The organism is Streptomyces canus, from assembly GCF_030815415.1.
GTDB lineage: Bacteria > Actinomycetota > Actinomycetes > Streptomycetales > Streptomycetaceae > Streptomyces > Streptomyces canus_F.
Genome location: NZ_JAUSWW010000001.1, coordinates 631,900 through 689,074 on the forward strand (window position 1 = coordinate 631,900; position 57,175 = coordinate 689,074).

A 57,175-nucleotide genomic window follows, 5' to 3' on the forward strand; every position below is an offset into this window, starting at 1 on the left:
CTTCCACTCCTGGGCCGGAGCGGGCTGGGTGAACTGGCTGTTCATGCTCGGTCTGCTCGGCGTCGGCCTCGCCCTGGTCAGCGGCATCGCACTGCGGCTCGCCGCGGTCGCCGGCACCGCCCTGATGGCGTTCATGTGGATCGCCGAGTGGCCGCCCGCCAAACACCTGTCCGATGGCTCGCCAAGCATGTCCAGCAACCCGCTCATCGACTACCACGTCGTGTACGCCGTCGTCCTGATCGCCCTCGCGGTCGCGGGCGCAGGCACTACCTGGGGACTCGGCAGGATCTGGGCCGGCCTCCCCGTCGTCCGCGACCACGCCTGGCTCCGCTGACCCCGGCCCGTACACACTGCCCGCCGCGAGGTGCTCCTGGAGCACCGCCGCGGCCTCGTCCGGTACGTCACCGCAGCGGGCCAGGACCGCCTCGGGCGCGCCTTTGGCGACGAGCGGGCGGCTGCCGTCTGGACGCTCGACGAGCGCGGAGCCCCATGGCGCGCTGCCGGCGGGGGCGTGCGTTCGGCGGAGGCGGAGCGTCGGCCGGCCCGGCAGCCTGTGCGACAGGACAGCGGACCCGCTCAGATCCTTTCAAGGATGCGCCGGGTGACGGACGAGAGCCCGCACCCCGCAGCCATCTGTGTCGAGCAACGACAACCGCCGGGGTCTGGGACATCCGTATCGCAGCGTAGTCCTCAACCCGGCCCGACGGACGGTCCGAAGCCGTCCGCTTCTCGTTCCCGGGCGACCCCTGGACATGATGCCGCGCGGGTATGTCCGGTGTCCCGCGCGGTACTTGGGCAGCCAGCGCGAAACACTGTGACCGACGGCAGCCCGGGTACGACGGTCCGCGGTCCATGCACCACCTGAGGCCGCCTGCCGATGCCAGGTGGCAAGTGGACATCGCTGCGGCGCAGTTGGGCCATGGTGGTCTCCAGCGCGCCGGCCAGTCCGATCGGGAAGCCTGTGCCCGGGGACGCGGTCGGCCGCTCCTCCACGTACCGCAGGTGATCCGTTGCCGCGCCCGCCCGCTCGGCTCTCCGCGCGGGCGGTGCCGAATCCGGTCAGCCCCGCGGCGAGTGCCGCTGCCAGACCGGGCCAGGACGGCGGCGAGTCTCCAGGACGGCCCGCACGAACGGCACGTACAGGGCGGCGGCTCCCAGCCCCACCGCGGCCAACACTGCCCACGAGAGGAAGGGGTTCTCACGGGTGAACAACCGCTCCCGCAGCCCCAGTACAACGCCGAGCTGGGCGGCCAGCAACGCGAGGAACAGCGTGGTCTGCCAGGGCTGCCCGGTGTGCCGGGCGAGACAGGACCTGAAGGGATCTGGCACGACTGGACTCTCTGTCCAACGCCTCGAAGGAATGGCGACCGCGAGAGCATGGCGACGGTGGCCTGCGTCTTCGACACTGTCCCGGCTCCGCGCCGGCCGCACGACATCGTGCATCCGCCCGGCGGACGCAGCGAAAGCCGGGTTCCGAGGACGGGCCCGAAAGCGGAGCCCAAACACCCCACGGCGCGAGCCGTAGGAATCCCCCTCGTTCACGAGGAGGAGGAAGTCAAGACGATTCACGCACGACGAGCTCAGTGGGAAGCGTGACGCGCCGACGCGGCCTCTCAGGATCCCCGATCTCCTCCAGAAGGATGCGTCCGATCATGGCGCCGATCTCCTCGACGGGCTGACGCACGGTGCTGAGGGGCGGATTGGTGTGCCGGGCGATGATGGAGTCGTCGAATCCGACCACGGCCACGTCGTCGGGGACACTCCTCCCCTGCCTGCGCAGCTCCGCCAGAGCCCCGGCCGCCATGACGTCCGAGGCGACGAACAAGGCGTCGAGCTCGGGTACCCGTTCAAGGAGTGAACGCATCGCCGCCGCGCCGCCCTCCTCGGTGAAGTCGGCCGAGGCCGCGAGTCGGTCCGTGGCCTGGTGGCCCGCCTTCTCGAGGGCCTCACGCCAGCCCTGGAGCCTGCTGCGCGCTACGTCCATGTCAAGCGGTCCACTGATGGTGGCGACGGTGCGCCGGCCCCGCGCGAGGAGGTGGTTGACGGCCGTCGCGGCTCCACCCGTGTTGTCGGAGTGCACGTGGCTGAGCGACTCGTCGGGGGAACGGCGTCCGGCGAGCACCGTGGGCAGCCCCATGTCCTCGAGCAGCCCCGGCAGCGGGTCGTGCTCGTGCACCGAGACCAGGAGCACGCCGTCGACACGCCGTTCCGCGACGGACTCGGTGAGCTGGTCCCGCTCGGCCTGGTCGCGGACAAGCACCAGTTGGAGCTGTGTGCGGGTCTCCGCGAGGGCGGTGCTGACACCGCGGATGACCGCCGAGAAGTAGGGCTCGGAGCCGAGTCTGCTCTCCGACTCGGGGATCACCAGGGCCACGGAGTTCGTCCGGCTCGTCACCAGTCCTCGGGCAACCGAGTTCGGGACGTAGTTGAGTTCGGCGATGGCGGCGAGCACGGCGGCCCTCGCCTTCTCACTGACGAGCTCGGAGCCGTTGATGACTCGTGAAACCGTGGTGCGTCCGACACCGGCGCGCGCGGCCACGGTAATGATGGTCGGGCGTTGCCTTTCCCCCATGACGCCTCCCTCGCTCGGCGATGCCTGGACGGCTTTCACCTGCGCATTGTGCCAGATCTGAGGAGAGCGCCCGCGCGGCCCGGGTGCGGGCTCGCGACATCTTTCGGCAACGAAGTGGATTCAACTTCTTGACAGACGCCTTTCGTGGCGGCCAGGCTGCGGGCTCTTGGGTGGGTACGTTCCCACCGTCTATTGGGAACGTACCCACCGGACAAATCATGCCTGCGGAGCGGACCGCGGGGCGCGAACTCCGGTGCGTCAGCGCCGCCGCTAGGAGGACTGAATGGACAAGTTCCGAAGGACATTGCGTACGAAAGTCGTGACCGCTGTGTCCCTCGCGTCGGCTCTCGGCCTGGTCGTGGGCTGCGGGGGCAGCGACGGAGGGACCGGTGGGGGCAAGAAGGACGGCAAGGTCACCATCACCATGGGGCTCTTCGGCGTCATGGGCTTCAAGGAGACCGGTCTGCTCGACAAGTACATGAAGGAACACCCGAACGTCATCATCAAGGCGGACGTCGCGGGCGACGAACAGACCTACTACACCGCCCTGCAGACCCACTTGGCCGCAGGCAGCGGACTCAAGGACATCCAGGGCATAGAAATTGGTCGGGCCAAGGAACTGTCCGACACCCAGAAGGACAAGTTCGTCGATCTGGCCGGCGTGGCCGGGACAGACCACTTCCTTCCGTGGAAACAGAGCCAGGTCACCGCCGCCGACAAGAAGGTCATCGGCCTCGGCACCGACATCGGCCCGATGGCGGTCTGCTACCGCAAGGACCTCTTCGAGCAGGCCGGCCTGCCCACCGACCGCGACGAGGTCGCCAAACTGTGGGAGGGCGACTGGTCGAAGTACGTCGACGCGGGCAAGCGGTTCAAGCAGGACTCGAAGGACGACAAGGTCGCCTTCATGGACAGCTCCAGCGGGCTGTTCAACGCCATGATCTACGGCAACTCCCAGCAGTTCTACGACAAGCAGGGCAAGCTGATCTACGCCACCAACCCTGTCGTGAAGGACGCGTGGAAGCTGGCCTCCGAAGCGGCCACGTCCGATCTGACCGCCAAACTCCGCCAGTTCCAGCCCGGTTGGGACCCTGGCCTGGCCAACAGCACCTTCGCCAGCACCGTCTGCCCGGCATGGATGCTCGCGCACATCAGCGAGAAGGCGGGACCGAAGAACAAGGGCAAGTGGGACGTCGCCAAGGCACCCAAGGGCGCCAACTGGGGCGGATCGTTCCTCGGCGTGATGGAGAAGAGCCCCGTCAAGAAGGAGGCGCAGGACCTCGTCGCCTGGCTCACCGCCCCCGAGCAGCAGGCCTACCTCTTCGAGAAGATCGGCAACTTCCCTTCGTCGCAGACCGCGTTGGAGATGCCCGAAGTCGTCGATGCCACGTCGGACTACTTCAATGGTGCGCCCATCGGAAAGATCTTCGGCGCCGCGGCCCAGGAGATCCCCGACGAGCAGGTGCTCGGCCGTAAGGACGGCACCATCAAGGACATCTTCTCGCAGGGTCTGACCTTGATCGAGGCGCAGAACAAGAGCCCGAACGAGGCCTGGGAGACCACTGACGAGCGCATCGAGAAGGCCGCCGGCTGACCTGGGGCCCTTGCCCGCCGCCGCCCGGCGCCCTACGCACGGCCCCTACGGGTCGCCGGGCCCCTGCCCGCCTCTCCCCCTCCAGGAAGGACGCCTTCCGGTGGCCATCTCCACCTCGACACCCCCCGACGGTGCGCCCGGCATCGGCGCGGAGCGTCAGCGGCGCCGTACGCTGCTGCACCGCCTCGACGTCCGGGGTGCCCCGTACGCCTTCGTCGCCCCGTTCTTCATCGTGTTCGCCGCCTTCAGCTTCTACCCGCTCATCTACACCTCGTGGATCTCGCTGCACCGCGTCGAACTGTCGACCCTGAACCTCATGGAGTGGGTCGGCTTCGACAACTACACGGCGCTGTGGGACGACGACCGATTCTGGAACGCGCTCCTCAACACCTTCACCATCGGTGTCCTGTCGACCGTGCCCCAGCTGCTGATGGCGCTCGGACTGGCGCACCTGCTCAACTACCAGCTGCGCGGCTCCACCTTCTTCCGCGTCGCCGCCCTGACGCCGTACGCCACGTCGGTCGGTGCCGCGGCCCTCGTGTTCACGATGCTCTTCGAACGTGACTTCGGCATGATCAACTGGATGTTGAGCCTCGTCGGTGTCGACAACCTCGACTGGGAGAACAACAAGTGGGCCGCGCAGACGGCGATTTCCTCCATCGTGATCTGGCGCTGGACGGGCTATAACGCGCTGCTCTACCTCGCGGCGATGCAGGCGATCCCGCGCGACCGCTACGAGGCCGCGGCCATCGACGGCGCCTCGCGGTGGCAACAGTTCCTGAAGGTCACCGTTCCCGGCATCCGTTCCACCATCGTGTTCACCATCGTCCTGTCCACGATCGGCGCCACGCAGCTCTTCGGTGAGCCCTTGATCTTCGGCCAGGGTCCGAACGGCATCACGGGGGGTGCCGACAACCAGTACCAGACGCTGGGTCTGCTGCTGTACGAGGAGGGCTGGAAGAACTACCAGATGGGCCGGGCCGCCACGGTCGCCTGGGCGATGTTCCTGCTGCTCATTGTCGTGTTCGTCGTCCAACGAATCGTCAAGCGCGTCATCACGCGCAGGACCTGACCGGAGATCTCCATGACCACAGACAGCATCCCGGTCCAGGCGACGGACGCACGCCCCGGGACCGCTCGGAAAACCCGCAAGGCCACCCCGTCCGGTGAACGGCGCCGCCGACTGTTCCGGCACCCGGGTGCCGGACGTCAGCACCACGCGGGTCCCGTCGCCTACATCCTGCTGGGGATCGCGGCGCTGTTCTCACTGTTCCCGCTGTACTGGACGATGGTGGCGGCCTCGACCGACAACACGCGCGTCACCCAGACGCCTCCGCCATTCCTGCCGGGACCCCATCTCCTGGAGAACCTCGGCAAGGCCTGGCAGGACGCCGCGCTGGGCAAGGCCATGCTCAACAGCCTGATCGTGGCCGGCGTGATCGCCCTGTCCACGGTCCTGTTCGCCACCCTCGCCGGCTTCGCGTTCGCCAAACTCCGCTTCAAGGGCCGCAACATCCTGCTGATGCTCGTGATCGGCACGATGATGGTGCCGCCGCAACTGGGCGTCGTACCGCTGTTCATGATGATGACGGAACTGGGCTGGGGCCAGAAGCTGCCCGCCGTCATCTTCCCCACCCTCGTCAGCGCCGTCGGCGTGTTCTTCATGCGGCAGTACCTGGCCGAAGCACTGCCCGACGAACTCGTCGAGGCCGGACGGGTCGACGGTGCGCACTCCCTGCGCATCTTCTGGAGCATCGTGCTGCCGATTGCCCGACCTCCCATGGCCGTGCTTTTCATGATCACGTTCGTGCACGCCTGGAACGACTTCTTCTGGCCCTTCATCGTGCTCGACATGACCAATCCGACAGTGCCCGTCGCCCTCACCCAGCTCAGCGCGGGATACGTGCGCGACCAGTCGCTGATCATGGCGGGCGCGCTGCTCGGCACCCTACCTCTGCTCGCCCTCTTCATCGTCTTCGGCCGTCAGATCGTCGGCGGAATCATGCAGGGGGCGGTCAAGGGGTGAATGCCGTGCCGACCCCCGCTGCCGCGGCCCCTCCACGCCCCCACCTCGCTTCGCCTCCCCCTCCCCGCACGTCACCTGGAAGGACCCACGTGAGCACCGCAACCCGACGCGTCGCGCCCGCCCCGGAGAACATCGCCGTCCGCACCTTTCCGCAGGGATTCATCTGGGGCACTGCGACCGCCGCGTACCAGATCGAGGGTGCCGCCTCCGCGGACGGACGCACTCCTTCGATCTGGGACACCTACTCGCGCATGCCCGGCAGGGTGCGCAACGGTGACACCGGTGACGTCGCCACCGACCACTACCACCGCTGGCGCGAGGACGTCGAGATCATGGCCGACCTCGGAGTGAGCGCCTACCGGTTCTCCCTGTCGTGGTCGCGCGTGCAGCCGACCGGCCGCGGCCCGGCCGTCGAAAAGGGGCTCGATTTCTATCGCGCCCTGACCGACGCACTGCTGGAAAAGGGCATAGAACCGGTCGTCACGCTGTACCACTGGGACCTGCCGCAGGAGTTGGAGGACGCCGGCGGCTGGCCGGAGCGCGCCACCGCCGACCGGTTCGCCGACTACGCGGCCCTGGCGGCACATGCGCTGGGCGACCGGGTGAAGACCTGGATCACCCTCAACGAGCCCTGGTGCAGCGCCTTCCTCGGATACGGCTCAGGTGTCCATGCGCCCGGGCGCACCGACCCGGCCGCGGCCCTGCGCGCGGCGCACCATCTCAACCTCGCCCACGGCAAGGCCGTACAGGCCCTGCGCGCCGAACTGCCCGCCCGCGCACAGGCGTCCATCACGCTCAATATTCATCACGTCCGCTCCCTGACCGAGGCAGCCGAGGACCTCGACGCAGCCCGGCGGATCGACGCACTGGCCAACCGTGTCTTCACCGGCCCGCTGCTGGAAGGTCAATACCCCCAGGACCTCCTCCAGGACACGGCGCATCTGACCGACTGGGCCTTCGTACGGGACGGCGACACCGCCACCATCCACCAGCCGCTGGACTTCCTGGGCGTCAACTACTACACACCCACACTCGTTTCCGCCGCCCGGGGCGAGGCCAGCCATGGATCCGACGGCCATGGGATGAGCGAGCACAGCCCCTGGCCGGGCGCCGACAACGTCGCCTTCCACCGGCCGCCGGGCAGCACCACTGCCATGGGATGGGCGGTCGACCCCAGCGGTCTCTACGACCTGCTGACGCGTCTCAAGGCAGACTTCCCCGCGATGCCTCTGGTGATCACCGAGAACGGGGCCGCGTTCGACGACTACGTGAACCCGGAAGGCGAGGTGGCCGACCCCGAACGCATCGCCTACCTCCACGGCCACCTGTCAGCCGTGCACCGGGCGCTCGTGGCCGGCGTCGACGTCCGGGGCTACTTCCTGTGGTCTCTGCTGGACAACTTCGAGTGGGGTTACGGCTACAGCAAGCGCTTCGGTGCCGTCTACGTCGACTATCCGACCGGCAAGCGCATCCCCAAGTCCAGCGCGCGGTGGTACACCGACGTGGTCCGCACCCACAGCCTGCCGCAGGAGAGCGGCGGGAACCGGTGAGCGCGGGGAGAGCCGCCTGGCCGCCCGATGCGCTGAAGGCCTCGCCACCGGTGCCATGGCGACGGGTTCGCGTCGGACCTGATTCGGTCAGCGGCATCTCCCCCAGCGGCGGCTCAGCATTCCGTTCGTGGTCGTGGTCGGTTCTCCGGCCGCACCGGCCGGCCGCGCAGCGCGAGCGCCCGGCCGCCGAACGACGCGCCACTGCCACTCCGGCCGGGCCGGCCAGAGCTTCGTCGCGCCGGCGGCGGAACTCAACCACGAATGCAAATTGCGGTGGACGCAGAAGAGCATCTGGCCCTCCAGTTCGGGACACCTGCCGACGTGGTCGACGGGACGCTGCGCGCAAGGCTGCGCGATCGATTCGGCCCGAAGCCACTTGGCGACCTTGGCGGTGACGAACAGCCGCGGTGCCCCGCCTTGCGCACGCGCGCCTACTACGAGTCGGCGGGCTGCACAGTGGGAGGCCAGCCCACGAAGGACGGCGGCTCGGGCAGCCCGTACACGGGGACACGGCGGGAGAAGCGCCTCCCTTGACGGCGGCCCCGACGGCACCCGGACGAGGGCCTGCGCCTCGGCATCGAAGCCGTCAGGTGCGGGTCAGGTCTGCCGGGTCACCCAGGCGGAACACGTGCCCGCCGTGATCAGCTTCGTCGACCAGTGACCAAGGCAGGCGCGGAAGCGGATCGTGTCGTTCGAGCCGTCGGGGAAGTCCTTGTTCTTGTAGCGGACGGCACCGGCGCCGTCCGCGTTGAAGACGGCGCCATAGCGCACAGTGCGGCCCTGGGCGTCACGGATCGCCCAGTCCACAACGGCGGAGGAGCCGTCCGCCTTCCCGTCGTGGAGATAGAACCAGTCCCCCAGTTGCGAGTAGCAGACGGTGGCGTTCCAGCCGACACTGGCAGACTCTCCGCTGCTGGCGCATTCCCAACTATCGACGCTGGCAGGGCCGTTGACGTCCGTGGCGCGCTCGGTTTCAGCGGTGACGGCAGATGCCTGGGTGACGGCGAGGAGGACGGCGGCGGAGAGGGTGCCCGCGAGGGTGCCTATCCGCTTGATGGAGCGGCTCTTGATCACAAAGTTCCTTCTGTGAGCTGTATCCGACCGAACTTTGGCATGAGCATGAGACTAGCAAGAACGATCACGCACCGCGTCGCCTGGATCATGCCCCCAGAACCTCCGTCACGGGCAGGCACTCGGCGAGCAGGTCGACGACGTCGCGCCAGGCTCGCTGCGCGTGCTGCGGGTGGTAGCCGACGCCGGGGACCGTGGGGTGGTCGACCGGCGGGTGGTGGAAGGCGTGCAAGGCGCCGCCGTAGACCGTGAGGCGCCAGTCGACGCCTGCGGCCTGCATCTCGGCGGTGAACGCGTTCCGTTGTGCGGGCGGCATGATCGGGTCTTCCGACCCGACCCCGGCCCACACCGGGCAGCGGATGCGTGCTGCCTCGCCGGGTCGGCCCGTGGTAGTTGCGTTGATGGTGCCGATCGCGCGCAGGTTGACGCCGTCGCGCCCGAGTTCCAGCCCGATGGCGCCTCCGGTGCCGTAGCCGACGGCGGCGATCCGGTCGGGGTCGGTCCGCGGTTCGGTGCGTAACACGTCGAGTGCCGCATGGCCGATGGCTCGCATCCGGTCGGGATCAGCGAGCAGCGGCAGGCAGCGGGCCAGCATCTCCTGGGGGTCGCTCAAATAGCGCCCGCCGTGGAGGTCGAAGGCCAGCGCTATGTATCCCCGTTCGGCGAGAGCATCGGCCCGGCGGCGCTCGACGTCGCTGAGCCCCGTGCCCTCTGGTCCGAGCAGCACGGCGGGCCGGCGGTCGACACCGGCCGGGAGCGCGAGGTGCCCGATCATCGTCAGACCGTCGGCCGGGTACTCGACCGTACGCGTCGTAATCGTCGTCATGAGACGGGACTGTAGTGATCGTCGAGCCCGGTCCGGCCGCCGTTCTGCCGCTGGCAGAGCAGCGCTCCTTTCGTGTGGGGTAGGGCTCGCGGGAGCAGTTGTCGGTGCACCTGGTCCTGCCCGACGTTGTCGCCGAAGTCGCCGTGGACGTCGCCCGGGACAGTGCCGATTGCTGGCGCCATCCAGTCCGGCTCACGCGTATCCGCACCTACATGGGACCGGGCGAGGCGCCGCTGTTCGGGGCGGCTTCCTAGCGGGTGAGTCGGCAGGTGTTCCAGTTGCGTCCGTCGCGGACCAGGGCGCCACTGCGTTCCAGGTTCCGCAGGTGGTAGACCACCGATGCCGGGCTGCGCAGTCCCAGGGCCGCTCCCAGCTCGCGTACCGACAGTGCTTCGCCGCGGTCGAGGATCGAGCGGCGGATCTGGGACAGGACCTGCTCCTCGCGCACCGTGAAGTGCTCCGGCCGGCGGTTCACCGGGCACTCTCCAGGGTCCGCAGCTGTCGCGCCTGGCGGCGCAGTTCCGCGCGGGCCGCCGGCACCGCGGCCGTGCGCGTCCAGTACGGGTGCCGGCGCAGCCTCACCGACAGCGCGTACAGGCGGCGGCGCAGGGCCGTCGTACGGGCCGGGCGGGGTGCGGCGAGCGCGTCGTAGGTGCGGTACCAGGCTGCTTGCAGGCACACCAAGTCGTCAGGAAGGTCGGGGAGGTCTACGCGTTCCACCCCCCTATTGAGACACCTGTTCGATTTTTTGCGCAAGCGACACCCCGGGGGCCGGGTGCGCCGATGTTCTGCGTCAGTGGAGGTTGGGCGTGCGCTTGCTTGCCATCGCCAGAGCGGGCCCTGCTGGGAAAGACCCTCCGCACAGAACGCCTGCGATCCTTGTCGTGAGGCAAATGACAGAGTCACCGTCCGTTTCAGTTGCCCGACGAACATGACGGCATGGCGCATGATCAACACCCCGTGCTCCATGGCAATCTGCGGCCCAGCAGGATGACTCGGAGCCGGAGGTACACCGCTCGTGGCGGCGAACAGCAACCCCACCATCAGGAGACGCCGTCTGGGAGCCCAGCTTCGCCGGCTTCGCCTGGCCAGTGGACTGAAGAGCACAGAGGTTGCCGAGCTACTCATGGTGTCCCAGTCCAAGATCAGCCACCTGGAGAACGGCAACCGCGCCATCAGCCGTCGCGACGTACGCGACCTGTGCGAGATCTACAAAGTGACGGACCAGCAAGTCATCGATTCCCTGATGCAGATGGCCAAGGAATCCGGGCAACAGGGCTGGTGGCACGCCTACGGCGACATCCCCCAGAGCATCTATATCGCCCTGGAGACGGACGCTACCTCCCTCCATACCTACGAGTCCATGACGATCCCCTCTCTGCTGCAGACCCCCGCCTACGCTCACGCGGTCATCAAGGAAACGATCCCCCCACTCACTGCCGAAGAAGCCGGCGCGCGCCTGAAGGTGCGGCTGCGCCGACAGCACCGGATCTACAACCCGTCCCGCCCGCTGCGCCTGTGGGTCGTCCTGGACGAAACGTCACTGCGTCGCGTCGTCGGCAGCCCGGACCTCATGCGGGAACAGCTCGAGCACCTGAACGCGCTCGGAGCCGAGCCTCACATCATGGTGCAGGTCCTCCCTTACACGGCGGGCGCCCATCCGGGCCTGTCAGGACAGTTCTCCATCCTGCGGTTCGCCGACAGTTCTGCGGCGGCGGTGCATCTGGAGCGGTTCACCAGCGACCTCTACCTGGAGAAGCCCTCCGATGTGCAGCATTACAGCGTGCTGCATGACCACCTCCAGGCCCAGGCGCTCAGCCCCGACAGCAGCCGCGACTTCATCACCGACGTCACCAAGATGTACATCGACGCGGCAAGCCACCCTGAGTGCGGCGACGGTCGATGAGCGCACGATCCGCACCCGCATGGCTGATGAACCATCGCCGGTCAGACGCACCGTCAGATGCCTTGCCGGACGCCCCGTTCACGCTCATCGTGTCCCCGCAACCACTCTCCCGTGCTGCGTTCCAGCGTAGGGGTGGAAGCCAACCGGGACCTGGTCTTCGCGATGCCCTCCGCCCAGCGCGCGGGCGAGCTTCCCCGCAGCACCGGTTCCGCCGCAGCGGCACACGTCCGACCGCAGGGCCTTCAGTGGCTCGACGGTGCGGGCTGTGACGGCACGAGTGCCGGCTCTCCGCGCGACGGGGCCCCGTGCCCCAGGCGTCTGGCCGCCTTCTGATGCGCTGCCACAGTCGTCCCAGCGACCGGTAGAAGCGGTCCGGCAGGAACACGGCGTCCGCGATGATCATCGCGCCGGAGAAGAGTGGCAGGCCCATGAGGACGGCGATGCCCAGGTGCATGCCCAACAGCATGGTCAGGACCGGGTACTTGAGCCGCCCGAACAGAACGAACGGGAAGGCGACCTGCAGCAGCACCGTCAGGTAGCAGGCGATGGCGATCAGTACGTCGTGCTCGTCCGCGATGAGGGAGAGCTCGGGCCAGGGCCGGAACAGGTCGAGGTTCAGGACGTAGTGGAGAGCGGTGCCGTTGCCCCAGGTGCCGCCCTGCACCTTGTAGAGGCCCGCGGATCCGTAGAGGAAGCAGACCTGGGCCGCGATGACGAACATGCCGCAGTTGTGCAGCACGGACGTCAGGGTCCGGCGGGTCTCGCGGAGCCCGGCCGCAGCCCCAGCCACCGGCGGGCGCGTGGTTTTCGCTGTGGAGGCTCGGAGCCGGGTTCCGCGCGCGTCCAGGGACCAGCGTCGGCCGCATGCGGTGAAGGCCAGGTACACGGCCATCAGGAGGACGAGGTTGTCTCCTCCGTCGGTCATGAAGATGGCCCTGGAATGGAACGAGGCCACCACGACCGCGAACAGCACGGACACCGCTCTGGTCCGCCAACCCACCATGAACAGCGCGGAGGTGACGAGTGCCAGCACGTAGCAGCTCTCGAAGTACGCCCGGCTGTCGGACAGGGTGAGGATGCTGGCCCACCCCGTCTGGTCGAACAGCTGCCTGGCCAGCTCGGGCGTCCACGGTGAGCCGGGACCCCAGATCTGGTCACGGTGCGGAAACTCACGCAGCAGGAAGACGAGATAGAGCAGGCCGTATCCGATCCGCAGGACCGCGGCGGCGTACAGCGAGACCGGCCGGCCGGTCACGACGGTGAGCAACGCACCGATCCGCTCGGATACATGGCGCGGCGCGCGCGCCTCCGCCTCAGGAGTGCGCCGACACAGCGGGAGCGACCGCTCAGTTTCCATGGGAGTCCACCTTCCACCAGGGCAAGTACCACGTTTCGGCAGGCTTCGGTACCGCGGCGGACGCGTCGGGGCCGCTCGCTGCGGCAGGCGCGGCGATGGGCATGGTGATCACCCGCAGTTGGACGGACTCGAAGGTGCCGCCGCGGTGGTCGGCGATGCGATCCGTCGCGATGTTGGTCAGGTACCGCTGCACCATCAGCGCCCGCTCCGAGCGGGGCTGGTCGTCGCCACCATGGGTTTCGACGTACGCACTCCACGCCCGCCGCAGCATGTTCTGCGCCGTATGGCTCGGAAAGGCGTTGTGCTTGACCGCGGAGTTGTCGACGGCGGTCAGGTCGAACCAGCCGCTCACCCGGACTGTGCCGTCCGGGGCGGTGTGCACGGTCCGCGCCGAGATCTGCCGGTTGACCGACTCGGGGTCCGGGGCGAAGAGTCTCCAGTTCTGCTCGAACAGGGGGAAGACCCACACATTGACCTGCCGGCTGTACTGCTGGGAGAGCAGGTTGGCGGGTGCCACGTGCAGGAACACGAGGAGGACGTGGACCAGGGCCGTCGCCAGACACAGGGCCACTGCGGCACTCGTCACCGCTCTCAGGAGGATGGGCGGAGACTGCGAAGAATCTTGCAGCACAGGGACTCCCCCTCCCCGGACCGTCTCCCTTGTCGGCTCGGGCCCCACGGGCCTTTCCGTCCTGGCTTCTCTCACGGCTGCTCCTGAGATCTCGTCGGCGGCGCGCGACGGAACTGCCATGATCCGGCGCGCGCCGACGGCCTCGTCAGACTTCCCGTGGTGATCTCCGTGGCCACTGCCGTAGCCCTCGGGCTTCCCGCCCTGGCCGTGGTCGTCGGGCTTCCCGCCGTGGTCGTGGCCGTTTCCACCTGCCGTCCCACCGGTCTGGCCACCTGTCGCACCGCCGACGGCGCCGCCACTGGTGGCGCCCGCCACGAGGCCGCCCAGCACGCCACCGGTGGTTCCACCGGACGTCAGAACGCCGCCCAGAACACCACCGGTTCCACCACCCGTCGGCACACCGCCGATGACGCCGACCGTGGTGCCACCTGACGTGGCACCGGCGATCACGCCACCCGTGATCAAGCCACCGGTCGTGCCACCGGTGCCCCCGGCCGCGCACGGCCCCCAGGAAGATCCTGTTGGTGTCCAGCGTCACGGCGCCGTTACCGGTGCCGCCTGCATCGGCCAGCAGTCGGCCGTTGATGGTCGCTCCCGTGGTGGCACTGATCGACTCGCTGGCCAGGATGGTGCCCACGAACGAGGTGTTGGTACCGAGCGTGGCCGAACTGCCCACCTGCCAGAACACGTTGCACGGCGATGCGCCGTTGACGAAGCTCACCGTGCTGTTCTCGGCTGCCGTCGTCAGAGTCGAACCGATCTGGAACACCCAGACGGCATTGGGGTTGCCCTGGGCGTCCAGGGTGAGCGTGCCGGTGATCTCCGCGCTGCTGTTCGCCCTGTAGAGGCCCGGCGTCAGCACCTGGCCGCCGAACTCGTGGGGAGCGTCGTTGTACACCACGGGGTCCAGCGACTGTCCGGCGGCCTGGTTGTACGCCGTGGTCAGCTGGGTCTTGGCCAGGCCCGCGTGGGCATCGGCCCTGTGCAGAGTCCCCGGCGGGGTCACAATGCCGGGCAGGAACCCGGTGATGGCCGAACCGGGGCTCACACCGACGTTGAGACCTTCGACCACCGTGGGGCCGGTGTTGGTGACCGTCGCACCACCCAGTACGCCGTAAGCGGCAAGCGTCGTACCGATTGGCACAGGGGTGGCGATGGCATTTGCGCGTGTCGGCGTCAGCGCCAGGGTTTCGGCGTAGTCGCATGACGTCCGGTTCGTGATCATCCGAGTCCGAGGAGTGCGGGGGGGGCGGCGAGGGTCGCGGCGTAGGTCGGCCGCGATGTTCTTCACTCCGGCCGCGCGGAGGACTTTGATGGTGAGGTTGCGCCAAGTGCCCATCGCGCGGGGGTGTTGCCGGTCCACAGTTGGGAGGCGTCCTCGGCGAAGGTGGTGTCGCGGATCTGGGCTGTCAACTTCCGGAGCGCCGAGCTGATAAGCCGCCAGGACCGGGCCCACACGAGAACGCTGAAGCCGTGGGTTCTCACCCAGCAATTCCGCATCTCGGGGGAACCACAATCACAGGCAGCCAGGGGTGTGTACGCACCCGGACACGTGGGCGAGATTCTCTTTTCCAAGTCGCCCCGCAAGTGCGTGAAGCAAACGGGTGAATATATGAGAACGAAATGGCCACTGCCGCGTTAGATAGATGTCCCTGGACAAACCCTGGCAGCTACTACACGGAGGCCCACATGCGGCTTGGCATGAAGACCACCCTACTCGGTGCAGTAATCGGCGCGCTGAGCGTCTCCGCCGTGGGCAGCGCCCATGCCGAGGATCTCCCCCCCGGGCGCAATCACGACTCCCGTCCCGCGCACGCCGGAGAGTCCCACGACAGCCACTCCGACGATTCGCTCTATGTCACGAAGTATCACCGCAAGAAGTATTTCAGCAGGGTCGAAGAAACCAGCAGGCCCGCCCCCGTCGCCGAAGTACCAGTACCAGCGGATGCTCTGTGCAGCCAATCCGTCACTACCACTGGCGGTGACGCGACAACTGGTGATGCGGCCGCTACGGGCGGGGCAGCCACCACAACCGCTACGCAAGCCCAGACCTGCAACATTACGGTGAATCTGGCGCCGGTCGGTTCGGGCGAGTCAAATCAAATCAGGACGGAGACCCGCACGACAAGCTTCATCGAAGAGGACCGCACGAAGATCCGTCACTGAAATTACTCGCAGGGCTGTGCCGGTGAATGTGCACCGGCTTGTAGCAAGGGTTCTGCGTAATTGCACGATGTCTGGTTCGTGATCCGCAACTGCGCCGAAGCCTTCGTCGTAAGGGCTTGGACCTCAGTGCTTCGGCGTAGTCGCGTGACGCCAGGTTCGTGGCGCTCTGCCAGCTCATCGGCCCTCTCGTAATGGCAGGCACGGCTTCCAAGATCATGGAGTCCTACCTTTCTTGATGTGGGTCTGAGCTGGTCATTCGTAAGATCGGCGGGGCCCAGGGGTTCCGGGTATGGCTGTCATGGAGTCGCCGCTGGATGGCTCAGAGAACTTGGCCGCCCGGAACCCCGCGACGACTCGACCGCTAATTGGGAGACGCGACGCGATCGCTTTGTAGGACAACGTCGGCGAGGTCGTCTGCTGGGTTGGTGTACGACGAGCTGACGGAGGTGGCTGTGCCCGAGATCTGGGCCGGAGTGGACATCGGCAAGGAACATCACCACTGCGTGGTGATCGACGCCCAGGGCAAGCGACTGCTGTCGCGTCGGATTCCGAACGACGAGGCTGAACTGCTCCAGCTCATCGCTGACGTACTGGAGCTGTCGCGGGATGTGCTGTGGGCGGTGGACATCAACCACGGCGGGGCCGCGCTCCTGCTCGGTCTGCTGGTCAGCCACGACCAGCGCATCACCTACATCACCGGCCTAGCCATCCACCGCGCCTCGGCCGGCTACCGAGGCCAGGCCAAGACCGACGCGAAGGACGCCTTCGTCATCGCCGACCAGGCGCGCATGCGCACCGACCTCGGTGTCCTGCGGCCCGGCGACGAAATATCGGTCGACCTGCGCACTCTGGTTACCCGCCGCACCGATTTGGTCTGCGACCGGACCCGGCAGATTAACCGGCTGCGCGCCCAACTCCTGGAAATCTTCCCTGCGTTGGAACGCGCATTGGACTTGACGAAGAAGGGGCCGGTCCTGTTGTTGACCGGTTACCAGACCCCGGCCGCGATCCGTCGCGCTGGTGCTTCCCGGATCGCGACGTGGCTGAAGAACCGCAAGGTCCGCAACAGCGCGGCCCTGGCCCGGACCGTCGTGGAGGCCGCCGAGGCCCAGTTCACCGCACTGCCCGGCCAGAAACTCGCGGCCATCATGGTGGCCCGTCTGGCGAAGGGGGTGATGGCCCTCGATGAGGAGATCGCCGAGCTCGAAGCCCTGATCGAGGCCCGGTTTCTCGAGCACCCGCACGCCGAGGTGATCCAGAGCCTGCCCGGCATGGGCACCATGCTGAGCGCGGAGTTCCTCGCTGCGACCGGTGGCGACATGGATACCTTCGGCACGGCCGACCGCCTGGCCGGCTACGCCGGCCTCGCACCCGTCCCCCGCGACTCCGGACGCGTCAGCGGCAACCTCCACCGTCCACGCCGCTACCACCGCGGCCTGCTCCGCGCCTTCTACCTCTCGGCCTTCGCCAGCCTGCGGAACTGTCCGGCCTCGAAGCAGTTTTACGAGCGCAAGCGGGCCGAGGGCAAGGGGCACAAGCAGGCGCTGCTGGCGCTCGCCCGTCGCCGGGCCAACGTCCTGTGGGCCATGATTCGCGACGGAGCGTGCTACCAAGCCACACCACCAGTCACGGCAGCGGCTTGACAACGTCATTGGGAAGTTCTCTACGCCCCGTGATCCGAGTGGAAGACCGTGCCTGTCAACGCATCATCGCCGATCCCGCCTGCCCTTGACCAACTGCGCGAGAATCCGCAGGCCGGACCCGAGGAGGCCCCGGGCCTGCTGGAGCGGCTGGCCGAGGTGCCGGACCCGCGTGATCCACGCGGGGTGCGCCACCACTTGACGGTCGTGCTCGCACTCACCGCGTGCGCGGTGCTGGCTGGGGCGACATCGCTGCTGGCGGTCGGCGAGTGGATCACCGACGCCCCGGACCAGACCGGACGCGCTGACGTCGCACGGTATCCGTAACCTTCGGGCAGGACTACGCTGTGGGGTGAGGCCCCAGTCCCCGGTATCGAAGCTGTGTTCCGCTCCCGGGAAGGCCCCTGTGTTCCTCCTGCTGCTCATCGTCATCGCGGTCCTGTTCGGCTTCGGCTTCCTCAATCCCATCTGGTGGGTGGCCGGGGCCGTGCTGGTCTACGGCGTCACCCGCCACGCCCGCGATCGCGGCGGAGGACGGACCCGTAACGGCGGTGCCGAGCTCGGGGACTACCGGGAGTACCGGGAGCGCCGGGATCGCAGGGAACGCTGGGACCGGCGTTACAGCCGCCAAAACCGTGCGCGTCGGCGGCGCGAGGATCGCCGGGACCACGAACACCACGGGTGACCCTTGAAGTGGACCGGCAGCCACGGCTTCGGGGACGACTCACGCCAGGCCGGATACGGCCTAATCGCCAAGAGGTGCATGCCATGCAACGCACGACCGTGATCCAACAGGAGCGGTGGGAACTACGGGCCGAGGCCACATGGGGCAACGCACCCGCACAGCAGGATGTCGTCGCACTGCGCGCCGAGAACAATCAGCTGCGGCGGGCGCTGGCCAGCCGCGCGGTCATCGACCAGGCCCGCGGCATGATGATGATCCTCACCCCCTGCCACCGCGGAGCGGCCAGGAAGCTGCTGGTGGATGTCTCCCGGCAATGCGACGCCCGCCTTCCGGAGGTGGCCGCGGCACTGGTCGCCGCCTGGGAGGGCAAGGCGCTCCCAGAACACCTGCAGAAGGCGATGCGTCGTACGGTGCGGCGCTTTAACGCGGATACCCAGGGGTGCGACTCACGGCCGTCGAGCGGGTCGTCCAGGAGGAAGAGGCCGTGATTCACGCAGCCGATGTCCGGGAATGGCGTAATCGCGACGTCGTCGACACCGAGTCGCACAAGATCGGTGTCCTGGAGGCCGTGTATGTGGACACCACCACCGACGAGCCGGCCATGGCCACGGTACGAACCGGACTGCCGACCCGGCACCGGCTGGTCTTCGTCCCCCTCGATGACGCGATCGCCGGGCCCGACTATCTCAAAGTCGGCTATGTCAGGAAGCTGGTGAAGCAGGCCCCTTCGATCGGCACCGACGACGTCCTGCCCGCCGAGCAGGAGGAAGCGATCTTCAAGCACTACGGACTGCCGTACGAGCCCGGTACGGCCGGCGAACGGCAACTGGCGCGCCGCTGACCAAGACTGCCCGGTGTGGTAGGCACCGTGCACCAGGTGGCCGCGCCCGGTGAAGAACGGCGACTGCTGAGAGCTGTGCCTGCAGCAGAGGCGAGACCTTACCGACGGAGGCTCCCGAACTACGCGCCAGGAACGAGTAGTTGGGACGGGCCCGGGCCGGCCGGGCGGTGATCGACCATGCACGCGGCATGGTGATGGCCCTGGCACCCCGTCCCAGCGACCGGGGCGAACATCGCGGCACTGATCCTGTGCATCGTCCTCTACCTGTTCGACGCCAACACCGCATCCAGCACGGTCTCCTGAACCCACGACGTTGCGGACTGGCTCTCGGGCTGTCGCACAAGCGGGCGGGGATCAGCCATGGGCATGTGATGTGTCGGCGTCGGAGTCCGCGTCTCCGCAGCAGGCGCAGTGGGAGCGCGCCCGGAGTGCCAGCCATGGTGGCCGCGGCGAGGTCAGCCGCTGGGACGCCTGGGACTCTCCCGTCGGCGGCGACGCCCCGGACCCAGCGCTCACGTTCGGCCTCGGCCTGCTTGGACATGGAGCGCATCACCGACTCCGAAAGGGCGATGTCCTTGATCTCGACCCGCTTCACGCGCAGTCCCCACGGCTCCCCGGTGCGGCGGCCATCACCTTCTTGAGCTCCGCGTTGATGTGGTCGCAGTCGGACAGGAGCGTGCCCAGATCCGCCCTGCCGATGACGGCACGAAGCGAGGTCTGGGCGGATCTGAGGGAGGGCACCGCGGTAGTCCCGCACGTTCACCAGGGTCTTGACCGGGCCGATGCCCGGGAAGCAGGCCACCGCATCGACCGTGCACGTCAGGTTGCCGGCACGGGGTACCGGGTCTGTTGTCCGTGGCGCGGCCGGGTTCCCGGGCTGCTGTTGAGGCTCTGCTGTATCGGCCCGGCTCAGCCGGGCGAACTCTGCGGCACGTCGCTCCGATCGGCCCGGGCGATGCCGGTGGCGGCCAGGATCCGCTCGGCCGAGGCGGCGTTGTCGTCCTGTACGGCCATGACCATCGCAGCGTGCGCGGGGCCGATACCGGTCCCCGACGGGATCACAAGGAACAGGAAGTGATCCTGGTCGCCACGAGTGACGATCATGGTGTTGTCGCCCACGGCGGACCAGTCGATGCGCACCATGTGCCCGTCGACGAACAGATGACCTGGGGACCCGTCCCAGTCGCCCGCGTCGAGGCCCACGCGGGCGAGGGGACCCAGACGAGCCGTTAGCGCGGTGAGGAGACCCGACAGCTCGCTCGTGAGGTCGCGGGTCCGCGGCCACCACGCTCCGTCGAAGGTCCCTGTGCGCCTGGCTGTCGTCTCCATCCGCAGGACCGCGGTGCCGGGAAGCACCGGCTCACTGCTGGTGTCCGCCAGAAGCCTGACGGGGTGCGTGGCGGGGAGCATGGCTACTCACTTCCCCGCCGTCCGGGTCCGGCGATGCGGCCGGAGCCTTCCACGTCCCCCGTCGCGGCGATGGCCGGCGCCGCTCCCGGCACGACCGCGAGGCTTCTGCGGGGCCGACGGCGCCGGCCCCCGGACAGTCGACCGGGAGCGGCCGTAAGGGAAAACGGCGATGCGCTCGTCGTGCTGGGTGTTGAGCCGATGGATCAGGAGCACACCCACGGCGACCATCGCCAGGAGCATCACCGCGGTCACGAAGGTCTCCATGGCGCCCTCACATCCCCTGTGCCGGATGCGGTGCCGGCAGGGTGACTGCCGGGATGCCGAGTATCGGAGCGGTGACTGCCGGGATCCGTGGACGTGAGATCGGACCGGGGGCCTCACGGCCTCCTTCGGCGTCCCAGACGGCGTCCACGGCCCGGTTGATACCGGACACGGTGCGCAGGCGCGCAGCCTCGTCCATCAATCGGCCCGTGGGCGACATGCGCAGTGGGGCGCTGGCGGCAGCCATCAACCAGGCTGCCGAGACGGGAGTCCTCTGCGGGTCGAACACGGCAGTCGATGAGGCGCCGTCCGGCAAAACCGGAGCCGAACCGGTGAGAGCCGACGGCATGCGGATAAACGGAGAAGGGGGCCGGCCTTCGAGGGCCGACGCGTACGAAACGGTCGCAGTCATAATGCGAACCCTGCTCCGGGTCGGTCGGACCGGCCCGACGTGATCAATCGCCGAAAACGACACAAGCATGGCGGCCGGTGCACGAAATACCCTCGGTAACACCAGGCTACTCCTCCAGCCCGCCGTACGCGTCGACCGGTCCGAAACGGCCCGTGGACGAACAGATCCGGCGGACCGTTCCACGGACGCGATCCATGCGAGTGTGAGGAGTGCACAGGCCGCCGCCGAACACCCGGCCACCGATCGACTGTCGCGGTCGGCCGTCTGTGACAGTGAGGAGCGCGCCATAGGCGCGAACACGGCCGAGACCGCGTTACCCGACACCCTTCAAGAGCTGACAGACCATCTGACGGTCACTACGCCGGCCTGCTGACGCCCGCAGTCGTGCGGGCGTGTGGTGCAGGACTGCTACCAGCCGCTCAGCAACCGCGGTGTCCAGGATGGCGTAACGACGCACCGCGGCGATCCGCCGCGTCTCCTGCTCCGGAGACAGCTCCACCGCTCCTCCACGCCTCGGTACGCGTCGTGTCCGGCCGGTGCGGACGGCTATTCGGGCCGTTGGGTCCGGTCGTTGTGAGCGAGGCCGTCCGGATGATTCTCCGTGCGCTCTCCGAGAGGAAGAACCAGTACCCGCAGGGCCGTTGGGCCGGGCAGGCGGTGGATCCGCCCCGCCTCCTGCCACCCCCGGTCCTTGAGGGCGGCACAGGTAGTACGGGCGGCCTGATACACCAAGGTCACGCCGAGCGAGGAGTGATGATCGGCGAGCAGACGCTCCTGGAGCCGGCGGGCGAGCCCGTGGGCGTGCTGGTGCGGATGGACGACGGTTTCGAGGATCGCGAAGACATGCCCGGACGCGGTCAGTTGCTCCAGGTTCTGCGGCATCGGCCCGTCGAACCCCTCCCACCAGGAGCCGTCGCGCGGCACGGGGATTCCTGAGACGCAGCCGGTCAAGCCCTCCGCCTCGGCGACCAGCATGTCGAACCCCGGCAGTTGCACGTCGCGCTCCAGCCGGTGCAGGAACTCCTGCCGGCCGCGGAACTCCTCGCCGGGCGGGGTGGCGGACGACTCCACGTACAGATCCGCCAGGTTCTCCCGCATCCCCTCGGCCTGCCAGCGGTTCAGCCGGCGCAGCCGCACCGAGTCCAGGAAGGGACGCTCTGAGCCTTCGGGGTCGTGCGGATGCCGCGGGCTGCTCATGGGGCGCCTCGGTTCAAAAGACCAGGAGATGTACGGGAGTGCCATCGTGACCGACGGATGGCGCGGCGCCTGGGTCCGGGACGTCTGTACAGCAGCATAGCCCCGGATCAGCACCGCGCCGGGGCCCGTTGGGGGCACGGGGCAACTGGGGCGCGGGTAGCTGGACGACGAGTGTGCCGACCGGGTGTCGCCGCTCACGCCGTCTGCCCCGTACGCCCTTCGTGGGCAGCCGAGGTCGTGCCGCGGCGGAAGCCTGTTGAAAAACGGGCTGTCCGGGAGGCCGTCCGCGGGGCTTCAGACGCGCGTCCGGGCGCATGGGTGGCGCTGCGAACGGCCCTGTTCCGCTTCGCCGGTATCTGCTCTAGGCTCCACGCTGGGAAGACGGCACCGCAACCGTGTCAGGTACCGGCAGTTCTTCCCCTCCAGGCTCCCTGCCCCCGAGTCGGAATATCGAGGCCCGGCCGGAGCCGCATCGGTGCAGTGCGCGGCTCCAGCCTCCGTCCTCCCGGCATTTTCCAGACGGGGTGTTCCCACCAGTCCCGCCGCCGCGGAGGTCAGCGCGGGGACACGGTGGAGGGGGGCCTCCCATCCTCGCGCCCCGTACGGCCGCCGCCGCGGTGCGGCGGCGGCCGTACGGACCGCGAACCCCGATGCGGGGGCCGGGTCAGGACCCCAGGCCGGGGAAGGGTTCGGAGTCGTCGATGAAGGCGCGGGCAAGGTCAGAGAGGCGGCGGTTGTGGGCGCGGGCGTAACCACGCAGCGCGGTGAACGCCCGTTCCATGTCGATGCCCTGGCGTTCGGCGAGTTTGCCCTTGGCCTGTTCGATCAGTACGCGGCTGTTCAGTGCGGTCTGCAGCTGCTCGTTGAGGACGTTGCTGCGCTGGGCGGTGCGTTGTTGCAGGAGGCTGATGGTGGCAACGTCGGCCAGGGTCTGGGCGACGTCCGGGGAACCCGGCGAGCAGCAGCGCAGCTACCCGGTTCACATGTGGGGCGGGGCGTCCACCGACAAGGGTGGATGCTCGCATTCGTGGCCGCCGCACTCTATCCGCATCACCGAGACGTCGACCGAGGTGATCTTCAGCCCGACGAACCTCCTGCTTACCGGGCTTGCTTTCCTCGCTGTGCACTCGGCCGGCGTGGGGTCCGGCTCGTCCACCCGAAGAAGCGGGCGTCGGCGCTGAGGACGTGATGCGCTCCGTCCGTGCCGGCGATCCGAACAGGGAGCGAGCCGGATTGCCCATCAGCGGAGCCGAGTTGCGCCCGGATCAGGGCGATCGCCGCCTCGGTCAGTGACTGTCCCGATACCGCGAAGGATCGATGAGGCGGAGCCCTTGCCCCTGCCCGCCGCGCGACGAAGCACGCGATCCTCGCTGGTCTGCGGCGATGCCGGTGACCAGCGATGCTCACCCCGTATTCGACGACGACTTGGAGGCCGATCGCGATCTGCTTCTCACCGGCCTTGGCCTTGACACCGCACCCTGCGCTGGCCTCGCCCGGGACCCGGTCGCGCACCGCGCCCATGGTCCGAGTGAACCCGCCGCCCAGTGCGTGGATTCCGGGGACCTTCCGTGCGGCGATCCTGGCGACCTTCTCCACCACCCCGTCCGCGATGGTCGCCCGGCCCCGGGTCCCCGGCGGTCCCTGAGGCCCGGAGCATCGTGCCCACGGCAATGCTCGGCTCACCGGGATCGGGCTTCTGCAGAGTTGAGCCGTTCGGCTCCGTCACACGAAGCCACCTCCTCAGGACCTTTGGCGCCGCCCGCATCCTGGGACTGGCGGCTTCGGGCCGTCTGCCGCATGAGGTTGGGGACTATGCTGCTGTACGGACGTCCCAGACCCCGGCGGCTTGTCGTTGCTCGATACCGATGGCTGTGGGGAGCGGATCTTTTGTCCGTCACCCGGCGCATCCCTGGAGGGAACTGGGTAGGTCCGCTGTCCTGTTCGCACAGGCTGCAGGCCCGGCCGATGCTTCGCCTCCACCGAACGTACGCCGCTGCCAGGAGCGCGCCAGGAAGGCCGGCAATGCCGGCGTCACCGCGTGCGCTGCCCAATGGTCTTGTGAACCGAGGCGTCATGCCCTTCCCACAGCTCACCGTCTACCGCCGTGATCGACAAAACCGGGCGCTGATCACCCTGGCCGGTGAAATCGACCTGGAATCGGCCCTGCTGGTGCGCACTTCACTGGCGCGGTGCCTGCACGACGGCATCCGCACTGTCGATGTCGACCTGACCCCCGTCACCTTCTGCGACTGCAGTGGCCTCAACGTCTTCCTGGACGCCGCGCAGAAGACCGCCGAGGCCGGCGGAACCCTGCGACTGCACCACCCGCCACCGATACTGGGCCGGATACTCGACCTCACCGACTGCGGGTTCCTGCTCCTTGGCCCGCCGCTCGGGAATCTGGCACCTCGTCTCGGGGATGTCCCGGTCCCGACCGCCCAAGCCCCGCCGTACCGGCCCGTTCCCCTGGCCTCCGTCCTCTCAGGTGATGCGCGGTGACGGCCCGATCGGAGCGGGGGCGGCAACAAGAGCCCCGTGGCAGCGAGTCGGCCACCATGGACGCGATCCTGCTACGTCGGGTGAACCGCTGGCGGGCACAGGTTGTGAGCGGGGAGCTCGCGGATCTGTACGTGGACTCCCGCGAGACGTCTCCACGTGAGGCGTACCGCCCTCCCGGCCGCCTGGACTTCCTGAACCGTCTCACCGCCGAGATCCGGCGGCCGGGGTTCGCCATGGTGATCGCGGAGAGGGACGGCCTGGTGGGATGCGCGTTCGGGTTCCCGGTGCGCAGTGACGGCGTCTGGTGGCCCGGGTTCGACGGGGCGCTGCCACGGGGCATCGTTCGACTCACCAAGCCGCACGGAGTCTTCGCGATCACCGACATCCTGGTTCGCCCGCACCCGCGGGACAAGCACGTGGCCCGCCGGTTGCAGGAACGCCTGCTGAACGACCAGCATGCGGCGCTCGGCGCCACCCTGGTGGACCGGTTCGATCACCCGGCCCTCGCCGCGCTCCGTTCCAGGGAATGGCTGGACGTGGGAGAGATCTGGAGTCCCGTCAGCGCCACACTGCTCCGAGTGCTGGTCCTTCCGGTCGGGGAGCGAACCGCGACGCGACCGGCAGGCCTCGCGCACGATGCCTGGACGCGGTGGCCCGGATGAGGTCCGACAGCCGCTCGGCGCGGATTCAGACGCTGGTCGCCGCGCAGGCGGTACGACGCGGTGGCCGGGTCGGCGTGATGGACGTGTGCACCGCGGCCGTGGCCGCGCTCCCGGTCGGCGGGGCCGGACTGTCGGCGATGTCCCGGACCACGGCGAGTCATCCGCTGTGCAGCACCGACGACATCAGCGAACGACTGGAGGAGCTGCAGCTCACGCTGGGCGAGGGGCCCTGCGTGGACGCCTTCACCCACGGCTCGGCCGTCCTGACGCCCGATCTGCTGACCAGTGCGCTGCAGGACCGCTGGACCGTGTTCGCGGACGCGGCCCTGGAAGCCGGGGCACGCGCCGTCTTCGCGCTCCCCCTGCAGATGGGGGCGATCAGCCCGGGAGTCCTGGACCTGTACGCCGACGTGCCGACCGTGCTGGACGCCGAGGAACTGGCCGACGCACTCGCCTTCGCCGATCTCGCGACGCTACTGCTGCTCGACGCGCGGATCGAGGAGACGGGCGCGCCGATTGGCGGGGCATCGGCAGATCGCGGGTTCGAGGACCTGGGCGCGTACCGGGCGGAGATCGACCAGGCGACCGGCATCCTCACCGTCCAGCTCGGCGTCGGCATCGACGAAGCCTTCGTCCGGCTGCGCGCCCACGCCTTCATGCAGGGACGCCGACTCGCCGACGTGGCCGCCGACGTGGTGGCCCACCGGCTCCGCTTCTCCTCGGACACGGAGCCCGGACCGGTCGACGAGGAGCCCTGATGCACTGGTGCCATCCGACGAACGCGCCGTACTTCCCGCCCCTCCCCGGCGGGCATAGTCTCCATCGAGGGTGACACGATGAATCAGCAGCTCCTGGCCAAGACCTTCGTCGAGCTGGCGGACAACCTGGTCGCCGACTTCGATCTGATCGACTTCCTGCGCCTGCTCACCGACCGCTGCGTAGGACTGCTCGGCGCGAGTGCCGCCGGTGTGCTGCTCGCGGACCGCGACGGCGAACTGCGCGTGATGGCCGCCTCCGACGAACAGGTACGCCTGCTGGAACTCTTCCAGCTCCAGAACGACCAGGGCCCCTGCCTGGAGTGCTTCCGCACCGGCACCCCCGTGATCGTCCCCGACCTGACCCGGGAGGTCGACCGCTGGCCGCGCTTCGTCACAGCGGCCCACCGGGGCGGCTTCGGGGCGGTCCAGGCGCTGCCCATGCGCCTGCGGGACGAGGTCGTCGGCGCCCTGAACCTCTTCCGTGCCGCCCCCGGGCCCTTCGACCCGGCGGGCACACTCGTCGCCCAGGCCCTGGCCGACGTCGCCACCATCAGCCTCCTGCAACAACGCACCGCCCAGCGCAGCAACGTCCTCAACGAGCAGCTGCAGACCGCACTGAACAGCCGCGTACTGATCGAACAGGCCAAGGGCAAACTCGCCGAACGCCAGGGCATCGACATGGAACGGGCGTTCACCGCGCTGCGTGGTTACGCCCGCGCCCACAACCGCCGCCTCTCTGACCTTGCCCGCGCCTTCATCGACGACTCCGAACCCTTCCCCGGCCTGGGGTCCTGACTCTGTCACCGAGGCAGTGGCTCGCCAGGCGGCCGGCCTGGATGGTCAGTGAGCGGCCCGGTGGTGGAACCAGTGGTGCTTGTGGCGGGGGTGTTCGGCCGGTCCGGCAGGGTCTTCGTCGGCCCTCTCCGTCTGCGCCGGCTGAGCGCGGGCGGAGTCGCGTTCGTCGATCAGAACGTCCCGTTCCTGTTCGGCTGCGGCTGTCTCGAGCCGATTCTGTTTGAGCTCACGACGTGCCCTGCGGCCGCGGCGAGCGGTGCGACGGGTACCGGTCAGGAGCAGGCTCAGCCCGAGCAGAGCCGCCGCCCCGACGACGATGCCGTAGAGGAAAAGGGTGCCGGTGGAGCCGGTGACGTCGACTCCGAAGACGGAGAATCCGCCGGTGAACTCGTGGGCGCTGCCACTGTTGGAAAGAACGCCGGCAACCCCGATGACCACCGCGGCGACGAGAATGACGAGTCCAAGGATGATCATGATGTGCTCCTGGGATCTGCTTCCTCTCATCACGGTAGAGCCGTTCTGCCCGACAGGCCACCGCCAGAGGTTGCGTCCACGCTGAAGTTGAGGTAAGAGCGACCTTTCGCCGCCGAAGAAGTCTTCCGGGGCTGCGATATCACCGACAGCGCAGTGGCGACCCAGGCCTCAGCCACATCGCGGAGTTTGACATTGCAGTGCTGCGACACGTCCACGAGCAGGCCCCAGGCTTGCTCACAGGAACACGGCGCCAGGACCATCACCATGGCGCGCGCCTGGTCGACCACCGCACGGCTTTCCAGCGACAGCTACAACTGCCCGTTTCTGGCGGGTAGTTCGACGACCTCGGCCAGCAAAGCCGCATCGCCCGGCGCGGGCACAGCCGTCAGCCGAGGCTGCTTTCACGGCGTGTTCGGCTGGTGCACGGTGCGTACCTCACAACACAGCCCTCACAAACAGTCCTCGCGTCCATGAGCGGTCAGTGGCGCGCCAGTTGCCGTTCGCCGGCCACATCGGGCCGGTAGGCCGGCCAAGACACCGATCTTGTGCGACTCGGAGTCGACGACATCGCGGTCGCGCCATTCCCGGACGTCGCCAGCGTCAATCACGGCCTGCCCCTTCCGGACGGCTCAGCCGCCGGTGCCGAGTCGCACCCTCGATCCTCCGCGTAAAGCCGGCGCAGCGCATGCCGCAGCGCCCGCTGCATCAGCTGCGAGAGAGGCTCACCTTCCCAGGCGGCGATCATGGCCGCAGACACGTCCGGAAGGCTGGCGTTGCACTGCCGCGAGATGTCCACCAGCAGGTTCCTGGCCGGCCCACGGCGGGAGGGGGCCAGGATCATCACCATGCCGCACGCCTGATCGATAACCATACGGCCTGCCAGTGCCCGCCGCAGCTGATCGATCTCGGCGCGCAGCGCCACGGCATCCTGGTCGGCCACTTTCTCCGCCCAGTCCTCGGCCGCCTCATCCCACCAGTTCTCCGGGAGCAAGGTTGTGCGATGCATGACATCTACCTCTCCACGATCTCCACGCGTTCGGGGTGGCTGAGGCCGCCCCGGAACCTCTGGGTGTCGGACCGCCTCATCGCTCACCCACTCCGCTCCTGGTCCCGACGGTCCTCGCGGCGCCAACGCGCCCGATTCCGTCGGCTGTAGCGGCGGTCCCAGCGGTCCTGACGATCCCGACGGTGCTCGTAGTCCCGGTAGTCCCCGAGGTCGGAACCGTCGCCGCGGATCCAGCCTCCCCCGCGATCGCGGCCGTGCCGGGTGGCACTGAAGACCAGTACGGCTGCGGCTACCCACCACACGGGGCTGAGGAAGCCGAGGCCGAACAGGACCACGATGAGGATGAGAAGCAGAACGAACACGGCGGGCCTCCCCAGAGCGGAACAGATCATCACTGCCGGGGGCCGGGGCCTGTACGAAGAGAGTAGTCCTCCCCAGAGGTTGCGGACAGCGGCCCACGTCAGCGACTTCCGCCGTAATCGGATGGCCACTTGCCGTCTGTCCTGGGAGCGCGACGAGGGCTAGCGTGCGCGGTACGGCCCGAGCCCCCGGCAGCGTCGATCACCTCTCGCGCTCCTTCGAGGGCGCATCCTGCGCATCAGTGCCGGAACCTGCCGCGTCACAAGGAAGGCCGTTCCCGCACACGCCCCGCGTCACGCGATCCCGGCGAAGCTCTGATGCGCCCCATGCGGGCACCGTCCATGCGCTGTCCGCGGTGTCGCACGTATCCACCGACAGGCGATACGCATGTACGCGCTGATCGTTCCGGCCTCGACCCCCTTCGTCCTACTCGCCATCGTGATGGCCCTGTCCTGGTGGGAGGACCGCATCCTGCCGTCGGCCGAGCCGGCCGAAGCCCTCGCCGAGGCTCAGGTCACCCCGGCGGCCCCTGCCCAGCCCCTTGAACTCACCCGTGCAGACACCGCGTTGACAACGGAGGATGCCGGGCCTGTACGTGAGCTCATCGACGAGCGGCTCCTCCTCGAAGCCCGGCGCCCGGTGGGGCGCCCGGACGGTGGCCGTCCGCCTCGGCTTCTCAGGAAGCCATCAGTGCCGCCAGGGCGCGGTCCATTGCGGCGTTGAACTCTTCCGGCGTCAGCGGCAGACGGGACTTGACGTCCCGACTCCACTGGTCGGCGAGGACCTCGGCGGAGCCCGCCTCGACACCGTCGAGCGCCGCGTCGGCCAGGTCCGACGGAGCCATCTTGTCCACGGACCAGCCCGCCGTCATGTCGGTGTCGGCCAGGCCGAGGTGTACCGCTGTGACAAGCGTGCCCTGCTCGGCGAGCTCCAGGCGGACGCCGTTGGTCATGGCCCAGGCGGCGGCCTTGGTCAGGTGGTAGGCATTGGCGCCCCTGCCCCCGAACCACGACATGGCGGAGAGGACGTTGACGATCGCTCCCCCGCCGTTCCTGGCGAGCGCCGGCGCGAACTCCCGGATCACTGCCAGGTGACCGAACATGTTGGTCTCCAGCTCGTGCCGCACCGCGTCCAGCGAACCGGTCACCAGGTCGGTCCCTGTACTGATTCCCGCGTTGTTGATGAGGAGCGAGACGTCCGGGGCGGCCGCGGCGGCAGCCCTCACGGATGCGGGATCGGTGATGTCGAGGGGCAGCACCTCGACCCCGGGCAGGTCCACGGTCTCCGGTCGGCGGGCCGTCGCGTAGACCGTGCGGGCGCCCCGTTCGAGCAGCCGCTGGGCGAAGGCGCGGCCCAGGCCGCGGTTGGCTCCGGTGACAAGGGCGACGCAGTTGTTGATATCCATGGCCAGTACGCTAAAACCTGACGCTAGCGTCAGAGGCAAGTGCTGATCGTCCCAGCCAGCGGTGAGAGGAATCACCTTGACCGTCACAGCGGCCGCATCCGAACGGTTGATCCGCATCGGCGAGGTGGCACGAGGTGCCGGCGTCTCAGTGCGCGCCGTGCGCTACTACGAGCAGCAAGGGCTGCTCATCGCCGAGCGCAGCCCGTCCGGCCAGCGCCTGTACCGGCAGGACGCCATCGCCCTGGTCCGCTTCTTCCAGCAGATGTTCGCCGCCGGCCTCACCAGCCGAAGGATCAGCGAACTCCTGCCGTGCTGGGACGCCGGGCACACCGACGCCCAGCAACGGGCCATGCTGCGAGCCGAGCGCGAGCGCATCCAAGCCAAGATCGACGACCTGCAGGCCACCCTGGACCACCTCGACCAGGTCATCGCGATCACGGACACACACCCGTAGACGCGATCGACCAGACGCCTCATGTGGAGGGATCTCCCGGTTGTGTTGTTCGGTCGTGTCGGGCGCTGCCTTTCGCGGCCTTGACCGGGGCAGCCCGCCGCGGCGCGCGCGGAGGAGGTTGCGCGCGCCACGGCTGGGACGAGGCTGACAGGCCGGAGAATTGATGGGCAGCCCGTCTCATCAGGCAATCAGCCAAGGGACGGCTCAGGGCGTCAGTCCCCGCACACCTTCCGGTATGCCGCGTCCGGCACATACGTGCGCCACTGCGCCCGCGTCAGCTGTTGCCCGCCCACCCGGGCGCACACCCGCTCGGCCACTCGCTCGGGGCCGACGACGTACCGCTGGAGCGGCACATGGGTCCCCGCCGCGTACACCGTGCCACTGTCCTCGCTGAACGCCACCGAGACGATCTCCTCGCCCGGCGTCGGCAGGGGGTCGCCGAGCGGCTGCTGGGTGGCGACGTCCCACAGCTGGAGCGTGCCCGAGCTGCCGCCCACGGCAAGTGTGCGGCCGTCGGGGCTCAACGTCAGCGCGCTGACACCCTCGGGGATGTCGCCGAGCCGGGCCGGGAAGACGTTGCGCAGGACCCCGCGCTTGTGCCGCACGTCCCCGTCCCACAGCGCGACCCGTCCGGTCCCGTCGCCCCACCGCCAGCCGTGAGCCGTCCGCGCTGAAGGTGATGGCGCCGATCTGGTCGCCCTGGACGAGGTCCTTTCCGGTCACCGATCCGTTCGGGAGGCGGGCGACGCGGTTGTCGCCGACCAGCAGTCCATCGTCGGGGCGGACGGCAAGGTTGTCGCTGCCCAGGCCGGTCACCACGGAACGGCGGCGGTGGCTTTCCGTGTCCCACACCTCGTCGCGCGATTCTCCGACAGCGGGCGTACGCGCGGCGTACAGGGTGCGGCCGCCGGAGCCCAGGGCGAGGTCGATGACCGCCCCGGCCGAGTCGGCGGTGGCCAGGTCCAGGGTGTCCCGGACCCTGTTGTGGCGCAGGTCCCAGATTGTGATCCGCTGTGGGGCCGCCTCTCGGCCCGTCGCCGAGACGCCGTAGGCGAGCAACCCGCCGTCCGGGCTGAACGCCGTCAGAGCCTGGGTGTCGCCGAGTACGACCTGGTCTGTGCCCGGCTGAGCGGCGGGCACCGGCGGCGACGGCAGCGTCCGTACGACATGGCCGTCGCGGGTGTCGCGCAGCTGGAAGCGGTAGCCGTTGTCCGTGACTTCGGCGGTGGCGAGGGCGCGGCCGTCCGGGGCGAGGCGGACGTCGGACAGGGCACTGTCGTCGTGCCAGGCCGGCGTCACCGCCGTCGCCACGTCGAGCGAGTGGACCGTACCGGCCTCCAGGTAGCGCAGGACGGGGTGTTCGGGGTCCCAGGCGAGGCCGCCGTACGCGTACTGGTTGTTGAGGGAATGCCGGTAGACCGGGGCGTCGGGGTACGACAGCCGCCACACCTTGATCTCCGTACGGTCGGCCGCCGCCAGGAATTTGCCGTCCTTGCTGAAGGAGGTGTACTCGACGCCCGGGGCCGTGAGATCGGCCAGCAGCCGCCCGGTGCCGGTGTCCCAGACGCGGATGCCGGACGCGGAGACGGCGGCCATCCGCTGCCCGGCGCCCATGATCAGCGATGAGTCGTTGTCGGCGCAGACATTCTGGTCCTGCGTCCACTCGCCGGGCAGCGGCCGGTGGTGGGCGGTGTCCCACACCTGTGGTGGCTTTGTGCCCTGGTCGCCCGTGGGGCAGATGGCGACCGTGCGGGCGTCGGGGGCCATGTCCGTGCGGTCGGCCGCCGGGCTCTCGAACATCGACTTGCCGTCGGTGACGGAGCGCACGCGAGCGCGTTCGCCTTCGTGGCCGGTCACCAGATAGGCGTGGTCCCCGATGACGACTTCGGAGCGCGGCGGCCACGGCCCACCGCCGGTCCAGCGTCCTGTGGCCGTGTCCCACAGCCGGATGCCGTCCGCTGCGCTCACCGCCATGACCTTGGCGTCCGGAGAGACCGCCACCACGTCGTGGTCGTCGGCCGGCAGCCGGCCCGAGCCGGTGCGGCGGGGCGTGGCCACGTCGTAGGTCCGCCAGGTGCGGTCCTCGATGTTCAGCAGCGTGCGGCCGGAGGCCGTGAGGTAGCGGAAAGGGGTCTCGCCGGGGTCGGGGTCGGAGAAGATGTCCTGTTCGGGCTGGGCGAGGGCGCCGAGCAGGGCCCGGCAGGACTCGGGGAGCGGGGAGACGCGCCAGGCGGCGACGCCCAGCAGCATCGCGGCGCGCGGGTCGGTGGTGCGCAGCGAGTCGGCGACGGCGGCGATGCAGCGGGCAGCGGTGTCGGTGCGCTGCCGCTCGTTGTCGCGGTGCTGGCTCCACGCGGCCAGGCTCACCACGAGCGCCACCGCCAGGACGGCGGACAGGGCGGTGACCAGTGCCCGGGATCTTCGGGCGGTCCGCGCGGCGGTCCGCTGCTCGGCCTCCGAGGCCTCCAGCGCGGCGACGAGGAACCCCCGCTCCGACACAGTGAGCGTGCCGTCGTCGTCCCCGAACAGCTCCTCGGCCCGCGCCAGCGTGCTGCCCCGGTACAGCCCGCCCGGGTCGCGATCGTGCTCCAGCCAGGCGCGGGCGGCCTCGGTCAGGCGCCGGTGGTGGCGCAGCCGTTCGCGGTCCTCGTCCAGCCAGCCGGACAGGCGAGGCCAGCAGGTGATCAGGGCCTCGTGGGCGAGCTGGACGCCGTCCTCGTCGGCGGTGAGCAGGCGGGCGCGCGCCAGCCGCTCGACCACCTCCGGCACGTCGGAACCGGTCCACTCCGCCAGGTCGGCGCGGGTCAGCGGACGCCGGGTGTCGGGGGTGCCCTGGCCCGGCTCGACCAGCCGCAGCAGCAGATGGCGGGCCGTGCGCGCCTGGTCCTCGGTCAGCTGCTCGTACACCTCCTCCGCCGTCGCCGCGATCGCGCCGCGTACCCCGCCGGCCGCCTGGTACGCGGCCAGGGTGAGCACCCGGCCCTTGCGTCGCCGCCAGGTCTCCAACAGCGCGTGCGAGAGCATGGGCAGTCCGCCGGGCTGGTCGACGACCTCGCCGACGATCCGCGCCGCCAGCTCCCTCTCCACCAGCAGCCCGGCGGCCTGCGCCGGCTTGGTCACCGCCTCGCGCAGCTCGTCCGCCGTCATCGGCCCGAGCAGCAGCCCGGCGCCGGAGACCGCGTCGGCCAGGCCCCGGTGCTCGGAGCAGCGGGCGTAGAAGCCGGCCCGTACGGTGATCAGGACGCGCAGTCGGCTGCCCGGGTATCGGGCGGCGAGCAGCAGGTCGATGAAGCGAGCCCGTTCCTCGCGGTCCCGGCACAGGGTGAAGGCCTCCTCGAACTGGTCGACCACGACCCAGCTCTCCGGCTCGTCCTCGGCGGGGGTCAGCAGGTGTCCGTACGTCTCGGCCGGCCGCGCTCCCGGGGTGAGCACCCGCAGCACCGCCGGCCGGATCCCACGGGCGATCTCCTCGCGCAGGGCGGGGATCAGCCCGACCCGCAGCAGCGAGGACTTGCCGCTGCCGGACGCCCCGAACAGCACCGCGAACCGGTGGTCGCACACCAGACGGTGCAGTTCCTCGGCCATCCGGTCCCGGCCGAAGAAGAGGTGCCGGTCGCCGGGCTCGAAGCGGGCCAGGCCCCGGTACGGCGGTGCGGTGTCCGCCGACTCCTGGCGCACCGCCTCGGCGACCTCCGCGTCCGCCTCCTTCCAGCGGGGCTCCCACTCCGCGGGGTCGCCGCCGCAGGCCTTGACGTAGCCCTGGACGACGGCGAGGGACGGCAGCCGTTCGCCGGCCGCGGCCTGGGACAGCGTTGTCGCGGAGAACCCGGCCGCCTCGGCCATGCGCCGGTACGAGGGGGTGCCTGCGCACGTACCTCCACACAGCCGACGAAACCGACGTCCAAGCGGTGACCATACGTCGCGGAACCTTTCGCCCGAGCACGCCCTCGGCGACGTGCAGGCAAACGAAAGGCAACAGGACGCGCAGCACCGGACAACTCACCACTGATCATGGGCTTTGATTGTCCTGACAAAGGAGACGAGTCAATCAATTCTCCGGTTCCAGGAGTCGGTCGCGGAGGTCGGCTGTCGCGCGGCGGCCGTAAAACGCGAGGTGAACGGCACAGAAACGAGTCAGCGGCGGTCATGACGCCCGGGCGAACAGCCCCCCAAAACGCCGAGAGGAATTTGATTGCCCTGATCAGAAGGGCTGCCGAACAACTTTCCGCTCTCCAGTCTCGATCTCGCACCGCCGGATTCCCGGCAGACCGAGCATGGAGGAGACCCTCGTGTCGCAGGCAGTCAAGACCAAGGGCAAGACCAACAGGACGTCCCGTCTGGGCAAGGCCGCCCTCGTCCTGGGCAGCGTCGCCGCGCTGACCGTCGGCGTGACCGACAGCGCCAACGCCGCCCTGCTGAAGCCCTTCAGCTACATGGGCGACGGCGCCGTGAAGCAGGAGATGTTCCAGCCGTTCTTCGACTACGACGAGGACGGCTGCTACCCCGCGGCCGCCGTCGACGCGAGCGGCAGACTCAACGGCGGCCTCGACCACACCGGGTCACTCGGCGGCGGATGCAAGAGCAACCACCTCGGCCAGGCCAACACCTACTCGCGGTCCAAGTGCGACAAGGGCTCCGGCTGGTGCGGCATCGTCTACACCCTGTACTTCGAGAAGGACCAGGGCGTCGCCGGCCCCGGCGACAGGTTCGGGCACCGGCACGACTTCGAGGCCGCTGTGGTCTGGTACCACGGCAATGACGAGTGGCCCAGCTACGTGTCCGTCTCCGCCCACGGCAACTACACCACCCAGCGGTTCAACGACGTGGAGCGGGAGGGCAAGCGCTTCAAGGTCGTCTACCACAAGGACGACAGCACCCTGGCCGGCCCCTTCGGAACACACGCCTTCCGCTTCGCCAAGGCGGGAGAGCGGGCGGAGGCGTGGGGCAACGGGAGCTGGGACCGCCCGGCCCTGGTCCCCTACGACACCCTGTGGAGCAAGAACCGGACGGCCTGGAACGCGCTGGCGGGCTCCAGCTGGGACAAGGCCAACTTCCCCCTGCAGGACAAGGACGACCACTTCCGCACCACCCTGAACAGGGCCAAGCCGTCCGGCATCAGCTTCAACGCCTGGAGCTGACACCCGGCGCCCACAGCCGCCCCCGGCGGGGACACTCCCCCCTGTCCCCGCCGGGGGCTTCCCCATGCCCACCGGCTCATTCACACCCGGCTTGACCCTGCTGTCAGTGCGATGACCTAGCCTGCGAAAGACGGACCCTGGCTGCGGAGATGTGTCGTCTCCAGAGTCGCTCGGGCTGCGTTCAGCGCCGGCTGGGTCTGTTGCGCGACGCGGTGGAAGGTTTCTTGGGCGGGGCGGGCCGGCCAGGCCGGGGGAAGGTGGCGGGCCGGGAGTCTCGGGTCCGTGCGGATGGTCCGGAGCCAGTCGCTCACCAGGCGGAGGCGGGTGCCGATCGGGTCGTGGTCGGTGCCGTTTCCCAGGTGGGCGCTCCAGCGCTTGTCGAAGGTGACATAGCGGGCGGCGATGGACTCCAGGTCCCAGGTGTCGCAGATCATCTGCTCGATGTCGGTCACCTCGGCGGCCTGGGCGTGGAAGATCTTGACGTGGGCCGTGAGACCGAGGTCGGTGACCACCCCGGACACGTCCACGTGACCGGGGGCGATCCACAGGCCGCTGTACAGCGCGCCGAATCCGGACCAGGTGAGCCGTGAGCGCAGGTCGTGGCGCTGGCGTTTCCAGGAGTCGGGCAGGGAGAAGCCGAGCAGGGTCCAGGAGCCGTCCCAGTCGTCGTTGACGGCGCCCTGCTTCCAGATGCGGGTGCGGCCGTCGATCAGGACGCGGCCGGCCTGCGGGGTCAGGCCGAAGAACATCTTGCGGCCCTCGCGCTGACGCTGGAGCAGGCCTCGGTTGACCATGCGGGTGAGGGTGGAGCGTACGGCCTGCTCGCCCACGCCCACGCGGCCCAGGACGTCGATGATGCTGCCCGAGTAGACGCCCAGGTCCCCCTCCTCCAGGACGTGGTTGCCGAAGAAGGTGAGCATGAGCGACTGCGGGCGCGGCTGCGGCCCCTCCGCGGTGTCCAGGATGTCCTCGTCCTCCACGGGGGCAAGGGTACGACCGCCCGCCGACTGTGCGGCAGGAGGTCGTACGAGGTCACCGGCGGTCGGCGGGGTGGGCAAGGTCGTAGGGGCGGAGGTAGGGGGTGGGACGGTACGTGATGTAACGGGCGGGGGTGGTGGGGTCGGCCGCTGTGGCGCGGGCGTTGAGGGACGCCGGGTCGGTGCCGTGCCAGTTGCCGGTGGTCAGGCGGTCCTCCAGGGTGTGGAGGGCGGCCAGTTGTTCGGCGGGGCTGAAGGTGCAGTGGCCGGCGTTGTCGACGTAGGCCTGGCGGAGGAGGGAGGCGGAGCCGGCGGCCGTCACCGCGCGGCGCAGGGCGCTCTCGGTCTGGACGGGGACCAGGGGGTCGCCGATGGTGTGGATGGAGAGCTGGGGCTTGGCCAGCTTGCCGGTGAAGCTGCTGGTGGTGCTCATCCAGGCCACGGCGTTCGGGTCCGCCTTGATGCGCGGTGCGCGGTTGAGGGCGGCGAGGTCCTTGTTCAAGGAGAGGCCGGCCTTCTTGTAGAGCTCGGTGACCTCCTTGCGGACGGAGGACTTCCCGAGCAGCCGGGCGTAGTCGATGCCGGTGTTCCAGGACATGTTGCCGCCCGCCCGGACCTCGGCCTCCTGGCGCCGGTTGAAGGCGGCGATCTTCAGCAGGCCCTTGACGGCGTCGTACTGGTTGGCCTGCTGGGCTTCCCAGTCGTTCGCGGCGGGGCGGGTCTGGGTGGGCGCGTTCCAGACCGGGATGTTGTGCAGGGCCGCGGCGAGGGCGATACGGGCCCGGCCCTCGGCCGTGGACTGGGCGGAGTCGACCTTGGCGGTGAGGTGTTCGCCGCGTCGGTGGCGGCCTGCTGGGTCGGGAGGTTCACCAGGGGGACGTCGGAACCCAGGAGCGTCTTGAGGGCGAACACCGGGTCGAGGGTGTTGTTCCAGTTGGCGACGCCGCCATGGACCAGACCGCACATGGAGAGGGAGCCGTCGATCTCCTCCGGGTGGCGCTCGGCTATCGCGGTGGTGACCAGGCCGCCGTACGACCGTCCCCACGCGATGGTGCGGGAGGCCTGGCCGAAGCGGTCGGTGAAGGCAGTCAGGGTGGCCATCTGGTCGGGAACCGCGTCCGTCACCGCCCAGCCGGTGCTGGCGTACGAGGAGCCGATGAGGGCGTAACCCTGCTGGAGCAGAAGCGCCTTGGTGGGGGCATCCGGGGCGTCCTGGGCGGGGTTGGCCGGGCCTGCGTTGTAGCCGTGGCTGAAGAGGAGGACGGTGCCGTTCCATGTGGTGGGGACGTCCATCATGTACGTGGCCCCGGAGGGGAGTTGGCCGTCCACATGGGTGGTGCCCGCGTCGGCCGCCGTGGCGGCGGGTGCGGTGGTGAGGGTGAGCAGCAGGGCCGCCGTGCAGGCGATGCGGGTGCGGTGCCTCATGCGGTGATCTCCTCTGTGTGGGGGGTGGTGGGGAGTTCGGGGGCGGGGTCTTCGCCGAGTGAGGTACGGCTGGTCTCGCGGACGAACCACACCGTCAGCGCGGTGATCAGCGAGCCGCCGCACAGTAGGAGGGCGACGGGGGTGCCGTTGCCGCTGCTCGCGACCAGGCTGCCGGCGACCAACGGGGAGAAGCCGGCGCCCACGAGGGTCGCGCCCTGGTAGCCGAGGGAGGCGCCGGTGTAGCGGACCTTGGTGCCGAACATCTCGCTGAACAGGGCGCCCAGCGGGCCGTACATCAGCGACTGGGAGATGCCGTGGCCGATGACGACGCCCAGGATCAGGGCTCCCGACGACCTGGAGTCGACCAGCGCGAGGACGGGGAAGGCGGTGGCCGCGGACAGGATCGCGCCGGTGAGGACGACCGGGCGGCGGCCGATCCGGTCGGAGAGCGCGGACGCGCAGGGCAGGACCACCAGGGCGACCGCGGCCGAGACGGTGAGCGCGGTGAGCACCTGCGGGCGGGGATAGCCGATGCCGGTGGCGTACGCGATCAGATAACTGGTCAGCAGGGACTGGGCGGTGAAGGCGCCGATGCCGACACCGCAGGCCAGCAGCACGGGCTTCGGGCGGCGCAGGACGTCGAGGATGGGGAGCCTCGACTCGGCGCGGTCCTTCTTCACCTCGGCGAACAGCGGACTCTCGACCACCTTGAGGCGGACGAACAGGCCGACGCCGAGCAGCAGGACGCTCAGCAGGAACGGCACGCGCCAGCCCCAGGCCGCGAACTGGTCCTTGGGGAGGGTGGAGACCAGGGCGACCACGGAGGCGGAGATCAGGGAGCCGAGCGGGGCTCCCATCTGCGTGAAGCTCGACCACAGGCCGCGGCGGCGCTCGCCCGCGTGCTCCACGACCATCAGGGTCGCGCCGCCCCACTCACCGCCGATGGCGATGCCCTGCACCACGCGCAGGGTGATCAGCAGGACCGGGGCCCAGACACCGGCGGTGTCGTACGTGGGCAGCACGCCGATGAGGAAGCTGGCACCGCCCATCAGGCCCATCGTGAGCAGCAGCATGTTCTTGCGGCCGAGGCGGTCGCCGAAGTGGCCGAAGACGATGCCGCCGATCGGCCGGGCCACATAGCCGGCTGCGAAGGTGCCGAACGCGGCGATCGTGCCCACCGCGGGGTCGGCGCCGGGGAAGAACAGTTCGCCGAACACGAGTGCGGCGACAGTGCCGTAGACGAGGAAGTCGTAGAACTCGACGGCGGTGCCGAGCATGCCGGAGAGGGCGACTCGGCGGAGTTGGCGGGTGCGTTCTGACGCGGTGGGGGCCGGGGGCATCGCGCTCTCCCTTGAGCGGAGGAAGGACACCATGAAATTAGGCTGCCTGGTGACTACCGTCAAGAAAGTGCACAACATTAGCGAGAACATACGGGGGAACATGACGCGCGTCACTGGAACTCGCCGATAACCACAGGCAGTTGCGTGGGTGACCACAGAAGTGCGAACCCGGATACGCGCCAGGGATCCGGACGCCTTCGCCGAGCTCTATGACGAGTGCGCTCGCGCGGTGTACAACCACGCCTTCCGGCTGACCGCCAGGGCAGTGCGCCACGGCGACGCCCGCCGCCGCGACCGAGGGCGTCATGTCGGCGACCTTCATGGAGGCCTGACGGCCGGGCGTCGATCGAAACCGACGGCGTTCGCTGCGGCCCTGGCTGCTCGGCATCGCCACGAACGTCTCCCGCTCCCACCGGCGCGGCGGCCGGGGCGGATGTCGCGGAGGTCGCCGACCACGCGGAGGCCGCTCGACTTCCTGCTCATGGCCCGACCGGGCCCGTCGGCAGCGCGGGTGAGCGTCCAGTCGGTGGAACGCCGGCGGTTCAACGACGAAGAGCCGGACGTATGCTCGCGGCCTCAGCGCCAGTCGGGTACGCCGGAGACGGGCGGCAGGCGGGTTTCGATCTTCGCTCGTATCTCCTGCATCACGGAGACGATGCGGGCCTCGTGTTCCCTGGTCAACCGGGCCACCGGCACCGAGCAACTGATGGCGTCGGTGGCCGGCGTGTCGTACCGCAGGGCGAAGCCGAAGCCCGCGATACCGGGCACCGTCTCCTCGCGGTCGATGGAGTAGCCGCGCTCGCGCACCTGGGACAGGTCGGCGAGCAGTGCGCCACGGTCGGTGTGCGTGTTCTTCGTGAGAGTGGTCAACAGCCCGTCCGTGAAGGGCAGTTCGTCGTCGGCACGCTCGGCGAGCAACGCCTTGCCCAGCGCGCCCGCATGCGCCGGGACGCGACGGCCGACCCGGCTGATGGTGCGCAGGTACTCGTGGGACTCGCGGGTGGCGAGGTAGACGACGTCCGTGCCGTCGAGTCGTGCCATGTGGATCGTCTCACCGAGCGCGTCCGACGCCTCGTCGAGGTACGGGCGGACCAGACGGATGCGCCGGTCGCCGTCGAGGTAGCTGGTGCCGGTGAGCAGCGCGCGGATACCGATGCCGTAGAGGGAGCCGGTGGCATCGGTGCGGACCCAGCCGTATTCGACGAGGGTCTGGAGCAGCTGGTACATGCTGCTGCGCGGCACACCGAGCTCCTCCGCGAGCTGATCCAGGCGCGAGGGCTGCTCACCCCGCTCGGCGAGGAGTTCCAGCAGCACGACGGTCCGGGCCGCTGACTTCACCCCGCGAACGCCTCTCGTCTCTGACATGCGCTCATCGTAAATCCGCGGCTATTCGTGTCCGCTCACCCATTGACCCATCGGGTTCATGGTTCTAGCCTCCATCTGCATACATAGACAGCATCTGCATACAGGGACAGGCGACGGGCATGACAGCAATCAGCACCGAGGCAGCAGGGGTCGTCCAGCGGCTCCGTGAGGGAATGGCGAGCGGGGTACTGTCCTTCCCCCTCACGAGCTTCCGGGACGACGGCCGCCTCGACCTGGACGCCTACCGGGCATACCTGGCCGACCGGTTGGACAGCGCACCCGGCGCGGTGTTCCCGGCCTGCGGGACTGGGGAGTTCTTCTCGCTGGACGAAGACGAGTACCGGGCCGTCGTGCGGACCACGGTCGAGATCGCCGACGGGCGGCTGCCGGTGGTCGCGGGCATCGGCTACGGCTGGGCACAGGCGCTGCGCTTCGCCCGTATCGCGGAGGAAGCCGGTGCGGACGCCGCGCTGGTACTCCCCCACTACCTGGTCGGTGCCCCACAGGACGGTCTGGTGGAGCAGCTGCGCCACATCGCCGACGGCACCCGGCTGCCACTCATCGCGTACCAGCGCGGTCAGGTCGCCTTCACCGCCGACAGTCTGCGCCGGATCGCACAAATCCCCACCGTCGTCGGTCTCAAGGACGGACACTGCGACCTCGACCGGCTCCAGCGCCTCACACTGGCCGCGCCCGACGGCTTCCTCTTCTTCAACGGCGCCTCTACCGCCGAGATCCAGGCCCGTGCCTACGCCACCGTCGGCGTGCCCGCCTACTCGTCGGCCGTCCACGCCTTCGCACCCGAGATCGCGAACGCCTTCTTCGCCGCTCTGCGGGACGGGGACGACGCGGGCGTGACCAGACTCCTGCGCGAGTTCTACGTCCCGCTGGTCGAACTGCGCGACCGGGTGCCGGGTTACGCCGTCTCCCTGGTCAAGGCCGCCGCCCGGCTGCGTGGCCTCCCGGTCGGCCCGGTGCGCGCCCCGCTCACCGACCCTGGCCCGGTCGACCTTGCCGATCTGGAGAAGGTGCTGGACCACGGTCTGAGCCTGGTCGGCGCCGTACGACGACCTGCTTGACGAACCCGGTCACCTCGCGTGCCCGCCCCCCGGCTCTGCCACGCGCCAAGTGCCCTCTGCCTTCCGAGACGTGCGGCCGTTCTCGCCGTACGCCGATCGGGCCGCCCCGAGCCGACGGGGCGTCCGACTGCCCACTCAACAGTTCAAAGGGGAACTGTCATGCCCATACTCGTAGTCGGGATCAGTGTTCTGATTCTGCTGCTCCTCATGACCAAGCTGAAAGTCAACGGCTTCGCGGCCCTCCTGCTCGTGGCGGTGGGCGTAGCACTGGTCCGGGGAATCCCGGTGGCGACCATCCCGGACGTCCTCTCCGAAGGCATCGGGGGCCAGATCGGCGACACCATGCTCACCATCGGACTAGGTGCCATGGTCGGCCGCATCATGGGGGACTCGGGCGCCGCTCAGCGTATAGCCGGCAAGCTCCTGGACGCTTTCGGCCCCCGTGGGGTTCAGGTGGCCATGGTGGTCACATCCATGCTGATCGGCGTGACCATGTTCTACGAGGTCGCGTTCGTCATCGTGGTGCCCATAGCCTTCACCCTGGTCAGGGTCACCGGAACGAAGCTGCTGTGGGTCGGCCTGCCGATGTCCATCGCCCTGTCCACCATGCACAGCTTCCTGCCGCCGCACCCCGGCCCCACCGCGGTCGCCGCGACCTTCCACGCCTCCGTCGGGCTCACGTTGTTCTACGGCCTGTTCATAGCCGTTCCCGCCGGTGCGCTCATCGCCCTGACCTGGCCTCGTCTTCCGTTCATCAAGGCGATGGACCCTTCCATCCCCAAGGGACTGGTCAGCGAGCGCGAGTTCACCGACGAGGAGATGCCCGGGCTGGGGTGGTCGCTGTTCGTGGCGCTCTTCCCCGTGGTGCTGATCGTGGCCGCCGCCGTGACCGACATGGCCACCTCCACCGAGAGTCCGCTCCTGCACACCGTCGCCTTCATCGGCTCGGCCCCGATCGCGTTGCTGCTGACCCTTTGCCTGGCGGCATGGGCGTTCGGACCGCGGATCGGCCGCAGCCTGGACGACGTCAGCGCCTCCTGCACCTCAGCGGCCAAGGCGATGGCAATGATCCTTCTGGTGATCGGCGCCGGCGGGGCCTTCAAGAACGTCCTCGTCGAAGGCGGGATCTCCGACTACATCAAGGACGCCACGGACGGCTGGTCCATCTCACCGATCATCCTTGCCTGGCTCGTCGCCGTCATCCTCCGCATTGCGCTCGGCTCGGCGACGGTCGCCGTCGTCACGGCCTCCGGCGTAGTGCTGCCGCTCCTGGCGGGCAGCGGGGTCCACCCGGAGATCATGGTGCTCGCCGTCGCCTGCGGTTCCATCGCGTGCTCCCACGTCAACGACCCTGGATTCTGGCTGTTCAAGGAGTACTTCAACCTCTCCGTCGTCGAGGCGATCAAGGTCCGCACCACCTACACGACGGTGCTCGCCGTTCTCGGCCTGGGCGGCGTCCTGGCGGCCGAGTGGGCCCTCGACATCCTCAGCCTCTGAACCGGAACCCCCTGAACCGGAACCCCCTGAACCGGAAACCTCTGAACCGGAAACCTCTGATCACCCGCACCGTCTCACCCGCAGAAGGACACCCCCCGATGAGTATCGGACAGCCGACCGTCACGGCGTTCTCCGTCTACCCGGTCGCAGGCCGGGACAGCATGGAGCTGAACCTCTCCGGCGCCCACGGCCCCTACTTCACCCGCAACGTCGTCGTCCTCACCGACTCCGAGGGACGCACCGGACTGGGCGAAGTACCCGGTGGAGAGAAGATCACGCAGACGCTGCGCGACGCCGAACCACTGGTCGTCGGGGCGAAGGTGGGCGACTACAAGCGCGTCCTGCGCGAAATCGGCGACCGGTTCGCCGACCGCGACACCGGCGGACGGGGCGCCCAGACCTTCGACCTGCGCACCACCGTCCACACGGTCACCGCCGTCGAGTCCGCCCTGCTCGACCTGCTCGGGCAGCACCTCGACGTGCCCGTCGCGGCGCTCCTGGGCGACGGCCAACAGCGGGATTCCGTACGGGTGCTGGGCTACCTCTTCTACGTGGGTAACCCAGACCGGACCGACCTGGAGTACGTCCGGGAACCCGACTCCCCCGTCGAGTGGTACCGGGTCCGGCACGAGGAGGCCCTGACGCCCGAGGCGATCGTCCGTCAGGCCGAGGCGGCCTACGGCCACTACGGATTCCGGGACTTCAAGCTCAAGGGGGGCGTCCTCAACGGCGCCGAGGAGGTCGCGGCCGTACGAGCTCTCAAGGACCGCTTCCCCGAGGCCCGCATCACCCTCGACCCGAACGGCGCGTGGTCACTGAGCGAGGCGATCGAACTGTGCAGGCCGCTGGTCGGCACGCTCGCCTACGCCGAGGACCCCTGCGGAGCCGAGGACGGCTACTCCGGACGGGAGATCCTCGCCGAGTTCCGCCGCGCCACCGGCCTTCCCACCGCGACCAACATGATCGCCACCGACTGGCGTCAGATGACCCACGCCCTGGCCCTCCAGTCGGTCTCCATCCCGCTGGCCGACCCACACTTCTGGACCATGCAGGGCTCTGTCCGGGTGGCACAGCTGTGCAACGCGATGGGACTGACCTGGGGCTGCCACTCCAACAACCACTTCGACATCTCCCTGGCCATGGTGACCCACTGCGGCGCCGCGGCCCCCGGCGAGTACAACGCCCTGGACACCCACTGGATATGGCAGGAAGGGCTGGAACGCCTCACCACCGCCCCACCGCTCATCACCGGTGGTGAGATCGCGGTCCCGGACGCGCCGGGGCTGGGCGTCCACCTCGACATGGACCGGCTCCTCGCAGCCCACGATCTCTACCAGGAAAAGGGGTTGGGGGCCCGCGACGATGCCGTCACGATGCAATACCTCATTAGTGACTGGAAGTTCGACAGCAGGCGCCCCTGCCTGGTTCGGTAGGCGACCGTCCGTGGACCTGCCTTCGTTCGGTCCTGGTGAGAGCACCGTCCTCTAACGGAGCGGCATCGCAGATCAGGGGCGATGGCAAGGGCCATCCCGTCCATTGCGGCGGTGTGCAGGGGGGCCGTCCGGGCCGCGGTGCGCTTGAGAGGCACCCGTCGATGCTTTGATTCCGGCACTCCCGCCTGTCACACGGCCGCTCCGAAGGAGCCGGTTCCGGTGCGGTGGCTGACGGCAGCGGCCGGCGTAGGGACGGTGGCCGGACCTCTCGTCAGCGTCTCCGACGGCACCTCCCGGGCCCGGAGGCCAGCAGCCCTCTTTCAGGACCGCGAAGAAAGTGACGGGGCGCCGCAGGGCCTGGCGGGAGGGGTGACCGACTCGCAGCCCGTCGAGGCGTACGCGCGTCGTCGGCTCCGCCAGCGACACACCTGCGCCTGCGGACGATCGTCCACTCCCGTCCTGCCGCCGCCCGAGGGCGAGTTCGGCCCGGATGCGGCCGACCTCCTCACCCGGTTCTTCCACCCGACGGCCAACGGCAGCCCAAAGCGGCGGGCGGTCTCAACCTTCCGGAGCGGGCCCCGCCAGGCTCGGCCTCCGACCGTCACTCCAGGTGAGTCGTCGCCCACTCCGGATCCCGCCTGCCGTCCGGCCTCACCGATCTCGCCGATGTCACTGGCCTGACCCGCGCGTTCGCAGACGCCACCGCGCCGGCTGCGATCGTGTGGCAGGACCCCCCTGTCCCATGTGGCGGCGGTAAATCTGGCGGTGATGCTCGCCGACGATGGCGAGCCGATGAGTCTGCGCCATGACGCCGACCTTGCTGGTGGCTTCCCCTTCCACGAGGACGTCGCCATGGCGCTGCCCCATCCCCAAGCCGGGATCGCCGGCGCCCAAGCCGTGCCAGCGCGCCGTGGCTGGGACGTACGACTCGGCAACGCGGTACCGGAGCTGCAAGCCGAGGAAGGCTGACCGTCCAGCGATGCCTCCTGCGTCCCGGACGGTCTTTCCCCACCGTCAGGACACCCACTCGGGGCCGAAGCGGTGGGCGGCCGTGCCGGCTCGCCGCTCGACCACCTGGGCAATCGCCTGGTCCTGCAGAAGGCCGCGCTGTTCGTCATCGGCCCGATCGGTAACCGGGCGCCGCCGACACGCGCCCGATGATCCGCCGGACACACTGCCTGGCCCCGGTTGAGCCGTGTGTAAGAGCCGGTGTGAATGAGCCGGTGGGCATGGGGAAGCCCCCGGCGGGACAGGGGGGAGCGTCCCCGCCGGGGGCGGCTGTGGGCGCCGGGTGTCAGCTCCAGGCGTTGAAGCTGATGCCGGACGGCTTGGCCCTGGTCGGGTGAACTGGACGCTCTGCATGAGCGGTTCGTGCACATGTTCAACCGGGAGGAGCCGCGTCAGTCGACGCTGGCGTATATGCGGGGGCCGGTTGCGCCACTGAAGCGGAAGAACGGCTGGACGCTGGCGGAGGAAGCCGGGCACGCGGGTCCCGATCGCATCCACCGGCCGCTGAACCGGATCGAGTGGGACGCCGACGGAACTTGATCAGACCCTGACAGACACCGAGGAATTCAGCGGGCGGACAACAGGTCCAGTACGGACTCGCCGCCGGCGATCACGGATACATGTCACAGCAGGGCAACAGACTCGCCGGAACGGGCTGAAAAGAATTGATGGGGGAACTCGGCCTTCTGCGGCACCGATGGATGCCGCTCCCCGGAGGAAAGAGAAAATCGTGTACATAGGCCTGGGTACCGTCGTCGTTGTCATTATCATCATCGTTGTCATCATGATTCTGCGCCGTCGCTGACCAATCCCCCGAAGGCCGGGCGATCAGCCACGACCACAGCCCGCCCCGGATTCCCTTGCCAGGCTCCCCGGGCGGGCATGGTCACGATCAGCGAGACGGCGGTTGTCGAAGACGACGAGTTCGACCAGCAGGGACGGGCGCACGGCTTTCGACCCCGTCGTAGAGGTCGCGTTGGATGGGCTCTCGCGGCGAAGGCGGCCTCCGCCTCGCGGCGGCACTCGACCGATCATGGATGCCATGATCTGCAGTGCGCTGCGGCAGCGGCCTCCTGGAGGCGATGCCTCCGCGTGTACTTGTCGCCGACGTCCAGCGTGCGGGCCCGCCGCGGGTCCTGGGTGACGCCGGCGGGGCAGGTGTCCGTGTGGCAGTGCTGGGCCTGGATGCAGCCGACCGCGAACGTCATGGCGTGGGCCGCGTTGCCGTGGTCGGCGCCCTGGATCAGGCGTTTGACGAGGTCCGTCCCAGTGACAATCTTGCCGCTGGCGCCGATCCGGATCCGATCCCGCAGGTCCGCGCCGACCAGAGCGTTGTGCACGGTCATCAGAACTTCCCTGAGCGGTATGCCGACGTGGCCGGCGCATTCGAGCGGTGTGGTGCCTGTGCCGCCCTCCGCGCCGTCGACGAAGATGAAGTCGGGTGCGGTGCCCTCCTCGATCATCGCCTTGCACACGACGAGGAACTGGCGCCGTGAACCGGGGGACAGCTTGAAGCCGGTCGGCTCGACGCCGGACAGCTCCCGCATCCGTGCGATGAAACAGACCAGTTCACGAGGCGTGGAGAACGCCCGGTGGCAGGGCGGCGAGACCACCGTCCGTCCCTCGATGACGTCCTGCACCCGGGCGATCTCCGCGTTCACCTTGGCCCCCGCAGTACACCCCCGATACCGGGCTTGGCGCCCAGCGACAGCTTCAAAGACACGCGCCTGACGCTCTCGCCCGACGCCTTCTCGACGAACTCCCCGCCATCGAAGTCCTCGTCCCGGGTCCGGCAGCCGAAGTAGCCGGCACCGATCTCCCGGACCAGGTCACCACACGGACGCAGGTGGTACTCCGACAGTCGGCCCTCGCCGCTGCCGTGCGCGAAACCGCCTGCCGCGGCACCCTGGTTGAGCGCCAGAACGGTATTGGCCGACAACGAGCCGAAACTCATCGCGGAGACGTTCAGCAGTGCCATGTCGTAGAGCCGGGTGCAGTCCGAACCCCCGATCCGTACGCGTGGCGGAGTACTGCCGCAACTCGGGACGGCTGCGCTGCAGCAGGAAGCGGGCGTGCCCGATCACCGGATCGTTGCGCAGCACCGAGTGCTGCCGCTGGATCAGGTCCTACACCCCGATCACGCCGATCACGGCCGGAGGCACTGCTGCCATCCACCAACAGGGCGGCGCCCGGGACCACCGCGACGATTCCGGTTCTCTGGTCGGCCCGCGAGTGGCCCGCCTGGCCCGTTTCGTGCGGACCAGGGCCGGGCCGGAAAAACTCGCATGTTATACGGCAAGGTGGGTACCGTTGATTTTCTAAAGGTGAGTGAAAAGTGGACCGACGCGACTGTGTTGATTCTGGTACTTCTTGCCGCCTGATATTTTCCAATACTCGAAATGAGAAATTGTGTGGGACGCGAAACGATGGGCACTCGCCCTACCGAGGGGCGCCCACCGAAATATCGGACAGGCCTCCTCGGTATTCATGCGCTACAAGGGGAGGTTTGTATGACGGACAACATGTGGGGTTACCCGGCCGAGTCGGGCCACCAGACGGGGACGGACCTGACCGGATTCAAGGTCGAGGCGAGTGACGGTTCGATCGGCAAGGTCGACAAGCACTCGGAGGACGTCGGGGCCGCGTACATCGTGGTCGACACCGGAGTGTGGATCTTCGGCAAGACGGTTCTTCTCCCTGCCGGTGTCATCTCGTCCATCGACGTCGCGGGGCAGAAGATCCACGTAGGCCGGACCAAGGACGAGATCAAGAACTCCCCCGAGTTCGACAAGGACAAGCACATCGGCGACCCCGGCTACCACGAGCAGGTCGGCGGATATTACGGAGACCACCGAGCCTGACCGTCACTCCGCGGCACACAGGGGCGGGCACCGGTGTTCTGCCGGTGTCCGCCCTTCGCTGTGCCCGGGCTTCCCGCCGACATCGCCGCCGGCCCTCGGGATGTTGTCGGATAATCCGCGGTGCCCGTGCCGTCGTACGGAGATCAGCAGCACCTGCACGCGTCCGCGGCTACTCCTCAACACGCCCTCAAGGCCATCGCCGTGAAACATCGAACACCTCAGCGGTCAGCCAGCGACTGGGGAAGCCTCTCCGCCGAGACCGCCGACCGCTTTCCCGACCTTCCTGGATCAGACCGAGATCCCCCGGTCAAAATCCTGGCGAACCTCGGCAGCCGAGCCCGACCATCCAAGATCCCCAACAGCGTCAAGCTGAGCCTGGTGCCTAACCTCGGCCGTTCACCTGACCCTCTGATCTTGGTTCATTCCCGGGACAACAGGGCGGCCGTTCTTCACGCTTCGAGGTGTTGAGCAACAGTTGCGTGAAGGAACGGCCGCTGGAAGCGCCTCGATGGCCAGTGGCTTGCCGGGACTTCCCGGTGCGCTGCTCGCGGGCCGGGTACGGGGAAGGCGTGAGATCCCCCGCTGGGTGACCGCCGGCCCGGTCGGCATCCACGGCAGATGAGCAGGGGACCCCGACGAGCTTGCGTGACGCCGCGACTGACACCCAGGGAGAGAAGCGCTTCGACGCACACCTTTCGAACTCGATTGAGGTTCCATGCGGATCAGCCCGTTCTCTCCGTCGTCAGGTTGCGCTAGGCTCCCGCAACCGTATCGAAGCGCTTCGACGATGACGCCTTCGACATGGGGAAGGGACTTTCGACTCAATGGAGAGTTCTATGCCGAGTTCAACCGGTTTCACTCGCCGCCAGGTCATGACGACCTCCGCGGCCCTCGCCGTCACGGCGTTGGCCATCCCGACGGCCGCCCAGGCCGCTGCCCGATCCACTTCTTCCGCCGCGTCGGCGTCCGCGCTGGACGTAGTCGCAAACATGCAGCCCGGCTGGAATCTGGGCAACAGCTTCGAGGCCATCGGCGCCGACGAGACGGCGTGGGGCAACCCGCGGGTGACCCAGGCGTTTTTCCGCAGGCTGAAGGCGCAGGGCTTCAGAAGCATCCGGATACCGGTGACCTGGGGCCAGCACGAGGGCCCGGCTCCGACCTATACCCTCGACCCGGTGTTCCTGGCCAGGATCAAGCAGGTGGTCGACTGGGCCCTGGCCGACGGTTTCTACGTTCTGATCAACATGCACGGCGACGCGTGGCAGTGGGTGCCGAACATGCCGACCCAGCATGACGCGGTCCTGGCCCAGTACACGGCCACCTGGCAGCAGATCGCGGCCACCTTCCGGGACGAGCCACGCCGACTGCTTTTCGAGAGCATCAACGAGCCCTTCTTCACCGGCAGCTCCGGCGATCAGCAGAACGCCGTTCTGATGAACGAGCTCAACACGACATTCCACTCCGTCGTGCGCGCGACCGGCGGAGGCAATGCCGACCGCCTGCTCGTCATGCCGACCCTCGGGGACACCCCGGATCAGCCCAAGATCGACACCCTGCTCGCCACCTTCTCCGCGCTCGACGACCCCAACCTCGTGGCCTCGATCCACTACTACAGCTTCTGGCCCTTCAGCGTGAACCTCGCCGGCTACACGACCTTCAACGCGGCCACCCAGCAGGACCTGACCGACACGTTCGACCTGCTGCACAGGGCCTTCGTGGCCAAGGGGATCCCGGTCGTCGTCGGTGAGTACGGGCTGCTCGGCTGGGACTCCGGCCCCGGCACGGTCGAACAGGGCGAGACGCTCAAGTACCTTGAGTATCTCGGCTACTACGCGCGCCACCGGGGCTTGACCACGATGCTGTGGGACAACGGCAGTCGCTTCAACCGCCGCACCCTGCAATGGAACGACCCGAGTCTCTATGCGCAGATACGTTCCAGCTGGACCGGGCGCTCCGGCACCGCGTCCACCGATCAGCTCTTCGTGCCCAAGGGCAAGACCCCGACGGACGCGACGATCACGCTGAACCTCAACGGCACCAGGCTGCTGAGGATCGATGTCGGCACCCGCCCCCTGATCCGGGGCGTGGACTACACCGTCAGCGGCAACACGCTGACGATCGCAGCGGCGACGCTCAGCCGGCTGACCGCATCACAGGAGTACGGCACGAATGCCGTCCTGTCCCTCCGGTTCACGGAAGGAATTCCTTGGGCGGTCAACGTCATCACCTATGACAAGCCGGTACTGACGAGCGCGACGGGTACGACAGCCTCGCTGGTGATACCCACAGCGTTCAACGGAGACAAGTTGGCGACCATGGAAGCCGTCTACGCCGACGGCACCGCCGCCGGTCCGCAGTCCTGGACGACGTACCAACAGTTCAACGTGGCCTTCACACCGGACTACACCGCAGGCACGATCACCTTGCCGACCGCGTTCTTCGACGGTGTCACCGACAACACCACCGTGACCCTCACCTTCCACTTCTGGAGCGGGGCGATCTTGACCTACACGCTGACCAGGTCCGGCACCGCGGTCACGGGCGCCTCTGTCTGAAAAACGGATCCATCAGTCATGAGGCGACATCACACGTGGTGAGTCCGGCACGTCTCTTGTAGCAGGTCAGGGCGGCGGCGAGGCCAAGGAAGACGAGGAGGTGGCTGCCTTTTCGTTCGTACCGAGTGGTGAGGCGGCGGAGCCGAACAGCCAGGAGACCGCTCGATCTCCCAGCGGTGCCGCCAGAGCTGTTCGGAGGACTCGAGCGATCCGGGCGACGTGCCGCGTTCCCGCAGCCAGGAAAGGATGTCGGCGGAGTGGTAAATCCGCGTTCGTCCGCTTGCCTGCCTCCTGGGCTCGCGCGTCCGCCTGGATGCAGGCGAGTCCCTCGACGGACAGCCGCGGGTCGTCCTTCGGGGCCGCCGTGAAACTTCGACCAGATCGGGCCGGGACCGGAGCAGCGCGGGTCAGGAGCGGCAAGGTGCCCTGGTGGTGCTTCGTATGACGAGGTGTGGTGTGACGACGACTTCTCGTTCGTCGTCCGCCGCCCCACCCTCCAGCCGGGCGACGGCCCGGCTCACAGCCTGGCGCGCCTGCTGGCGCGCTTCTTGCCCGACCGTGGTGAGTTGGACATGGGCGAGGCGGGCGAGGTGGCTGTCGTCGAATCCGACGACCGAGATCTCGTCGGGCACAGGGATACGGGCGCGCAGGAAGGTGTCGAGGACGCCGATGGCGCAGTGGTCGTTGAAGGCGAGGACGGCGGTGGGGCGGGCCGCCTCGGCGAGGAGTGTTCGTGCGGCTGCCGCGCCATGGTCCTCGGTCAGCCCGCCCGGCACGAGGCGGACGCGGTCGGTGAGGCCGTGGTGCTGCATGGCCGACTTGTAGCCGCGGCGCCGGTCGGCCGCGCCCGGCGCCCTGCCCCCGTCGATGTGGGCGATGTCGCGGTGGCCCAGTGCCACGAGGTGGTCGACCGCCTGGCGGGCGCCCTCGTCGTCGGCCGCGCGGACGACGTCGACGCCGTCGGGTAGCGGACGCAGCCGGCGGGCCACGGAGACGACGGGAAGCTGCGCCGCGAGTTCTGCCAGCCGGGCCGCCGGGGCATGGGGGCTGAGCAGGATCAGCGCCTCGCAGCGGTCGGCGAGCAGCATCTCCACCGCCTCCTGTTCGCTGCGGCTCGCAGCGACGGCGCTGAGCGCGATCTGGTAGCCGGCCGCCCCCGCCGCGGCGTAGAGCGCCTCAACCATGTCGGCGTGGAAGGGCTGTCGCAGGTCGAACTGCACTCCCACCAGGTGTGAGCGGCTGCTGCGCAGGAGGCGGGCCCTGCTGTCCGGCCGGTAGCCGATCTCCTGCGCGGCCCGCAGCACCCGCTCGCGACTTGCCGCGCTGGGCCCCTTTGCACCGCGCATGACCATGGAGGCAAGCGGCACGGAGACACCTGCCCGCGCCGCGAGGTCGCTGAGCGTCGGCCGCTTTCCGTCCGGGACGGCAGAGCGCGATGGCACCGTCGGCCTTCCTGATCGAGGGGCTTCTTCGAGGTGATCGTAGACCGGGCCAAGCAGGACACACACTGATCAGCGTTGTTACAACGTTATAAATCAAATGTCCGCACAAAGTCTTGACAGTCCGCCCGGCGCCTGGCGTACTGCTCCTGTTCTCTTAGAACGTTATAAGTCTGGAGCTGCGATGTACACGTTGGCGGTCTGTGCCGAGATGGTCTACCGCGACCTGCCGATCGAGGAGCGGGCCCGGCGCATCCACGAGGCCGGCTTCCAAGTGGAGATCTGGGACTGGACCCGGCACGACCTGAGCGCACTGGCCCAGACCCCCGCCGAGTTCTCCTCGATGACCGGCTACATCCGCGGCACCCTGACCGACCCGGACGGCGCAGCCGAACTCCTGCGCACAGCCGAGGAGTCGATCAAGGCCGCCGAGCATCTCGGCTGCCCCCGGCTCAACCTGCACGGCACCGGTCTGGACAGCGAGGGCCTGCCCGTGGTGCCGGTGACCGGCGAGGCCACCGGCGACATGTGGATCACCGCCCACCGCACGCTCACCCGCCTGGCCGAACTGGGTGAGAGCGCGGGCGTCACCTTCACCTTGGAGAACCTCAACACCGCCGTCGACCACCCCGGCGTCCCGTTCGCGCGGGCCGCCGACACCTACGCCCTGGTCGCGGCAGTGGATCGGCCCGGTCTGCGGATGAATCTGGACCTGTACCACGCCCAGATCGGCGAGGGAAACCTCATCGAACTGATCCGCCGCGCGCACGGCGCCGGCCTGATCGGAGAGATCCAGGTCGCCGACGTGCCCGGCCGCTGCGAACCCGGCACCGGAGAGATCAACTATCCGGCCGTCGCCCGCGCCCTCACCGACCTCGGCTACGACGGCACGGTCGCCCTGGAGGCATGGCCATCCGGCGACAGTCACACCGCCATGGAGCGGTTCCGCGCCGCGTTCACCCTCTGATCCCACCCCGAGTCACACAGCAGGCCACCCAATGGCTCCCCGCCCGACCCGCAACGGGATGTGTTTGCGTCCCGCCGGTGGATCACCCTTTCCCGCAAGTCAGCACAGTGAGGTGCCGAAATGAACCGCTCGCTTTCCTCCCGCTCCCGCAGATTCACCGTCTTGGTGGCCGTGGCCGCCAGTACAGTCCTGGCACTCGCCGGCTGCTCCAGCAGCTCGGGTGGCAAGAAGTCGGAGGAGAGCGCCGGTGGCGTCTCCGCAGGCAAGGCCAACACGCCCCGCATGACCATCGCGATGATCACGCACGCCGTCCCCGGTGACACGTTCTGGGACACCATCCGCAAGGGCGCCCAGGCCGCGGCCGCCAAGGACAACGTCAAGCTGATCTACTCCTCCGACCCGAACGGAGGCAACCAGGCCAACCTGGTGCAGAACGCGATCGACCAGAAGGTCGACGGCATCGCCGTCACCCTCGCCAAGCCCGATGCCATGAAGGGCACCGTGGCCAAGGCAGTACAGGCCGGTATACCCGTGGTCGGCTTCAACTCCGGTGTGGACGACTGGCAGAAGCAGGGCCTGCTCCAGTACTTCGGCCAGGACGAGACCGTCGCAGGCGAGGCGGTCGGCAAGAAGCTGAGTTCCCTCGGCGCCAAGAACGTCGCCTGTGTCATTCAGGAACAGGGCCAGGTCGCCCTCGAGGCACGCTGCGCGGGCGTCAAGAAGGGCTTCTCGGGCACGACGGAAAACCTGTTCGTCAACGGCGCCGACACGCCGTCCGTGCAGTCGACCATCACCGCCAAGCTCAAGCAGGACCCCTCCATCGACTACGTCGTCACTCTCGCCGCCCCGATCGCGCTGACCGCCACGCAGGCGGTGTCCGACGGCGACAGCAAGGCCAAGGTCGCCACCTTCGACCTCAACAAGGAACTCGTGAAGGCGATCCAGAACGGCAGCATCCAGTTCGCCGTCGACCAGCAGCCCTACCTGCAGGGCTACCTGGCGGTCGACTCCCTCTGGCTCTACAAGAACAACGGCAACTACAGCGGCGGTGGCGTGGCACCCGTGCTGACCGGCCCGGCCTTCGTCGACAAGTCCAATGTCGCCGCCGTCGCCACGTTCGCCGCCAAGGGAACACGGTGACGCGTACGACCCGGGTCACGGCCGGACCCATGTGGGTTCGGCCGGCCCACTACTGACCGTCACCGCCGCCCCCCACCCCCAGGCAAGGAACCAGATGACCTACCGCACCTCCCTTGGAGTCGCCGTGATCGGCGCCGGCCGCATGGGAGCCGACCACGTACGCCGGATCAGCGAGGTGACCAGCGGCGCCCATGTGACCGCCGTCGTCGACGTCGACATCGATCGCGCCAAGACGGTCGCCGCCGACGTCGAAGGATGCGCGGCCTACGGCGACGTCGCCGAAGCGATGGCCTCACCCGACGTTGACGCGGTGCTGCTCGCCTCCCCGGGCGTCGCCCACGAGGCGGCACTGCTCACCGCGTTCGAGCACGACCTGCCCGTCCTGTGCGAGAAGCCCCTCACCCCCGACGCCGCCTCCGCCCTGCGCGTGCTGGAGGCCGAGCAGCGGCTCGGGCACCGCCGGGTGCAGGTGGGCTTCATGCGCCGTTACGACCACGAGTACATCAAGCTCAAAGCGTTGCTGGACAGTGGGGAACTGGGCCGGCCGCTGATGCTGCACAACCGGCACCGCAACCCGTCCTGCCCGCCGGACTTCACCAGCGCCATGCTCATCAACGACTCCGTGACCCACGAGATGGACATCACCCGCTGGCTGCTCGGCCAGGAGATCACGTCTGTCACGGTGCTGCGGCCGCGGCCCTCCGGCAACGCGCCCGAAGGGCTGGCCGATCCGCAGTTCGTCGTCTTCGAAACCGACGGCGGCGCCCTGGTCGACGTCGAGATCTACGTCAACGCCCGCTACGGCTACCAGGTCCAGGCCGAGGCGGTGTGCGAGCACGGCATCGCCCGCATCGGCGACCGGCACGACATGCTCGTCAGCACCGGCGGACGCTGGGGCGGCACGGTCACCCCCGGCTTCGTCGAGCGGTTCGAGGAAGCGTACGACCGCGAGGTCCAGGCATGGATCGACGCCACCCGGCGCGGCGAGGTCACCGGCCCCAGCGCCTGGGACGGCTACGCCGTGGCCGCGGTCTGCGAGGCGGGCATCCGCGCCCAGACCGAGGGCCGCCGCGTCGAGGTGGAACTCGCCGACCGCCCAGCCCTCTACATCTGACCCCCACCGCCGGCACACCGAACCAGCTGGGAACGGCCGCTCCCCACCCGACCACACCCCGGACGGGACGCATCTTGACTTCCTCCTGCTCGTGAACGAGGGGATTCCTACGGCTCGCGCCGTGGGGTTTTCTGCTTCATCGCCGACTGCCCATCACTCGGATGGAGCGGTACTTGAACGCCCGCTTCACAGGGTGCACGGCCACGCCCACAAACCAGCCAGACCCGCAGGTGGGGATCAAACGTGCCGGTCAGGACACTGTGATCCGCCCTGACGGCGCATCCCACCTCTATGCCCTGCTCCGCAGGAGTTTCGCTTCCTCCCCCGGGTGAAGCCGGGGGTATCCACGAAAGGATTCCGATGAAGATCGGTCTGAACACCGACAGCGTCGGGCACCTCACGCTCGACGAGACCCTGGACCTGGCCGGCGAACTCGGCCTGGACCACGTGGAGTTCGCCACCGGCGCCTGGTCCACCGCCCCGCACATCGACATCGACCGGCTTCTCGACAGCGACGGCGCGCGCCGTGAACTGCTGGCCAAGGTCGCCGACCGAGGGCTCACGATCAGCGCCCTCACCTGCTCAGGCAACCCTCTGCACCCCGGGCCCAGCGGCCGCGAGCACGACCAGGTCGCGCGCAGGACGATCGCTCTCGCCCCGCTCCTCGGCGTCGACCGCGTGGTGATGATGTCCGGGCTGCCGGGCGGGCCGGGCGACGCCAACCCCAACTGGATCACGGTCTCCTGGCCGCCGGAGACGACACAGATCCTCGAGTGGCAATGGACCGAGGTCGTACTCCCGTACTGGCGAGACCTCGTCGCCCACTCCCGTGACCGGGGCGTACCCAAGCTCGCTCTGGAGATGCATGCCCACCAGGCGGTCTACAACGTCCCCACCCTCCTGCGCCTGCGTGAGGAGGTCGGGCCCGTGGTCGGTGCCAACTTCGACCCCAGTCACCTGATGTGGATGGGTGCCGACCCGCTGGCCGCCATCGAGGCCCTGGGTGAGGCGATCTACCACGTGCACGCCAAGGACACCCGGCTGGAACCCTCCCGCCAGGCCCTGACCAGCAGGCTGGAGACCCTCCCGGTCATGGCCGCCAAGGAACGCTCCTGGAACTACGTCACCCTCGGCTACGGCCACGACGACGCGTTCTGGCGTGCTTTCTGCCTCGCCCTGCGCCGAGCCGGCTACGACGACGTCCTGAGCATCGAGCACGAGGACGTTCTTGTTGCCCCCGTCGAGGGCGTCACCAAAACCGTCGACCTCCTACGTCGCG

At 68.8% G+C, this 57,175-nt stretch carries 52 protein-coding genes and 7 pseudogenes (2 of these 59 running past the window's edge); 32 read left to right on the forward strand and 27 right to left on the reverse strand.

Annotated features, from left to right (window positions below):
• Positions 1-334 carry the 3' portion of a DoxX family membrane protein gene (locus QF037_RS02910; RefSeq protein WP_307021481.1) on the forward strand. It extends 299 nt beyond the left edge of the window, so only the last 334 of its 633 coding nucleotides appear in the window; its start codon lies off the left edge, out of view; the stop codon is at positions 332-334.
• A 725-nt stretch (positions 335-1,059) separates the two neighbouring features.
• On the opposite strand, the gene QF037_RS02915 is transcribed toward QF037_RS02910, so the two are convergent.
• A complete protein-coding gene (locus QF037_RS02915) occupies positions 1,060-1,329 on the reverse strand; it encodes a cation transporting ATPase C-terminal domain-containing protein (RefSeq protein ID WP_307021483.1) in 270 nt (89 codons plus the stop codon).
• A gap of 39 nt (positions 1,330-1,368) precedes the next feature.
• Between QF037_RS02915 and QF037_RS50850 the strand changes: the two are divergent.
• Positions 1,369-1,533, forward strand: a pseudogene (locus QF037_RS50850) (ISKra4 family transposase); the annotation flags it as partial.
• A gap of 22 nt (positions 1,534-1,555) precedes the next feature.
• Here the strand turns inward: QF037_RS50850 and QF037_RS02920 are convergent.
• The gene (locus QF037_RS02920; RefSeq protein WP_307021485.1) at positions 1,556-2,572 is read right to left on the reverse strand and encodes a LacI family DNA-binding transcriptional regulator; all 1,017 of its coding nucleotides are present in this window, start codon (positions 2,570-2,572) and stop codon (positions 1,556-1,558) included.
• A 283-nt stretch (positions 2,573-2,855) separates the two neighbouring features.
• Between QF037_RS02920 and QF037_RS02925 the strand changes: the two genes are divergently transcribed.
• From QF037_RS02925 to QF037_RS02940, 4 genes are all read left to right on the forward strand, one after another.
• Positions 2,856-4,166 carry an ABC transporter substrate-binding protein gene (locus tag QF037_RS02925; protein ID WP_307021487.1) on the forward strand — a complete coding sequence of 437 codons (1,311 nt, stop codon included), beginning with the start codon at positions 2,856-2,858 and terminating at the stop codon, positions 4,164-4,166.
• 100 nt (positions 4,167-4,266) lie between these two features.
• Positions 4,267-5,238 carry a carbohydrate ABC transporter permease gene (locus tag QF037_RS02930; RefSeq protein ID WP_373463653.1) on the forward strand — a complete coding sequence of 324 codons (972 nt, stop codon included), beginning with the start codon at positions 4,267-4,269 and terminating at the stop codon, positions 5,236-5,238.
• A gap of 12 nt (positions 5,239-5,250) precedes the next feature.
• On the forward strand, positions 5,251-6,192 hold the full coding sequence (locus QF037_RS02935) for a carbohydrate ABC transporter permease (protein WP_307021489.1): 942 nt from the start codon (positions 5,251-5,253) through the stop codon (positions 6,190-6,192).
• Between the two features lie 89 nt (positions 6,193-6,281).
• Complete coding sequence (locus QF037_RS02940) at positions 6,282-7,742, forward strand: GH1 family beta-glucosidase (protein ID WP_307021491.1); 1,461 nt, start codon at positions 6,282-6,284, stop codon at positions 7,740-7,742.
• 597 nt (positions 7,743-8,339) lie between these two features.
• Here the strand turns inward: QF037_RS02940 and QF037_RS02945 are convergent.
• The 4 genes from QF037_RS02945 to QF037_RS02960 form a co-directional block, all read right to left on the reverse strand.
• The gene (locus tag QF037_RS02945) at positions 8,340-8,816 is read right to left on the reverse strand and encodes a hypothetical protein (RefSeq protein WP_307021494.1); all 477 of its coding nucleotides are present in this window, start codon (positions 8,814-8,816) and stop codon (positions 8,340-8,342) included.
• 85 nt (positions 8,817-8,901) lie between these two features.
• Positions 8,902-9,639 (reverse strand): dienelactone hydrolase family protein, encoded by a 738-nt coding sequence (locus QF037_RS02950; protein ID WP_307021495.1) that lies wholly within the window; start codon positions 9,637-9,639, stop codon positions 8,902-8,904.
• A gap of 250 nt (positions 9,640-9,889) precedes the next feature.
• Entirely contained in the window at positions 9,890-10,114 is a 225-nt protein-coding gene (locus QF037_RS02955; RefSeq protein ID WP_307021497.1) for a hypothetical protein, read from the reverse strand.
• Positions 10,111-10,359, reverse strand: a complete 249-nt coding sequence (locus QF037_RS02960) for a hypothetical protein (protein WP_307021499.1) — start codon at positions 10,357-10,359, stop codon at positions 10,111-10,113. Before QF037_RS02960 ends, QF037_RS02955 begins: the two co-directional genes overlap by 4 nt.
• A 298-nt stretch (positions 10,360-10,657) precedes the next feature.
• Here QF037_RS02960 and QF037_RS02965 point away from each other — a divergent pair, with 298 nt between their 5' ends.
• Complete coding sequence (locus QF037_RS02965) at positions 10,658-11,545, forward strand: helix-turn-helix domain-containing protein (RefSeq protein ID WP_307021501.1); 888 nt, start codon at positions 10,658-10,660, stop codon at positions 11,543-11,545.
• On the opposite strand, the gene QF037_RS02970 is transcribed toward QF037_RS02965, so the two are convergent.
• Both QF037_RS02970 and QF037_RS02975 read right to left on the reverse strand, forming a co-directional pair.
• A complete protein-coding gene (locus tag QF037_RS02970; protein ID WP_307021504.1) occupies positions 11,490-12,902 on the reverse strand; it encodes an HTTM domain-containing protein in 1,413 nt (470 codons plus the stop codon). The genes QF037_RS02965 and QF037_RS02970 overlap by 56 nt on opposite strands.
• On the reverse strand, positions 12,892-13,488 hold the full coding sequence (locus QF037_RS02975; protein WP_307021506.1) for a DUF5819 family protein: 597 nt from the start codon (positions 13,486-13,488) through the stop codon (positions 12,892-12,894). The genes QF037_RS02970 and QF037_RS02975 overlap by 11 nt, the downstream gene beginning before the upstream one ends.
• 213 nt (positions 13,489-13,701) lie before the next feature.
• Here QF037_RS02975 and QF037_RS02980 point away from each other — a divergent pair, with 213 nt between their 5' ends.
• Complete coding sequence (locus QF037_RS02980) at positions 13,702-13,965, forward strand: hypothetical protein (RefSeq protein WP_307037822.1); 264 nt, start codon at positions 13,702-13,704, stop codon at positions 13,963-13,965.
• A 142-nt stretch (positions 13,966-14,107) separates the two neighbouring features.
• On the opposite strand, the pseudogene QF037_RS02985 reads toward QF037_RS02980, so the two are convergent.
• Positions 14,108-14,872: pseudogene (locus QF037_RS02985) on the reverse strand (ice-binding family protein); the annotation flags it as partial.
• A 350-nt stretch (positions 14,873-15,222) separates the two neighbouring features.
• On the opposite strand from QF037_RS02985, the gene QF037_RS02990 reads away from it, so the two are divergent.
• From QF037_RS02990 to QF037_RS03015, 6 genes are all read left to right on the forward strand, one after another.
• Entirely contained in the window at positions 15,223-15,699 is a 477-nt protein-coding gene (locus QF037_RS02990; RefSeq protein ID WP_307021508.1) for a hypothetical protein, read from the forward strand.
• Between the two features lie 446 nt (positions 15,700-16,145).
• Positions 16,146-17,342, forward strand: a complete 1,197-nt coding sequence (locus tag QF037_RS02995) for an IS110 family transposase (protein ID WP_307036927.1) — start codon at positions 16,146-16,148, stop codon at positions 17,340-17,342.
• A gap of 48 nt (positions 17,343-17,390) precedes the next feature.
• Positions 17,391-17,666 carry a transposase family protein gene (locus tag QF037_RS03000; RefSeq protein ID WP_307021510.1) on the forward strand — a complete coding sequence of 92 codons (276 nt, stop codon included), beginning with the start codon at positions 17,391-17,393 and terminating at the stop codon, positions 17,664-17,666.
• A gap of 79 nt (positions 17,667-17,745) precedes the next feature.
• Positions 17,746-18,024 carry a hypothetical protein gene (locus QF037_RS03005; protein WP_307021512.1) on the forward strand — a complete coding sequence of 93 codons (279 nt, stop codon included), beginning with the start codon at positions 17,746-17,748 and terminating at the stop codon, positions 18,022-18,024.
• 83 nt (positions 18,025-18,107) lie between these two features.
• Positions 18,108-18,512, forward strand: a complete 405-nt coding sequence (locus QF037_RS03010) for an ANTAR domain-containing protein (RefSeq protein WP_307021513.1) — start codon at positions 18,108-18,110, stop codon at positions 18,510-18,512.
• Positions 18,509-18,865: a PRC-barrel domain-containing protein gene (locus tag QF037_RS03015; RefSeq protein WP_307021514.1), complete on the forward strand. Its 357-nt coding sequence runs from the start codon at positions 18,509-18,511 to the stop codon at positions 18,863-18,865. The genes QF037_RS03010 and QF037_RS03015 overlap by 4 nt, the downstream gene beginning before the upstream one ends.
• A gap of 591 nt (positions 18,866-19,456) precedes the next feature.
• Here the strand turns inward: QF037_RS03015 and QF037_RS03020 are convergent.
• The 5 genes from QF037_RS03020 to QF037_RS50855 form a co-directional block, all read right to left on the reverse strand.
• Positions 19,457-19,606, reverse strand: a complete 150-nt coding sequence (locus QF037_RS03020) for a hypothetical protein (RefSeq protein WP_307021516.1) — start codon at positions 19,604-19,606, stop codon at positions 19,457-19,459.
• Between the two features lie 168 nt (positions 19,607-19,774).
• Complete coding sequence (locus tag QF037_RS03025; protein ID WP_307021518.1) at positions 19,775-20,275, reverse strand: DUF5994 family protein; 501 nt, start codon at positions 20,273-20,275, stop codon at positions 19,775-19,777.
• A 1,219-nt stretch (positions 20,276-21,494) separates the two neighbouring features.
• Positions 21,495-22,145 carry a hypothetical protein gene (locus QF037_RS03030; protein WP_307021520.1) on the reverse strand — a complete coding sequence of 217 codons (651 nt, stop codon included), beginning with the start codon at positions 22,143-22,145 and terminating at the stop codon, positions 21,495-21,497.
• A 664-nt stretch (positions 22,146-22,809) separates the two neighbouring features.
• Complete coding sequence (locus QF037_RS03035) at positions 22,810-23,115, reverse strand: ANTAR domain-containing protein (protein ID WP_373463936.1); 306 nt, start codon at positions 23,113-23,115, stop codon at positions 22,810-22,812.
• A 128-nt stretch (positions 23,116-23,243) separates the two neighbouring features.
• Positions 23,244-23,828, reverse strand: coding sequence for an Asp23/Gls24 family envelope stress response protein (locus QF037_RS50855; RefSeq protein ID WP_373463654.1), 585 nt, complete (start codon positions 23,826-23,828; stop codon positions 23,244-23,246).
• Between the two features lie 390 nt (positions 23,829-24,218).
• Here QF037_RS50855 and QF037_RS03045 point away from each other — a divergent pair, with 390 nt between their 5' ends.
• From QF037_RS03045 to QF037_RS03060, 4 genes are all read left to right on the forward strand, one after another.
• Positions 24,219-24,644, forward strand: coding sequence for an STAS domain-containing protein (locus QF037_RS03045; RefSeq protein WP_307021522.1), 426 nt, complete (start codon positions 24,219-24,221; stop codon positions 24,642-24,644).
• The gene (locus QF037_RS03050) at positions 24,641-25,306 is read left to right on the forward strand and encodes a hypothetical protein (protein ID WP_307021524.1); all 666 of its coding nucleotides are present in this window, start codon (positions 24,641-24,643) and stop codon (positions 25,304-25,306) included. The genes QF037_RS03045 and QF037_RS03050 overlap by 4 nt, the downstream gene beginning before the upstream one ends.
• Complete coding sequence (locus QF037_RS03055; protein WP_307021526.1) at positions 25,303-26,064, forward strand: ANTAR domain-containing protein; 762 nt, start codon at positions 25,303-25,305, stop codon at positions 26,062-26,064. The genes QF037_RS03050 and QF037_RS03055 overlap by 4 nt, the downstream gene beginning before the upstream one ends.
• 78 nt (positions 26,065-26,142) lie before the next feature.
• Positions 26,143-26,859 (forward strand): GAF and ANTAR domain-containing protein, encoded by a 717-nt coding sequence (locus QF037_RS03060; RefSeq protein ID WP_307021528.1) that lies wholly within the window; start codon positions 26,143-26,145, stop codon positions 26,857-26,859.
• Positions 26,860-26,904: 45 nt separating this feature from the next.
• On the opposite strand, the gene QF037_RS03065 is transcribed toward QF037_RS03060, so the two are convergent.
• From QF037_RS03065 to QF037_RS03085, 5 genes are all read right to left on the reverse strand, one after another.
• A complete protein-coding gene (locus QF037_RS03065; protein WP_307021530.1) occupies positions 26,905-27,333 on the reverse strand; it encodes a hypothetical protein in 429 nt (142 codons plus the stop codon).
• Between the two features lie 29 nt (positions 27,334-27,362).
• Positions 27,363-27,641 (reverse strand): ANTAR domain-containing protein, encoded by a 279-nt coding sequence (locus QF037_RS03070; RefSeq protein ID WP_307036953.1) that lies wholly within the window; start codon positions 27,639-27,641, stop codon positions 27,363-27,365.
• Positions 27,642-27,937: 296 nt separating this feature from the next.
• A complete protein-coding gene (locus QF037_RS03075; protein ID WP_307021532.1) occupies positions 27,938-28,339 on the reverse strand; it encodes an ANTAR domain-containing protein in 402 nt (133 codons plus the stop codon).
• A gap of 83 nt (positions 28,340-28,422) precedes the next feature.
• Positions 28,423-28,701 carry a hypothetical protein gene (locus tag QF037_RS03080; protein ID WP_307021534.1) on the reverse strand — a complete coding sequence of 93 codons (279 nt, stop codon included), beginning with the start codon at positions 28,699-28,701 and terminating at the stop codon, positions 28,423-28,425.
• A gap of 674 nt (positions 28,702-29,375) precedes the next feature.
• Positions 29,376-30,104 (reverse strand): SDR family oxidoreductase, encoded by a 729-nt coding sequence (locus QF037_RS03085; protein WP_307021536.1) that lies wholly within the window; start codon positions 30,102-30,104, stop codon positions 29,376-29,378.
• Between the two features lie 76 nt (positions 30,105-30,180).
• Here QF037_RS03085 and QF037_RS03090 point away from each other — a divergent pair, with 76 nt between their 5' ends.
• Positions 30,181-30,558, forward strand: coding sequence for a MerR family transcriptional regulator (locus QF037_RS03090; RefSeq protein ID WP_307021538.1), 378 nt, complete (start codon positions 30,181-30,183; stop codon positions 30,556-30,558).
• Between the two features lie 212 nt (positions 30,559-30,770).
• Here QF037_RS03090 and QF037_RS50860 read toward each other — a convergent pair whose 3' ends face one another.
• On the reverse strand, positions 30,771-31,163 hold the full coding sequence (locus QF037_RS50860) for a WD40 repeat domain-containing protein (protein ID WP_373463937.1): 393 nt from the start codon (positions 31,161-31,163) through the stop codon (positions 30,771-30,773).
• Positions 31,164-33,189: 2,026 nt separating this feature from the next.
• Positions 33,190-34,401: pseudogene (locus QF037_RS50865) on the reverse strand (nSTAND1 domain-containing NTPase); the annotation flags it as partial.
• Positions 34,402-34,847: 446 nt separating this feature from the next.
• Here QF037_RS50865 and QF037_RS03100 point away from each other — a divergent pair.
• Entirely contained in the window at positions 34,848-35,696 is an 849-nt protein-coding gene (locus tag QF037_RS03100) for an NPP1 family protein (protein WP_307021542.1), read from the forward strand.
• A gap of 116 nt (positions 35,697-35,812) precedes the next feature.
• On the opposite strand, the gene QF037_RS03105 is transcribed toward QF037_RS03100, so the two are convergent.
• From QF037_RS03105 to QF037_RS03115, 3 genes and pseudogenes are all read right to left on the reverse strand, one after another.
• The gene (locus tag QF037_RS03105; protein WP_307021544.1) at positions 35,813-36,676 is read right to left on the reverse strand and encodes a PaaX family transcriptional regulator; all 864 of its coding nucleotides are present in this window, start codon (positions 36,674-36,676) and stop codon (positions 35,813-35,815) included.
• Positions 36,677-36,728: 52 nt separating this feature from the next.
• Positions 36,729-38,098: pseudogene (locus QF037_RS03110) on the reverse strand (alpha/beta hydrolase family protein).
• Positions 38,095-39,438 (reverse strand): MFS transporter, encoded by a 1,344-nt coding sequence (locus QF037_RS03115; RefSeq protein ID WP_307036954.1) that lies wholly within the window; start codon positions 39,436-39,438, stop codon positions 38,095-38,097. The pseudogene QF037_RS03110 and the gene QF037_RS03115 overlap by 4 nt, the downstream one beginning before the upstream one ends.
• A 148-nt stretch (positions 39,439-39,586) precedes the next feature.
• On the opposite strand from QF037_RS03115, the pseudogene QF037_RS50870 reads away from it, so the two are divergent.
• Positions 39,587-39,697: pseudogene (locus QF037_RS50870) on the forward strand (RNA polymerase subunit sigma); the annotation flags it as partial.
• Between the two features lie 317 nt (positions 39,698-40,014).
• Here the strand turns inward: QF037_RS50870 and QF037_RS03125 are convergent.
• Positions 40,015-40,803, reverse strand: coding sequence for an IclR family transcriptional regulator (locus tag QF037_RS03125; protein ID WP_307021546.1), 789 nt, complete (start codon positions 40,801-40,803; stop codon positions 40,015-40,017).
• Between the two features lie 119 nt (positions 40,804-40,922).
• Here QF037_RS03125 and QF037_RS03130 point away from each other — a divergent pair, with 119 nt between their 5' ends.
• The 5 genes and pseudogenes from QF037_RS03130 to QF037_RS03150 all read left to right on the forward strand — a co-directional run.
• The gene (locus QF037_RS03130) at positions 40,923-41,882 is read left to right on the forward strand and encodes a 5-dehydro-4-deoxyglucarate dehydratase (protein WP_307021548.1); all 960 of its coding nucleotides are present in this window, start codon (positions 40,923-40,925) and stop codon (positions 41,880-41,882) included.
• Between the two features lie 159 nt (positions 41,883-42,041).
• Positions 42,042-43,379 carry a gluconate:H+ symporter gene (locus QF037_RS03135; protein ID WP_307021550.1) on the forward strand — a complete coding sequence of 446 codons (1,338 nt, stop codon included), beginning with the start codon at positions 42,042-42,044 and terminating at the stop codon, positions 43,377-43,379.
• 104 nt (positions 43,380-43,483) lie between these two features.
• Complete coding sequence (locus QF037_RS03140; protein ID WP_307036956.1) at positions 43,484-44,812, forward strand: enolase C-terminal domain-like protein; 1,329 nt, start codon at positions 43,484-43,486, stop codon at positions 44,810-44,812.
• A gap of 768 nt (positions 44,813-45,580) precedes the next feature.
• A complete protein-coding gene (locus tag QF037_RS03145; protein WP_307021552.1) occupies positions 45,581-45,781 on the forward strand; it encodes a hypothetical protein in 201 nt (66 codons plus the stop codon).
• 378 nt (positions 45,782-46,159) lie between these two features.
• A pseudogene (locus QF037_RS03150) lies at positions 46,160-46,351 on the forward strand (IS701 family transposase); the annotation flags it as partial.
• A 501-nt stretch (positions 46,352-46,852) separates the two neighbouring features.
• On the opposite strand, the pseudogene QF037_RS03155 reads toward QF037_RS03150, so the two are convergent.
• A pseudogene (locus QF037_RS03155) lies at positions 46,853-47,943 on the reverse strand (glutamate synthase-related protein); the annotation flags it as partial.
• Between the two features lie 387 nt (positions 47,944-48,330).
• Between QF037_RS03155 and QF037_RS03160 the strand changes: the two are divergent.
• The gene (locus QF037_RS03160; RefSeq protein ID WP_307021554.1) at positions 48,331-48,681 is read left to right on the forward strand and encodes a PRC-barrel domain containing protein; all 351 of its coding nucleotides are present in this window, start codon (positions 48,331-48,333) and stop codon (positions 48,679-48,681) included.
• 836 nt (positions 48,682-49,517) lie between these two features.
• On the forward strand, positions 49,518-51,236 hold the full coding sequence (locus QF037_RS03165) for a cellulase family glycosylhydrolase (RefSeq protein WP_307021556.1): 1,719 nt from the start codon (positions 49,518-49,520) through the stop codon (positions 51,234-51,236).
• A gap of 407 nt (positions 51,237-51,643) precedes the next feature.
• On the opposite strand, the gene QF037_RS03170 is transcribed toward QF037_RS03165, so the two are convergent.
• Positions 51,644-52,678: a LacI family DNA-binding transcriptional regulator gene (locus QF037_RS03170; RefSeq protein ID WP_307021558.1), complete on the reverse strand. Its 1,035-nt coding sequence runs from the start codon at positions 52,676-52,678 to the stop codon at positions 51,644-51,646.
• Between the two features lie 181 nt (positions 52,679-52,859).
• On the opposite strand from QF037_RS03170, the gene QF037_RS03175 reads away from it, so the two are divergent.
• The 4 genes from QF037_RS03175 to QF037_RS03190 form a co-directional block, all read left to right on the forward strand.
• Complete coding sequence (locus tag QF037_RS03175) at positions 52,860-53,642, forward strand: TIM barrel protein (RefSeq protein WP_307021560.1); 783 nt, start codon at positions 52,860-52,862, stop codon at positions 53,640-53,642.
• 120 nt (positions 53,643-53,762) lie between these two features.
• Complete coding sequence (locus QF037_RS03180) at positions 53,763-54,782, forward strand: sugar ABC transporter substrate-binding protein (RefSeq protein ID WP_307021561.1); 1,020 nt, start codon at positions 53,763-53,765, stop codon at positions 54,780-54,782.
• 94 nt (positions 54,783-54,876) lie between these two features.
• Complete coding sequence (locus tag QF037_RS03185; RefSeq protein WP_307021562.1) at positions 54,877-55,896, forward strand: Gfo/Idh/MocA family protein; 1,020 nt, start codon at positions 54,877-54,879, stop codon at positions 55,894-55,896.
• A 360-nt stretch (positions 55,897-56,256) separates the two neighbouring features.
• Positions 56,257-57,175, forward strand: the 5' portion of a protein-coding gene (locus QF037_RS03190; protein WP_307021564.1) for a sugar phosphate isomerase/epimerase family protein. Its footprint extends 44 nt past the window's final position; only the first 919 of its 963 coding nucleotides appear in the window; the start codon lies at positions 56,257-56,259; the stop codon falls past the right edge of the window.

What these genes read in the sequence shown, in the direction of transcription:
- QF037_RS02925 (WP_307021487.1), top strand. Translation starts at nt 2,856, where the DNA reads ATGGACAAGTTCCGAAGGACATTGCGTACGAAAGTCGTGACCGCTGTG.
- QF037_RS02990 (WP_307021508.1), top strand. Translation starts at nt 15,223, where the DNA reads ATGCGGCTTGGCATGAAGACCACCCTACTCGGTGCAGTAATCGGCGCG.
- QF037_RS03030 (WP_307021520.1), bottom strand. Translation starts at nt 22,145, where the DNA reads ATGAGCAGCCCGCGGCATCCGCACGACCCCGAAGGCTCAGAGCGTCCC.
- QF037_RS03060 (WP_307021528.1), top strand. Translation starts at nt 26,143, where the DNA reads ATGAATCAGCAGCTCCTGGCCAAGACCTTCGTCGAGCTGGCGGACAAC.
- QF037_RS02950 (WP_307021495.1), bottom strand. Translation starts at nt 9,639, where the DNA reads ATGACGACGATTACGACGCGTACGGTCGAGTACCCGGCCGACGGTCTG.
- QF037_RS03045 (WP_307021522.1), top strand. Translation starts at nt 24,219, where the DNA reads ATGCCCTTCCCACAGCTCACCGTCTACCGCCGTGATCGACAAAACCGG.
- QF037_RS03065 (WP_307021530.1), bottom strand. Translation starts at nt 27,333, where the DNA reads ATGATCATCCTTGGACTCGTCATTCTCGTCGCCGCGGTGGTCATCGGG.
- QF037_RS03185 (WP_307021562.1), top strand. Translation starts at nt 54,877, where the DNA reads ATGACCTACCGCACCTCCCTTGGAGTCGCCGTGATCGGCGCCGGCCGC.
- QF037_RS03010 (WP_307021513.1), top strand. Translation starts at nt 18,108, where the DNA reads ATGCAACGCACGACCGTGATCCAACAGGAGCGGTGGGAACTACGGGCC.
- QF037_RS03175 (WP_307021560.1), top strand. Translation starts at nt 52,860, where the DNA reads ATGTACACGTTGGCGGTCTGTGCCGAGATGGTCTACCGCGACCTGCCG.
- QF037_RS03165 (WP_307021556.1), top strand. Translation starts at nt 49,518, where the DNA reads ATGCCGAGTTCAACCGGTTTCACTCGCCGCCAGGTCATGACGACCTCC.
- QF037_RS02920 (WP_307021485.1), bottom strand. Translation starts at nt 2,572, where the DNA reads ATGGGGGAAAGGCAACGCCCGACCATCATTACCGTGGCCGCGCGCGCC.
- QF037_RS02935 (WP_307021489.1), top strand. Translation starts at nt 5,251, where the DNA reads ATGACCACAGACAGCATCCCGGTCCAGGCGACGGACGCACGCCCCGGG.
- QF037_RS03145 (WP_307021552.1), top strand. Translation starts at nt 45,581, where the DNA reads ATGCTCGCCGACGATGGCGAGCCGATGAGTCTGCGCCATGACGCCGAC.
- QF037_RS03180 (WP_307021561.1), top strand. Translation starts at nt 53,763, where the DNA reads ATGAACCGCTCGCTTTCCTCCCGCTCCCGCAGATTCACCGTCTTGGTG.
- QF037_RS03115 (WP_307036954.1), bottom strand. Translation starts at nt 39,438, where the DNA reads ATGCCCCCGGCCCCCACCGCGTCAGAACGCACCCGCCAACTCCGCCGA.
- QF037_RS03125 (WP_307021546.1), bottom strand. Translation starts at nt 40,803, where the DNA reads ATGTCAGAGACGAGAGGCGTTCGCGGGGTGAAGTCAGCGGCCCGGACC.
- QF037_RS02970 (WP_307021504.1), bottom strand. Translation starts at nt 12,902, where the DNA reads ATGGAAACTGAGCGGTCGCTCCCGCTGTGTCGGCGCACTCCTGAGGCG.
- QF037_RS03135 (WP_307021550.1), top strand. Translation starts at nt 42,042, where the DNA reads ATGCCCATACTCGTAGTCGGGATCAGTGTTCTGATTCTGCTGCTCCTC.
- QF037_RS03025 (WP_307021518.1), bottom strand. Translation starts at nt 20,275, where the DNA reads ATGCTCCCCGCCACGCACCCCGTCAGGCTTCTGGCGGACACCAGCAGT.
- QF037_RS03055 (WP_307021526.1), top strand. Translation starts at nt 25,303, where the DNA reads ATGAGGTCCGACAGCCGCTCGGCGCGGATTCAGACGCTGGTCGCCGCG.
- QF037_RS03130 (WP_307021548.1), top strand. Translation starts at nt 40,923, where the DNA reads ATGACAGCAATCAGCACCGAGGCAGCAGGGGTCGTCCAGCGGCTCCGT.
- QF037_RS03085 (WP_307021536.1), bottom strand. Translation starts at nt 30,104, where the DNA reads ATGGATATCAACAACTGCGTCGCCCTTGTCACCGGAGCCAACCGCGGC.
- QF037_RS03160 (WP_307021554.1), top strand. Translation starts at nt 48,331, where the DNA reads ATGACGGACAACATGTGGGGTTACCCGGCCGAGTCGGGCCACCAGACG.
- QF037_RS03075 (WP_307021532.1), bottom strand. Translation starts at nt 28,339, where the DNA reads ATGCATCGCACAACCTTGCTCCCGGAGAACTGGTGGGATGAGGCGGCC.